The organism is Cytobacillus sp. SAFR-174 (genome assembly GCF_051964675.1).
GTDB lineage: Bacteria > Bacillota > Bacilli > Bacillales > Cytobacillaceae > Cytobacillus.
This window is the reverse complement of the sequence record NZ_JBQCMZ010000008.1, coordinates 87,016-144,191: the sequence shown is the minus strand read 5'-3', so window position 1 is coordinate 144,191 and position 57,176 is coordinate 87,016. Positions and strand designations below refer to the sequence as shown.

62 protein-coding genes, 1 pseudogene and 2 other annotated features (1 of these 65 running past the window's edge) are annotated in these 57,176 nt (G+C 42.3%); of the genes and pseudogenes, 50 read left to right on the top strand and 13 right to left on the bottom strand.

What is annotated here, in order from left to right; genetic code table 11:
• A protein-coding gene (locus ACTHRG_RS10835) for an MFS transporter (RefSeq protein ID WP_076259052.1) crosses the window boundary here: on the bottom strand, nt 1-253 show its beginning. It extends 1,007 nt beyond the left edge of the window; only the first 253 of its 1,260 coding nucleotides appear in the window; it begins with the start codon at nt 251-253; the stop codon falls past the left edge of the window.
• 178 nt (nt 254-431) lie between these two features.
• Between ACTHRG_RS10835 and ACTHRG_RS10830 the strand changes: the two genes are divergently transcribed.
• From ACTHRG_RS10830 to ACTHRG_RS10770, 13 genes and pseudogenes are all read left to right on the top strand, one after another.
• Entirely contained in the window at nt 432-1,064 is a 633-nt protein-coding gene (locus ACTHRG_RS10830; RefSeq protein WP_076259054.1) for an MOSC domain-containing protein, read from the top strand.
• Between the two features lie 60 nt (nt 1,065-1,124).
• Nucleotides 1,125-1,376 (top strand) — a binding site (T-box leader).
• A gap of 39 nt (nt 1,377-1,415) precedes the next feature.
• Nucleotides 1,416-1,661 (top strand) — a binding site (T-box leader).
• 66 nt (nt 1,662-1,727) lie between these two features.
• Nucleotides 1,728-3,122: an anthranilate synthase component I gene (gene trpE, locus ACTHRG_RS10825; protein ID WP_076259057.1), complete on the top strand. Its 1,395-nt coding sequence runs from the start codon at nt 1,728-1,730 to the stop codon at nt 3,120-3,122.
• Nucleotides 3,119-3,730: an anthranilate synthase component II gene (locus ACTHRG_RS10820; protein ID WP_076259059.1), complete on the top strand. Its 612-nt coding sequence runs from the start codon at nt 3,119-3,121 to the stop codon at nt 3,728-3,730. Before trpE ends, ACTHRG_RS10820 begins: the two co-directional genes overlap by 4 nt.
• The gene (gene trpD / locus ACTHRG_RS10815) at nt 3,702-4,727 is read left to right on the top strand and encodes an anthranilate phosphoribosyltransferase (protein WP_076259061.1); all 1,026 of its coding nucleotides are present in this window, start codon (nt 3,702-3,704) and stop codon (nt 4,725-4,727) included. Before ACTHRG_RS10820 ends, trpD begins: the two co-directional genes overlap by 29 nt.
• A complete protein-coding gene (gene trpC / locus ACTHRG_RS10810) occupies nt 4,728-5,516 on the top strand; it encodes an indole-3-glycerol phosphate synthase TrpC (protein ID WP_076259064.1) in 789 nt (262 codons plus the stop codon).
• Entirely contained in the window at nt 5,513-6,136 is a 624-nt protein-coding gene (locus tag ACTHRG_RS10805; protein WP_076259067.1) for a phosphoribosylanthranilate isomerase, read from the top strand. Before trpC ends, ACTHRG_RS10805 begins: the two co-directional genes overlap by 4 nt.
• Nucleotides 6,133-7,338, top strand: a complete 1,206-nt coding sequence (gene trpB / locus ACTHRG_RS10800; RefSeq protein WP_076259069.1) for a tryptophan synthase subunit beta — start codon at nt 6,133-6,135, stop codon at nt 7,336-7,338. Before ACTHRG_RS10805 ends, trpB begins: the two co-directional genes overlap by 4 nt.
• A complete protein-coding gene (gene trpA, locus ACTHRG_RS10795) occupies nt 7,335-8,120 on the top strand; it encodes a tryptophan synthase subunit alpha (protein WP_076259071.1) in 786 nt (261 codons plus the stop codon). Before trpB ends, trpA begins: the two co-directional genes overlap by 4 nt.
• A 154-nt stretch (nt 8,121-8,274) precedes the next feature.
• Complete coding sequence (locus ACTHRG_RS10790; RefSeq protein WP_076259073.1) at nt 8,275-9,063, top strand: ABC transporter ATP-binding protein; 789 nt, start codon at nt 8,275-8,277, stop codon at nt 9,061-9,063.
• The gene (locus tag ACTHRG_RS10785; RefSeq protein WP_076259075.1) at nt 9,047-9,802 is read left to right on the top strand and encodes an ABC transporter permease; all 756 of its coding nucleotides are present in this window, start codon (nt 9,047-9,049) and stop codon (nt 9,800-9,802) included. The genes ACTHRG_RS10790 and ACTHRG_RS10785 overlap by 17 nt, the downstream gene beginning before the upstream one ends.
• A 16-nt stretch (nt 9,803-9,818) precedes the next feature.
• Nucleotides 9,819-10,811 (top strand): aliphatic sulfonate ABC transporter substrate-binding protein, encoded by a 993-nt coding sequence (locus ACTHRG_RS10780; RefSeq protein ID WP_076259077.1) that lies wholly within the window; start codon nt 9,819-9,821, stop codon nt 10,809-10,811.
• Nucleotides 10,812-10,952: 141 nt separating this feature from the next.
• Nucleotides 10,953-11,531, top strand: a pseudogene (locus ACTHRG_RS10775) (LemA family protein).
• Entirely contained in the window at nt 11,528-12,277 is a 750-nt protein-coding gene (locus tag ACTHRG_RS10770; RefSeq protein ID WP_076259079.1) for a TPM domain-containing protein, read from the top strand. The pseudogene ACTHRG_RS10775 and the gene ACTHRG_RS10770 overlap by 4 nt, the downstream one beginning before the upstream one ends.
• A 36-nt stretch (nt 12,278-12,313) precedes the next feature.
• On the opposite strand, the gene ACTHRG_RS10765 is transcribed toward ACTHRG_RS10770, so the two are convergent.
• Nucleotides 12,314-12,910: a class I SAM-dependent methyltransferase gene (locus ACTHRG_RS10765; RefSeq protein WP_076259081.1), complete on the bottom strand. Its 597-nt coding sequence runs from the start codon at nt 12,908-12,910 to the stop codon at nt 12,314-12,316.
• Between the two features lie 129 nt (nt 12,911-13,039).
• Between ACTHRG_RS10765 and cdaS the strand changes: the two genes are divergently transcribed.
• Entirely contained in the window at nt 13,040-13,639 is a 600-nt protein-coding gene (gene cdaS / locus ACTHRG_RS10760) for a sporulation-specific diadenylate cyclase CdaS (protein ID WP_076259083.1), read from the top strand.
• Between the two features lie 33 nt (nt 13,640-13,672).
• On the opposite strand, the gene ACTHRG_RS10755 is transcribed toward cdaS, so the two are convergent.
• On the bottom strand, nt 13,673-13,828 hold the full coding sequence (locus ACTHRG_RS10755; protein WP_175609108.1) for a hypothetical protein: 156 nt from the start codon (nt 13,826-13,828) through the stop codon (nt 13,673-13,675).
• Nucleotides 13,829-13,928: 100 nt separating this feature from the next.
• Here ACTHRG_RS10755 and ACTHRG_RS10750 point away from each other — a divergent pair, with 100 nt between their 5' ends.
• Entirely contained in the window at nt 13,929-14,600 is a 672-nt protein-coding gene (locus ACTHRG_RS10750; RefSeq protein ID WP_076259085.1) for an SOS response-associated peptidase, read from the top strand.
• Between the two features lie 32 nt (nt 14,601-14,632).
• Here the strand turns inward: ACTHRG_RS10750 and ACTHRG_RS10745 are convergent, their stop codons facing one another.
• Nucleotides 14,633-15,097, bottom strand: a complete 465-nt coding sequence (locus ACTHRG_RS10745) for a DinB family protein (RefSeq protein WP_076259088.1) — start codon at nt 15,095-15,097, stop codon at nt 14,633-14,635.
• 184 nt (nt 15,098-15,281) lie between these two features.
• Here ACTHRG_RS10745 and ACTHRG_RS10740 point away from each other — a divergent pair, with 184 nt between their 5' ends.
• Nucleotides 15,282-17,408, top strand: a complete 2,127-nt coding sequence (locus ACTHRG_RS10740) for a peptidoglycan D,D-transpeptidase FtsI family protein (RefSeq protein WP_076259090.1) — start codon at nt 15,282-15,284, stop codon at nt 17,406-17,408.
• Between the two features lie 38 nt (nt 17,409-17,446).
• Here ACTHRG_RS10740 and ACTHRG_RS10735 read toward each other — a convergent pair whose 3' ends face one another.
• Entirely contained in the window at nt 17,447-17,626 is a 180-nt protein-coding gene (locus tag ACTHRG_RS10735) for a hypothetical protein (protein WP_076259092.1), read from the bottom strand.
• 218 nt (nt 17,627-17,844) lie between these two features.
• Between ACTHRG_RS10735 and ACTHRG_RS10730 the strand changes: the two genes are divergently transcribed.
• A complete protein-coding gene (locus ACTHRG_RS10730) occupies nt 17,845-18,129 on the top strand; it encodes a hypothetical protein (protein WP_076259094.1) in 285 nt (94 codons plus the stop codon).
• Nucleotides 18,130-18,198: 69 nt separating this feature from the next.
• Here the strand turns inward: ACTHRG_RS10730 and ACTHRG_RS10725 are convergent, their stop codons facing one another.
• On the bottom strand, nt 18,199-18,711 hold the full coding sequence (locus tag ACTHRG_RS10725; protein WP_076259096.1) for a DUF3231 family protein: 513 nt from the start codon (nt 18,709-18,711) through the stop codon (nt 18,199-18,201).
• Nucleotides 18,712-18,867: 156 nt separating this feature from the next.
• Here ACTHRG_RS10725 and ACTHRG_RS10720 point away from each other — a divergent pair, with 156 nt between their 5' ends.
• Nucleotides 18,868-19,200, top strand: a complete 333-nt coding sequence (locus ACTHRG_RS10720; RefSeq protein ID WP_076259098.1) for a hydrolase — start codon at nt 18,868-18,870, stop codon at nt 19,198-19,200.
• 42 nt (nt 19,201-19,242) lie between these two features.
• Here the strand turns inward: ACTHRG_RS10720 and ACTHRG_RS10715 are convergent, their stop codons facing one another.
• Nucleotides 19,243-19,500 carry a hypothetical protein gene (locus ACTHRG_RS10715; RefSeq protein ID WP_076259100.1) on the bottom strand — a complete coding sequence of 86 codons (258 nt, stop codon included), beginning with the start codon at nt 19,498-19,500 and terminating at the stop codon, nt 19,243-19,245.
• Between the two features lie 190 nt (nt 19,501-19,690).
• Here ACTHRG_RS10715 and ACTHRG_RS10710 point away from each other — a divergent pair, with 190 nt between their 5' ends.
• From ACTHRG_RS10710 to ACTHRG_RS10655, 12 genes are all read left to right on the top strand, one after another.
• Nucleotides 19,691-20,773, top strand: coding sequence for a hypothetical protein (locus tag ACTHRG_RS10710; RefSeq protein WP_076259103.1), 1,083 nt, complete (start codon nt 19,691-19,693; stop codon nt 20,771-20,773).
• The gene (locus ACTHRG_RS10705; protein WP_076259106.1) at nt 20,760-22,928 is read left to right on the top strand and encodes a molybdopterin oxidoreductase family protein; all 2,169 of its coding nucleotides are present in this window, start codon (nt 20,760-20,762) and stop codon (nt 22,926-22,928) included. Before ACTHRG_RS10710 ends, ACTHRG_RS10705 begins: the two co-directional genes overlap by 14 nt.
• The gene (locus tag ACTHRG_RS10700) at nt 22,929-23,489 is read left to right on the top strand and encodes a 4Fe-4S dicluster domain-containing protein (protein ID WP_076259109.1); all 561 of its coding nucleotides are present in this window, start codon (nt 22,929-22,931) and stop codon (nt 23,487-23,489) included.
• Nucleotides 23,490-23,501: 12 nt separating this feature from the next.
• The gene (locus ACTHRG_RS10695) at nt 23,502-24,026 is read left to right on the top strand and encodes a Rieske (2Fe-2S) protein (RefSeq protein WP_076259112.1); all 525 of its coding nucleotides are present in this window, start codon (nt 23,502-23,504) and stop codon (nt 24,024-24,026) included.
• On the top strand, nt 24,016-24,207 hold the full coding sequence (locus ACTHRG_RS10690; protein WP_076259115.1) for a hypothetical protein: 192 nt from the start codon (nt 24,016-24,018) through the stop codon (nt 24,205-24,207). The genes ACTHRG_RS10695 and ACTHRG_RS10690 overlap by 11 nt, the downstream gene beginning before the upstream one ends.
• 5 nt (nt 24,208-24,212) lie before the next feature.
• Complete coding sequence (locus ACTHRG_RS10685; RefSeq protein WP_076259117.1) at nt 24,213-24,524, top strand: hypothetical protein; 312 nt, start codon at nt 24,213-24,215, stop codon at nt 24,522-24,524.
• Nucleotides 24,511-24,786, top strand: coding sequence for a hypothetical protein (locus ACTHRG_RS10680; protein ID WP_076259120.1), 276 nt, complete (start codon nt 24,511-24,513; stop codon nt 24,784-24,786). Before ACTHRG_RS10685 ends, ACTHRG_RS10680 begins: the two co-directional genes overlap by 14 nt.
• 5 nt (nt 24,787-24,791) lie before the next feature.
• Nucleotides 24,792-26,300, top strand: a complete 1,509-nt coding sequence (locus ACTHRG_RS10675) for a nitrate/nitrite transporter (protein ID WP_076259323.1) — start codon at nt 24,792-24,794, stop codon at nt 26,298-26,300.
• A 36-nt stretch (nt 26,301-26,336) separates the two neighbouring features.
• The gene (locus ACTHRG_RS10670) at nt 26,337-26,987 is read left to right on the top strand and encodes a sensor histidine kinase (RefSeq protein ID WP_076259122.1); all 651 of its coding nucleotides are present in this window, start codon (nt 26,337-26,339) and stop codon (nt 26,985-26,987) included.
• Between the two features lie 304 nt (nt 26,988-27,291).
• Nucleotides 27,292-27,945, top strand: coding sequence for a response regulator (locus ACTHRG_RS10665; RefSeq protein WP_076259125.1), 654 nt, complete (start codon nt 27,292-27,294; stop codon nt 27,943-27,945).
• On the top strand, nt 27,935-28,387 hold the full coding sequence (locus tag ACTHRG_RS10660; protein ID WP_076259127.1) for a GAF domain-containing protein: 453 nt from the start codon (nt 27,935-27,937) through the stop codon (nt 28,385-28,387). Before ACTHRG_RS10665 ends, ACTHRG_RS10660 begins: the two co-directional genes overlap by 11 nt.
• A gap of 24 nt (nt 28,388-28,411) precedes the next feature.
• The gene (locus tag ACTHRG_RS10655) at nt 28,412-30,139 is read left to right on the top strand and encodes a PAS domain-containing sensor histidine kinase (RefSeq protein WP_076259130.1); all 1,728 of its coding nucleotides are present in this window, start codon (nt 28,412-28,414) and stop codon (nt 30,137-30,139) included.
• 42 nt (nt 30,140-30,181) lie between these two features.
• Here the strand turns inward: ACTHRG_RS10655 and ACTHRG_RS10650 are convergent, their stop codons facing one another.
• The 4 genes from ACTHRG_RS10650 to fbpA all read right to left on the bottom strand — a co-directional run bounded on the left by ACTHRG_RS10650 (nt 30,182) and on the right by fbpA (nt 32,159).
• Nucleotides 30,182-31,378 (bottom strand): chromate transporter, encoded by a 1,197-nt coding sequence (locus ACTHRG_RS10650; protein WP_139325623.1) that lies wholly within the window; start codon nt 31,376-31,378, stop codon nt 30,182-30,184.
• Nucleotides 31,379-31,383: 5 nt separating this feature from the next.
• Entirely contained in the window at nt 31,384-31,692 is a 309-nt protein-coding gene (locus ACTHRG_RS10645; RefSeq protein ID WP_076259134.1) for a PadR family transcriptional regulator, read from the bottom strand.
• Nucleotides 31,693-31,843: 151 nt separating this feature from the next.
• Complete coding sequence (locus ACTHRG_RS10640; RefSeq protein ID WP_175609110.1) at nt 31,844-31,981, bottom strand: hypothetical protein; 138 nt, start codon at nt 31,979-31,981, stop codon at nt 31,844-31,846.
• Nucleotides 31,982-31,994: 13 nt separating this feature from the next.
• Nucleotides 31,995-32,159, bottom strand: coding sequence for a Fur-regulated basic protein FbpA (gene fbpA / locus ACTHRG_RS10635; RefSeq protein WP_076259136.1), 165 nt, complete (start codon nt 32,157-32,159; stop codon nt 31,995-31,997).
• 182 nt (nt 32,160-32,341) lie between these two features.
• On the opposite strand from fbpA, the gene ACTHRG_RS10630 reads away from it, so the two are divergent.
• The 13 genes from ACTHRG_RS10630 to ACTHRG_RS10570 all read left to right on the top strand — a co-directional run bounded on the left by ACTHRG_RS10630 (nt 32,342) and on the right by ACTHRG_RS10570 (nt 47,415).
• Nucleotides 32,342-32,665: a MerR family transcriptional regulator gene (locus ACTHRG_RS10630; protein WP_076259138.1), complete on the top strand. Its 324-nt coding sequence runs from the start codon at nt 32,342-32,344 to the stop codon at nt 32,663-32,665.
• A gap of 201 nt (nt 32,666-32,866) precedes the next feature.
• The gene (locus ACTHRG_RS10625; protein WP_076259141.1) at nt 32,867-33,619 is read left to right on the top strand and encodes a threonine/serine exporter family protein; all 753 of its coding nucleotides are present in this window, start codon (nt 32,867-32,869) and stop codon (nt 33,617-33,619) included.
• A 24-nt stretch (nt 33,620-33,643) separates the two neighbouring features.
• Nucleotides 33,644-34,087: a threonine/serine exporter family protein gene (locus ACTHRG_RS10620; protein ID WP_076259144.1), complete on the top strand. Its 444-nt coding sequence runs from the start codon at nt 33,644-33,646 to the stop codon at nt 34,085-34,087.
• Between the two features lie 145 nt (nt 34,088-34,232).
• Entirely contained in the window at nt 34,233-35,948 is a 1,716-nt protein-coding gene (locus tag ACTHRG_RS10615) for an ABC transporter ATP-binding protein (RefSeq protein ID WP_076259146.1), read from the top strand.
• A 225-nt stretch (nt 35,949-36,173) separates the two neighbouring features.
• Nucleotides 36,174-37,913: a serine hydrolase gene (locus tag ACTHRG_RS10610; protein WP_139325624.1), complete on the top strand. Its 1,740-nt coding sequence runs from the start codon at nt 36,174-36,176 to the stop codon at nt 37,911-37,913.
• Between the two features lie 60 nt (nt 37,914-37,973).
• Nucleotides 37,974-40,088: a glycoside hydrolase family 3 protein gene (locus ACTHRG_RS10605; RefSeq protein WP_076259149.1), complete on the top strand. Its 2,115-nt coding sequence runs from the start codon at nt 37,974-37,976 to the stop codon at nt 40,086-40,088.
• An 81-nt stretch (nt 40,089-40,169) separates the two neighbouring features.
• Complete coding sequence (locus ACTHRG_RS10600) at nt 40,170-41,429, top strand: exo-beta-N-acetylmuramidase NamZ family protein (RefSeq protein WP_076259152.1); 1,260 nt, start codon at nt 40,170-40,172, stop codon at nt 41,427-41,429.
• Nucleotides 41,430-41,572: 143 nt separating this feature from the next.
• Nucleotides 41,573-42,952: an N-acetylglucosamine-specific PTS transporter subunit IIBC gene (nagE, locus tag ACTHRG_RS10595; RefSeq protein WP_440231163.1), complete on the top strand. Its 1,380-nt coding sequence runs from the start codon at nt 41,573-41,575 to the stop codon at nt 42,950-42,952.
• A 167-nt stretch (nt 42,953-43,119) separates the two neighbouring features.
• Nucleotides 43,120-43,263 carry a hypothetical protein gene (locus ACTHRG_RS10590; RefSeq protein ID WP_175609111.1) on the top strand — a complete coding sequence of 48 codons (144 nt, stop codon included), beginning with the start codon at nt 43,120-43,122 and terminating at the stop codon, nt 43,261-43,263.
• A 145-nt stretch (nt 43,264-43,408) separates the two neighbouring features.
• Nucleotides 43,409-43,816: a hypothetical protein gene (locus ACTHRG_RS10585; protein WP_286148686.1), complete on the top strand. Its 408-nt coding sequence runs from the start codon at nt 43,409-43,411 to the stop codon at nt 43,814-43,816.
• A gap of 226 nt (nt 43,817-44,042) precedes the next feature.
• Nucleotides 44,043-44,918, top strand: coding sequence for a carbon-nitrogen hydrolase family protein (locus ACTHRG_RS10580; RefSeq protein ID WP_076259159.1), 876 nt, complete (start codon nt 44,043-44,045; stop codon nt 44,916-44,918).
• 3 nt (nt 44,919-44,921) lie between these two features.
• Nucleotides 44,922-45,599, top strand: a complete 678-nt coding sequence (locus ACTHRG_RS10575; RefSeq protein WP_076259163.1) for a GNAT family N-acetyltransferase — start codon at nt 44,922-44,924, stop codon at nt 45,597-45,599.
• Nucleotides 45,600-46,056: 457 nt separating this feature from the next.
• Entirely contained in the window at nt 46,057-47,415 is a 1,359-nt protein-coding gene (locus ACTHRG_RS10570; RefSeq protein ID WP_076259165.1) for an LVIVD repeat-containing protein, read from the top strand.
• 107 nt (nt 47,416-47,522) lie between these two features.
• Here ACTHRG_RS10570 and ACTHRG_RS10565 read toward each other — a convergent pair whose 3' ends face one another.
• The gene (locus tag ACTHRG_RS10565) at nt 47,523-48,077 is read right to left on the bottom strand and encodes a hypothetical protein (RefSeq protein ID WP_076259167.1); all 555 of its coding nucleotides are present in this window, start codon (nt 48,075-48,077) and stop codon (nt 47,523-47,525) included.
• A gap of 90 nt (nt 48,078-48,167) precedes the next feature.
• Here ACTHRG_RS10565 and ACTHRG_RS10560 point away from each other — a divergent pair, with 90 nt between their 5' ends.
• The 5 genes from ACTHRG_RS10560 (at nt 48,168) to ACTHRG_RS10540 (ending at nt 53,898) form a co-directional block, all read left to right on the top strand.
• A complete protein-coding gene (locus ACTHRG_RS10560) occupies nt 48,168-48,755 on the top strand; it encodes a TetR/AcrR family transcriptional regulator (RefSeq protein ID WP_076259169.1) in 588 nt (195 codons plus the stop codon).
• Nucleotides 48,756-48,908: 153 nt separating this feature from the next.
• Nucleotides 48,909-51,875: a formate dehydrogenase subunit alpha gene (fdhF, locus tag ACTHRG_RS10555; protein WP_440231162.1), complete on the top strand. Its 2,967-nt coding sequence runs from the start codon at nt 48,909-48,911 to the stop codon at nt 51,873-51,875.
• Nucleotides 51,868-52,434 carry a DUF1641 domain-containing protein gene (locus tag ACTHRG_RS10550; RefSeq protein ID WP_076259174.1) on the top strand — a complete coding sequence of 189 codons (567 nt, stop codon included), beginning with the start codon at nt 51,868-51,870 and terminating at the stop codon, nt 52,432-52,434. The genes fdhF and ACTHRG_RS10550 overlap by 8 nt, the downstream gene beginning before the upstream one ends.
• Before the next feature lie 224 nt (nt 52,435-52,658).
• On the top strand, nt 52,659-53,564 hold the full coding sequence (locus ACTHRG_RS10545) for an HD-GYP domain-containing protein (protein ID WP_076259176.1): 906 nt from the start codon (nt 52,659-52,661) through the stop codon (nt 53,562-53,564).
• Nucleotides 53,565-53,577: 13 nt separating this feature from the next.
• Nucleotides 53,578-53,898, top strand: coding sequence for an 8-amino-7-oxononanoate synthase (locus ACTHRG_RS10540; RefSeq protein WP_076259178.1), 321 nt, complete (start codon nt 53,578-53,580; stop codon nt 53,896-53,898).
• A 113-nt stretch (nt 53,899-54,011) separates the two neighbouring features.
• Here ACTHRG_RS10540 and fdhD read toward each other — a convergent pair whose 3' ends face one another.
• On the bottom strand, nt 54,012-54,806 hold the full coding sequence (gene fdhD / locus ACTHRG_RS10535; protein WP_076259181.1) for a formate dehydrogenase accessory sulfurtransferase FdhD: 795 nt from the start codon (nt 54,804-54,806) through the stop codon (nt 54,012-54,014).
• 177 nt (nt 54,807-54,983) lie between these two features.
• Between fdhD and ACTHRG_RS10530 the strand changes: the two genes are divergently transcribed.
• Nucleotides 54,984-55,343: a DUF2294 domain-containing protein gene (locus tag ACTHRG_RS10530; RefSeq protein ID WP_035329572.1), complete on the top strand. Its 360-nt coding sequence runs from the start codon at nt 54,984-54,986 to the stop codon at nt 55,341-55,343.
• Nucleotides 55,344-55,658: 315 nt separating this feature from the next.
• The gene (locus ACTHRG_RS10525) at nt 55,659-56,966 is read left to right on the top strand and encodes a coiled-coil domain-containing protein (protein WP_083675353.1); all 1,308 of its coding nucleotides are present in this window, start codon (nt 55,659-55,661) and stop codon (nt 56,964-56,966) included.
• Nucleotides 56,967-57,176 lie beyond the last annotated feature (210 nt).

Here is a 57,176-nt window from a genome sequence, read left to right as displayed (position 1 = left end):
AAAAGCCTGCAATTGGAATCAAAATAATGGCTACAATACTGTATACGGTAATAATCATGCTGGATTGGAATGCAGAAATATTTAGTTTATTTTCCATCGCCGGCAGAACGGGAATCAGCATGGAATTCCCAAGTGTCATAACGAGAGGAATTGAAGAAAGTGAAAGTATGGCCCATTTTTGGTTATGAACATCATCACCTGACTTCTTTTTAGCTTTGGAATTTACAGATTGTAAATTTTCAATGTGCTCCATATTTCTGACCTTCCTTTTCGTTAATCAAACTAGTCTTAATATGGGCTAAATGAAGAAAAACTAACTAGAAAAAGCTTTGTCTTTTTATGGGAAAGTTCAAATTCTGGAAAAATTTGTTTCGATATCCTAAAAAGAAACCGTTACACTATAAAGAAAACGAACACGGGGAGGGAATTATGTGAGGGAGATTATTTCCTTAAGCATTGGAAAGCCAAAAAAGCACAGGTGGAATAACAAAGAGGAAATATCGGGAATCGGCAAAGAAAAAATCCACAGTGTGTTTCTAGCGAAGGAAGGTTTTATGGGGGATGGAGTGGCAAATACTGATTTTCATGGCGGTCCAGACCGTGCAGTGTGCCTATATCCTTACGAACATTACGGGATGTGGGAGAAAGAATTTAAAAAGTCATTCTCTCCACCGTCATTTGGTGAAAATATTTGTGCGGTAAATATGCAGGAGAAGGATGTTTTTATAGGTGACACCTTTTCACTGGGGAAATCTGTCATCCAAATAACACAGGGGCGTATCCCATGCTCCACAATATCAAAGCATAACGGAGAAGATCAGCTTTTAGGAAGAATGGTGGAAACATGCTTCACAGGCTACTTTTTCAGAGTGCTGAAAGAAGGAACTGTAACAGCAGACAGCGTACTAAAGCTTGAAGAAAGGAAGCAGGAAAGTGTATCGGTTCTGAAAGGGAATTTTATCATGTTCCATGACCGAAGAAACCTTAAAGCTATAGAAGAACTGCTGCGGATTGAGGAGCTTGCAGATGTGTGGAGAGAAAAGCTTGAAAAAGCATTATTATAAAAAATGAATTTTTCCCCTTGACATTTTTCATTTATCGGAATAGTATAATAAGCAATATATCGATCGGCAATGACAAAGAGTAGTAACTGCTGGTGAAGCTAAAGAGAGCTGATGGTTGGTGCAAATCAGTGTGGAAACAGCAGTGAATGGACTTTCGAGCCTCCAAACCGAACCTTTTTTAAGCAGTAGGCTTTGGCGAACGGTCTCATCGTTACAAGGGACAGATATTCAGGCGATTTTCGCTTTGATATCTGTTAAGTGAGCTGATTGATCAGCTAACAAAGGTGGCACCACGGGTTTCTCGTCCTTTTTAGACGGGGAGCCCTTTTTATTTTTATATAACTTTAATACTTTAAATCGCTAAGCAAGAGGAGTAGATTGATGGAGATCCGTCTAAGAGAGCTGGGGAAAGGTGAGAGCCCGGTACGGAACGTCATTCGAATGGACTTGCGAGAGGCTTCCTGAACGATAGTAGGGAAGCACGGGTTTCCGCCGTTAAAAGGATAGGGTATCGACTTATTTCCGTACCCGAAAAAGGGAGCAGCTTTTTTTGCTCTAAAAAGAGGTGGCACCACGTTCACAAGACACGTCCTCTATACCTGCAGCTGCTGTGGGTATAGGGGACTTTTTTTATTTTCCTTAAAGAACTGGAGGAGAGATATATTGAAACCAACATTAGATGGGACTTATATAATCGAAGAGCTGGAGGGTGACACATTAACGCCAATTTCAATCTTTCAGAGAATGAGCGGCAGAAAAAAATTTCTGTTAGAAAGCTCGCTAAAGCATGAAAAATCGGGAAGGTATTCCTTTATTGGTGCAGATCCCGTGATGGAATTAAAAGGAGAAGGAAACCGGACAGCTGTTACTGCCAGGGGAAAAACAGAAGTTTTTGCTGAAAAGCCGCTTGATGCGGTAAGAAGGCTGATGCCGGAGCAGAAACATCACCCCTTTGAACAGTTCCCATTTTGTGGAGGAGCTGTTGGCTATGCAGGCTATGATGTCATCAGACAATACGAAGATATCGGGACGATTCCTTATGATGAGCTGAATGTACCGGATGTCCACCTTATGTTTTTTGAGGAAGTGGCAGTTTTCGATCATCTGGAGCAAAAGGTATATCTCGTAGCCATGCCTTTACTGGAAGAAACAGATGAATCTCAGCTGCGTGAAAAAATAAAGAAAAGAAAGGCCGAAATCCAAAAGGGGACAGCGGGACCTGAATCAGAAGAAGCCACACTATCAGCTTTCAAAGCTTCCATATCTAAAGAAGACTTCGTTGAAAAGGTAAATAAAGCCAAATCTTATATAGAAGAGGGTGATATTTTTCAGGTGGTGCTTTCTCAGAGGCTAAAGGCAGAATTGACTGGAGATCCTTTCGCATTTTACCGGAAGTTACGAGTGCAAAATCCTTCCCCATATATGTACTATCTTGATTTTGATGAATATGCAGTTGCAGGGGCATCGCCTGAAAGCCTTATAAAAGCAGCAGGAAACAAAGTAATCACAAACCCAATTGCTGGAACAAGGCCAAGAGGCAAGACAGAAGAGGAAGACTTACAGCTTGAAAGGGACCTGATAGAAGATGAAAAGGAGCTTGCCGAACACAGGATGCTGCTCGATCTGGGCAGAAATGATCTTGGCCGTGTCTGCGAATTCGGATCGGTCACTATAGAAAAAAACATGATAATTGAGAGATATAAGCACGTCATGCACCTTGTATCCGAAGTTGGAGGCAGGCTGAAAAATCCACATACATCGATTGATGCCTTAATAGCGTGTCTGCCTGCCGGAACGGTTTCAGGTGCTCCCAAAATTAGAGCAATGGAAATCATCAATGAACTTGAAACCGTGAAAAGAGGAATTTACTCAGGAGCAGTGGGCTATTTTTCCGGGAATGGCAATATGGATTTCGCACTGGCAATCAGAACAATGGTGATTAAAGATGGATACGCCTATATACAAGCTGGGGCAGGCATCGTGCATGACTCCATCCCTGAAAAAGAGTACGAAGAAACACTTCATAAATTAAAAGCATTTTTGGAGGACAAAAAATGATTCTGCTGATTGATAATTATGATTCATTCACATTTAACCTTTATCAATATCTTGGTGAGCTGGGACAGGAAATTAAAGTTGTAAGGAATGATCAGATAACAGTCGAAGAAATCGAAAAATTGAATCCCGATGCCATTGTTCTTTCCCCTGGACCGGGACGGCCGGAACAAGCGGGAGTCATTGTTGAAGTTATTCAGCAATTTTACAGGAAGCTCCCTATCCTGGGCATTTGCCTTGGCCATCAGGCAATCGGCTATGCCTTTGGGGCAAAGATTGAAAAAGCGAAGAAAATTATGCATGGCAAGGTGTCTAACCTGAAGCACAACGGCTCACAGCTGTTTCAATACATGCCGCAGCCAATAAGCATCATGCGTTATCATTCCTTAATAATTCAGTCAGGAACGCTGCCTGGCAGCTTTAAGGTTTTGGCCCGGTCAATGGATGACAATGAAATAATGGCAATCAAACATGAAGTCTATCCTTTATACGGCTTGCAGTTCCATCCGGAGTCAGTAGGAACAGACCTTGGAAAAAGGATTTTGGAAAACTTTCTACAAACAATCAGGAGGGAAGAAAAGAGTGAAAACAATACTGCAGAGGTTATCTGAACGGGAGTCATTGACAGAGGCAGAAATGAAGGAAGCAATGGACAATTTATTTGCCCAGGATGTTACGGACAGTGAGATTGCGGCATTTATGGTGAGCCTTAAAACAAAAGGGGAAACAGTTGAAGAAATTTCAGGCATCGTAAAAGCGTTGAGGGATAAATCTCTTTCATTTAGTAAGAAGATTCCTAATGTTTTGGATAATTGCGGTACAGGAGGAGATGGTTCAAGCAGCTTTAATATCAGCTCCACTTCGGCCTTTGTGATTGCAGGTGCCGGAATTCCTGTTGCTAAGCACGGCAACCGAAGTGTTTCCAGCAAAACAGGCAGTGCCGATGTTCTGGAGCATTTGGGAATTAATCTAAATCACCCGCCTGAGCGCACGGAGGAAATATTGGAGGAAATCGGGATTGCCTTTCTTTTCGCCCCTCATGTCCATCCGAACATTAAAAGAATCATGAAGGTGCGCAAGGATTTGAGAATACCGACAACTTTCAATTTGATAGGGCCATTAACCAATCCGGTTGAGCTTGATCATCAGCTTCTCGGGATTTACCGGAGGGATTATATCGAAATGTTTGCAGAGGTCCTAAAAACTTTGGGAAGAAAGCGTGCAGTTGTTTTAAATGGTGCAGGGTTTATGGATGAGGCATCTCTGCAGGGGGAAAATCATCTGGCGATCCTTACCGGCGGCAAGGTAACGAAAAAGGTGCTCCATCCAGAGGAAGTTGGTCTATCCGTCTGCAGCAATGAGGCGATCAGAGGGGGAGATTCCAGGGAAAATGCTGAAATTCTTATGAGTGTCCTGAAGGGAGAAAAGGGAGCGAGAAGAGATACAGTCCTTCTTAATGCCGGCATTGGAATCTTTACAGGAGGCAAGGCGGCAACATTTCAAGATGGGATAAATGCAGCAAAAGAAAGCATTGATTCAGGAGCTGCCTTACAAAAGCTTCATCAGTTAATTGAGGCAAGCAGAAGCATCCATAAAGAGGTGATATAAGTGGGAACAATTTTAGATCAAATTCTGGCTGAAAAAAGAAAAGAAGTCATTGTGCTGAAACAGGAGATTATAGATGCTCAAGAAACCGGAAGCAAACGCTCATTTATTAAAAGGCTTGCGTCAGGCAGCGAACTGGCTGTGATTGCTGAATTCAAAAGAGCCTCACCATCAAAGGGCGATATCAATACCGGACAAAATCCGAAAGACCAGGCATTATTTTATAAAAAGTATGGTGCGGATGCGATTTCCGTTTTAACAGATACTAGGTTTTTTAAAGGCAGCTTCGCTGATCTTTCAGCTGTCAGAGAGACAGTCGACCTTCCTATTCTCTGCAAAGACTTCATTGTAGACGAGGTGCAAATCTTAAAGGCAAAAGCATCAGGGGCAAACCTGATTTTACTCATTGCTGCTGCCATGGATGCAGAACGGCTTCAAGAGCTTTTTGATTTTGCTGAGGGTGAAGGCCTTGAAGTATTAATGGAGGTTCATAATGAAGAAGAACTGGAAATCGCGCTAAAAACCGGGGTACAGCTGATCGGAGTCAACAACCGGAATTTAAAAACCTTTGCAGTAGATCTGAGTGTAACAGAAAAACTGGCGCCGCTAATAAAGAAAGCGGGAAAATTTCTGATCAGCGAGAGCGGAATTAAGTCGGAAGACGATGTGCGGCGTGTCATTGCAGCAGGAGCAAACGCAATTCTTGTCGGAGAAGCATTTATGAAAGCAGAGAACCTGGAAGGGCTTTTGAAGGCCATGAAGCTTCCTTTGCAGGGGGCTGTCAGACAATGAAGGTGAAGGTTTGCGGAATTAGTGATATAAGCACGGCACTTTTTGCGATAGACAGCGGTGCGGGTGCCCTGGGATTTGTGTTTGCTGAAAGCAAAAGAAAAATTACACCCGAGGCAGCAGGCGAAATAATTAAAGAGCTTCCCGGGGACGTTTTAAAAGTCGGAGTATTTGTGAATGAAACGAAAGAAAACATTGAGGAAATAGCCAGTATTTCAGGGATCAATGTCATACAGCTTCATGGAGATGAAACGCCGGAATTTTGCAGCTCATTCTCTTTACCGGTTATAAAAGCCTTGAGCATTGGCTCACCAGATGATCTATCTAAACTGGATGAATATGCATGTGAATATGTTCTTCTTGATAGTCCAAAAGGAAAATATCGGGGGGGCAGCGGGGTATCGTTTGATTGGTCGATTCTAAACAAAAATTCAATGCATGATAAAAAAATCATCCTCGCAGGAGGGCTCAATCCTGAAAATGTGGGGGAAGGGATTAAAGCCGCCAATCCTTATATGGTTGATGTAAGCAGCGGGGTTGAAACGGCAGGGAAGAAAGATCCCGAGAAAATAAAAAGATTCATAGATAACGCTAAACGAGTGGAGAGGGAGGAAGTAAAATGAATGCAGCTTATACATTGCCTGATGAACGGGGTCATTTTGGGACATACGGAGGCAGGTACGTGCCTGAGACACTTATGCAGGCCATTCTTGAATTGGAGGAGGAGTATAAGAAAGCGCAAGCTGATCAAAGTTTTAAAAGGGAACTTCAAGGTTTGCTGAAAGACTATGTCGGAAGAGAAACTCCTTTGTATTTTGCAGAAAACCTCACAAAATATGCCGGTGGTGCGAAGATCTATCTTAAAAGGGAAGATTTGAACCATACAGGAGCCCATAAAATCAACAACTCACTTGGCCAGGCTCTATTGGCACAGCGAATGGGCAAAAGAAAAATCGTAGCTGAGACGGGGGCAGGGCAGCATGGAGTTGCAACAGCAACTGCCTGTGCGCTTTTAAATCTTGAATGCATTATTTTTATGGGTGAAGAGGATATCAGGAGACAGCAGCTGAACGTCTTCAGAATGGAGCTGCTTGGAGCGAAGGTTGTAGGTGTGCAATCAGGAAGTGCCACACTTAAAGATGCAGTCAACGAAGCCCTCCGCTACTGGGTGACAAATGTCGAGGATACCCATTACATTCTGGGTTCAGTCATGGGCCCGCATCCTTTTCCAATGATTGTCCGGGATTTCCAAAGTGTGATCGGAAATGAAACAAAGGAGCAGTATCTTGAAAAAGAAGGGAAACTCCCTGATGCAGTTGTAGCCTGCATTGGCGGCGGCAGCAATTCAATGGGCATGTTCTATCCTTTCATTAAAGATGAAACGGTCCGCATGATTGGGGTGGAAGCAGCAGGATTGGGAACAGATACTGAAAAACATGCTGCCTCTTTAACAAAAGGAACGCCCGGAGTTCTTCATGGAGCATTAATGTATTTGCTGCAGGATGAACACGGACAGATTCAGGAAGCCCATTCCATTTCAGCAGGCCTGGATTACCCTGGAGTAGGCCCCGAGCACAGCTATTTGAAAGACAGCGGAAGAGCCGAGTATGAATCAATCACAGATGAAGAGGCGCTAGAGGCATTACAGCTATTATGCAAGCTGGAAGGCATTATTCCTGCTTTAGAAAGCTCCCATGCGATTGCCTATGCATTAAAGCTTGCACCGCAAATGAATAAAGATGAAGGTCTTGTTATCTGTCTATCCGGCAGAGGGGACAAAGATGTAGAAACTGTGAGAGCAAGATTAGGAGGGAAAGGAAAATGAACCGGATTGAAAAAGTTTTTCAGAACCTAAAGCAAAACAATGAAAAAGCGTTTGTGCCATATATTATGGCCGGTGATGGAGGCTTGGAGACACTGGCAGAGAAAATTACATTCCTCGAAAAAGCGGGAGCAACAGCTATTGAGATCGGGATTCCCTTTTCGGATCCGGTCGCAGATGGGCCGGTAATCCAGCAGGCAGGCATTCGGGCATTAGAAGCCGGAACAACACTTAGGGGCGTATTAGCTGCAATTGCGGAAATCCGGCCAATTGTTCATATTCCACTTATTTTTATGACATATATGAATCCGATCATGGCATATGGCATTGGCAACTTTATTTCTGATGCCTCGGCATCAGGGGTGGACGGCCTAATCTTGCCTGATCTTCCTGCAGAGGAAGAGGAAATTATTGCGCCGATTGCTGAGAAAGCCGGAATCGAGATTATCCGTCTTGTGACTCTTACCAGTCCATTAGAGAGAATACAGGAGATTGCAGCCAAGGGGAAAGGCTTTTTATATGCGGTTACTGTAAATGGAATCACAGGTGCAAGAAAAGGGTTCAAAGGTGAGCTCGGAAAGCATTTGGAAAGAGTTAAAGAGGTAAGTCCGATCCCGGTATTGGCAGGCTTCGGAATTTCCGAGCCTGAGCATGTAGTAGAAATGAATAAACATTGTGACGGGGTAATTGTTGGGAGCAGGATCATAGAGCTTTTTCAAAGCGGTGAGTCAGCAAAAGTGGAAGAGCTGATCGCTTTATCTAAAATAGAAGAAATTAAATTGTGAAACAAATGCTTCCTCCTATATGGAGGAGGCTTTTTATTTGATTATGCCCATTTTTAAAAATATTTGCTGTAAAGGTTGACATGCAAAGTGAATACATTATAATTACAAGTAATCCGAGTAAATTAATGAGATTTATAGGAATAGGTGATTTTGAATGTTCATTGAGATAAACGATGTAAATAAACAATATAGCGATAAAGAAAATCGGCCTGTTGACGTCCTGAAAGATATTAATCTATCGGTTGAAAAAGGGCAATTTGTCTCGATTTTAGGACCTTCAGGATGCGGAAAGTCAACACTTCTATCAATTGTTGCAGGATTAACTAAAACAACTTCAGGCAACATTCAAATCGATGGAAAAACCATAACAAAACCCGGGAAAGACAGGGGAATGGTTTTCCAGCAGGCAGCTTTATTCCCGTGGCTGACAGTCATGGAAAATGTCACGTTTCCCCTGAAAAAAGAAATGAAGAAAAAGGATGCAGAGGAAACGGCACTAAAGTATCTGCAAATGGTTCAGCTGGGAAAATATATATCCCATTATCCTCATGAGCTTTCAGGAGGAATGCAGCAGAGGGTGGCGATCGCAAGAGCACTTGCTATGAACCCTGAAACACTTCTAATGGATGAACCATTCGGAGCTCTTGATGAACAGACTCGTTCTCGATTGCACGGACAGCTGGAGAACATTTGGACTGAGACGAAGAAAACGATTCTTTTTGTTACTCACAGCATCTCAGAATCTATTAAACTTTCAGACCGGATCATTGTAATGGGGACAAAGCCGGGAATTATATTACAGGATATAATCGTTGATATTCCCAGACCCCGTGAGGACCACAAAAAAGAAATGCTCGAAATTGAGGATCACATTATGAAATACCTGAAAAAGGAAATTGATAAAGTTGTCAGTGAGGAGCTCCAATATGCAAACAGCCATTAAACGGATCATATTTTTTGCAGCCATCATTGCCTTCTGGGAAATTGGATCACGGCTTGAGCTCTGGCATCCTCTGATTTTCCCTTCTCTATCCAGTGTATTCAATGCCCTGGTTGAAGGGTTTCAGGATAAAACATTAATTTATGATTTAATCGCAAGCTTTAAGCGGCTTGCAGTCGGTTTAACGATCAGCCTTATTATTGGGACTCTGATTGGAATTCTTTTAGGGAAATCCAAAACGGCTGATGAAACACTGGGTGCTGTCATTCTTGCTTTGCAAAGTGTACCAAGCATCGTCTGGCTGCCGATCGCGATCATGTGGTTCGGCTTAAATGAAAAGGCAGTTATTTTTGTGACCATACTCGGCGGTACATTTGTTATGGCTCTGAATATGAGAACAGGGATTAAAAATGTTTCACCCCTATATATCAAAGCAGCCCAGACAATGGGTGCGACTGGAATTGATTTATTCACACGAGTCATTTTTCCGGCATCCATTCCTTATGTAGTAACCGGCTCCCGCCTTGCCTGGGCATTTGCCTGGCGCGCTCTGATGGCTGGTGAGCTTTTAAGCACAGGACCTGGATTGGGCTACACACTTCGATATGCTTCAGACTTTGGAAGAATGGACATCGTAATCGGTGTCATGATTATTATTGGGGCAATCGGAATGATTGTTGACCAATTCATATTCCAGCGCATTGAAAAATCTGTTATTAAAAAATGGGGATTAGAGTCTTAAATCTGGAGGGATATTCATGAAAAAGGCGTTTTTATGGGTTGCTGTATTGTTTATGTTTACCGGGCTGCTTGCCGGCTGCGGATCATCAGAGAAAAGCAGCGGTAAGGAAGACAAGATTGTCATCGGTTATTTTCCTAATATCAATCATGTGCCGGCAATGGTTGCGAAAGATCAGGGATTTTTTGAAAAACAGCTTGGCGATGGAACGAAAGTGGAATATAAGACATTTGCTGAAGGCGGTTCTTTCATGACAGCTCTGAAAACGGGCGACATTGATGCTGGTCTGGTAGGACCCGGGCCAGCTATGAACAATTTCTCAACTGGAGCAGATGTAAAAATTATTGCAGGTGCTTCAACTGGGGGAACCGTTGTCCTTGCCAGGGAAGGGGTAAAAATCAACTCACTGGAAGATTTTCAGGGAAAAACATTCATCACGCCTGGTGTAGGCTGCACACATGATGTCCAGTACGAAACATATCTTGAAGAAGCCGGCATCACCTCAGCACGCATCGGCGGTACCATGAAGCATTTAACAGGCAACCCAGCACAATATGCAAGCATGCTGAAAACAGGTAAAGTCGATATTGCAGTTGCTCCGGAACCATGGGCAGCAGTCATCGAACAGGAAACAAATGCAGAAGTGGTAATCGGATGGGATGAAGTATCATTTGGTGAAACACTTCCGGCATCCGTATTAGTTGCAACGGGCGACGCAGTGAAGAACAGCCCGGAAAAAGTACAGAAAATTGTTGATGCACATAAAGATGCTGTGAAATTTATCGAAGAAAATCCTGAAGAAGCAAAAGCCATTACAATCAAAGACATTAAAGAAGTGACCGGCCAGGAGCTGGAAAAAGAAGTAGTAGACCGCGCCTGGGAAAGAATTGGGTTCACTTACGATGTAGATGCAGAAACAATCCAGGAATTTGCAGATTCATCCTATACGTTAAAATTCCTGAAGGATAAACCGGAATTCAGTGAACTGATTGCAAAGAACTTTATTAAATAAACATATTTGGACCGGAGCCCGGATGGGTTCCGGTTTTTCTTGTGTTATAAGGGAAAGGAATCTCCTGGTTTAACTTTCACTCAAAAAAGGAAAAATACCATGCAAGTGACAAAAACAACATAGAAACAGGAGTGGCTAAAAATGAAAAAAGGTATGGGAGTTATAATTGCCGTGATTGCGGCAGTAGTCATAGCAGGTATAATGCTGATGTCCAGCTATAATGGATTTGTCAGTGCTGAGGAAAATGTGGATCAGGCATATTCTCAAATTTAGAACCAGCTGCAGCGAAGGCTGGATTTGATTCCTAATCTGGTAAATACGGTAAAGGGGTATGCTGCACATGAGAAGGAGACCATTCAGGCGGTATCAGATGCACGTGCCAGATTGGCGGGAGCCCGTTCGCCTGAAGAGGAAGCAGCAGCAAATGCAGAACTGTCAGGCGCTCTGAGCCGGCTGCTTGTAGTAGTTGAGAACTATCCCAACCTGAAAGCGGATAAGCAGTTCACCCAATTAATGGACGAGCTTGCCGGTACGGAAAACCGGATTTCGGTTGCCCGAAAAGATTATAATGACCAGGTTTCTGTATATAACAAAAAAGTAAAAAGGTTTCCGGGTGCAATTGTAGCCGGGATTACAGGCTTTGATGAGAAAGAATATTTCAGAGCGGATCCTCTGGCGAATGAAGCACCTGAAGTTGACTTTGGAGGCAATGGAGAATGATCATCCGCAGGGTCTTTTTGACCCTTCTTTTAATAAATTTAATAATGGGTGCATTCTCAGCCAATGCTGATGAATCCATACCCCAGCCTGCTGGAGATATTTATGTCCAGGATTTTGCAGGAGTTCTAAATGAACGGGAAAAATCTGAGCTGATTAACCTGGGGAGACAATTGGAGGATCGTACAACTGCACAGGTGGCAGTGCTAACCGTTGATACAATTGGGGACAGGCCGATTGAAGAATATGCAAATGAAGCTTTTCGGGCATATGGCATAGGCAGTGCTGCTGAGAATAATGGTGTCTTACTAGTTGTGGCCATGCAGGATCGGAAGGTGCGCATTGAGGTTGGATATGGGCTTGAAGGCCGGATTCCAGATGGAAAAGCTGGCCGGATTCTTGATCAGGTTACCATTCCATATCTCCAGGATGGCCAGCCGGGCAGAGCGGTAATTGAAACCTATAAAGTGCTTATACAGGAGGCTGCAGGTGAAGAAGTGAACTTAGGGAAGAGCGGTGATTATGCCGATGCCGGGTCAAAGGATGAACGCATTGGCATCCCGTCCTGGCTGCTGATTATCATTGCTGTCGGTTTGCTGTTTCTTGATATAAAATTCTTTGGCGGAGCCTTTTCATATGCCATACTTTCCATTCTCTCAAGAGGGGGAGGCGGAGGAAGAGGAGGCGGCGGTCCGCGGGGAGGCGGAGGCGGCTCATCAGGCGGCGGAGGAGCGAGCCGGGGCTGGTGAAACAAAGAAGAGCGGGGGCATCCCCGCTCTCTTCTATTACTTAATTCCAGTTACACACACGGTTAAAACGGGCCGGGCCTCTTTATATGATATGGAAATGGAATGGAATCCTGCAGCCTCCATATCAGCTTTGATTACCTGCCCAAGATTTTTGGTTATGGTTTCATCTGCTCCTTCTTCTCTCGGCTGTACCGTGATGGCAATTACTCCGTCTTTCTCAAGCATTCCATGCAGATGCTGAAGGGACTCCCTTGGTTTTGTCCATAGTGGATAATTGTTGACTGAAAAGATTTTATTATACTTTTTATCGGGAAAGTAATCGTGGATATCTTTTACGAACAATCGGACCTTTCCCTGCTGGATATAGTCATCATTCAGTTTGGCTGCAGCAGCTTTCATATCTTCTGATACATCGACTCCATCCGTTTCTGCATGGCGCCAGTGATCCATTATATGTTTTATGCTGTAGCCGGGGCCAAAGCCAACCTCTAAAATGGAGTCTCTGCGATTTATCTGTAATTGTACAATAGTCCATTTGTTAATCTTGCGGTTTTCAAAGTACATAATTTTCCCCGCAAGCTTTCCCAGTAATCCTTCAGGCTTTTCAAATTGTTTTCCTAAAATATCGAACATGTCTCTCACCTCAGTGTTTAATACTTATATTTAGTCTCTTTATAGAGGTTCTAAACCTATTCCGTAAAATGGATAAATAATTTTTTACTGGAAAAGGTACTATTATGAATTAAGATTGGAGGAAGTCCGGTGATTTATGGAGAAGAACAATACCGAAAAGATTTAAATCGGTATATTGGAAATATTGATGATCAAATTCACTCGCTTTCCAAAACTCTTGAGGAATTCAGCTGCTGTATTTTATCTGATTTCGAAACCTTGCAGAAAACTGTTGCAGAAGCCCACACCATTGCTTCGACATATTATCTGCAGTCATATTTAGCACCTTTTACGAAGGAGTATTCAAGTGTATCACTGGCTGCCCAGCATCTATCTGAAAAAAGGCATGGTGGGCTGATTGTTGTAGAAAGAAGACAGCCGGTTGAAGAATATATACATAACGGGACGCCGATAGGAGCAAAAGTAAGCAGCACATTGATTGAAACAATCTTTTATCCGGGAAACCCGCTGCATGATGGAGGTACATTAATAAGAGAAGACATCATAGTTTCTGCAGGAAGCATTCTCCCCCTTACAAATAAAACCATTGAAGGAAGGAAACTTGGGACAAGGCATAGAGCGGCAATTGGCATCACGGAAAATTCAGACGCGGCTGCCATAGTCGTATCAGAGGAAACAGGCCGCATTTCTTTTGCAGTAGATGGCCAGCTGTACACAATACGCACTTAAAAATCCCCCTGATACTGGGGGATTTCATGTTAGTTATTTCTTATTAATTTGCTTTCCGCTTTTTTTCTGGCTTTGTGATTTATTGTTTCCCGCCTGAAACTCGTTTCCGAGTTCAACGTCGTTTCGCTTATCCTGTTTTTCGATTTGGGCTCTCGTTTGATTTGGATTTTGTCTGCCTTGTTTTGTCATATTTCATTCCTCCCTTAAAATAGCTGACAGTCTTAATATGCGCTATAACCGGGAATAGATGAACAATATATTATAAAATTGACTTAAAGAGGTGATTATAGTGTGCGGCAGATTTACTTTAACGGAAACAATTCATAAACTTCAGCTGCTGTTTGGGTTTGAATATGCAGAAGGTGAGGTTATGCCCAGATATAATATTGCTCCCAGCCAGAATATTTTAACAGTCACTGCTGACGGAAAGCAGCGGATTGGCAGGCAGATGAAATGGGGGCTTGTCCCTTTCTGGGCGAAGGATGAAAAAATAGGATATAAAATGATAAATGCCAGAGCGGAAGGCATCGACTCGAAGCCAAGCTTTAAAGCTCCCTTTAGAAGCAAAAGATGCTTAATCCTGGCAGATGGATTTTATGAATGGAAGAAAACCGAAGAAGGAAAGCAGCCTTACAGGTTTATTATGAAAGATGAAAAGCCTTTCGCTTTTGCAGGAATTTGGGATGTATGGAATAAAGGCAAAGCTCCTTTATTAACCTGTACAATTATTACAACGGGCCCTAATGAAGTAACAGAGGAAGTTCATGACAGGATGCCGGTTATCCTAAAGGAAAATGATTTTGAGGATTGGCTGAATCCCCGTTTTCAAGACACTGAATACCTGAAGTCATTACTTGAACCTTACCCGGCTGAAAAAATGGATAAATATCCGGTATCAGCCAAAGTAAATTCACCCAAAAATGAACTGGCTGAATTAATTTCTCCACTTAATAGCCTATAAAAACGGACGCGCTACGCGTCCGTCTTTTTTTATTACCCTCTGCTCACAAACATCGGAAGCTCCGTATAGCCCATTTCCCGTACATAAATAAACAGATTCCCTTTATGATGAATTTCATGATCCATTGCAATCTGCAGCAGCTGGCTGCCGGTAAGTTCCATTCCAAAAATACCGGTCATATCAATTTTTCTTTCCAATTCCTCACTCGTTAAGGATGAAATCACTTCAATTGTTTTCTCTGTGAATTTTTCAGCAGCCTCAGTTAGGTTTGGCGCCACTTCATCGAACTTTTCGCCAAACACTGCCGGGCTTCCATCTTTTGCAGTTTTGGCAAACATATAAAAGGAAGTGAGCATATGGGTAACCAGCTTACCCGCCGGCATGCTTGTTTCAGTTGGTTTATAATCAAAATTATTTTCATCAATCTTCTTGATCAGCTCATTGGTCACCTTTCTATGTGATAAAAAGTAGGTTAGATATTTTTGAGCTCTTTCCATACTAGTTTCCTCCTAAAAAGATAATCTGAATTACATTTCAACTTTACCCCTGCAAATTCCTTTATATTGCAAAATTTTCTATCCGGCAGGAATTTTACAAAAAATGTGGAATTATTTAACAGGGTAAGATCTGGAAGAATCTCTATATTACAGACATATTGTTCATAGAGGGGGAGATTCAAATATGGGGAAGAAGAAGAAAAAGAAAAAGAAAAGCCATGTGCCTTTTAGGGTCAATTTATTGTTTTTCTCTGTTTTTGTGTTATTTTCATTATTAATCTTAAGGCTTGGTGTAGTTCAGATTGTAAATGGCGAGACATACAAAAAAGAAGTCGACAGAACGGAAGATGTCATCGTATCGAACCCGGTTCCAAGGGGAAGGATGCTTGACCGGAACCATCAGGTTATCGTGGATAATATCCCAAAGAGTGCGATTACATATACCAACCGGAATGCCAAACAGGACGAAATGCTTCAAGTGGCAGAGCGGCTGGCTGTTTTGATTGATAAAAAGACCGATAAGGTGACCGAGCGGGATAAGAAGGATCATTGGATCCTGAAAAATCCGGAAGCTGCCCGGGAAAAAATAACTGATAAGGAATGGAAGCTTTTTAAAGAAAAAAAACTGGATGATAAGAAAATCTATAAGCTGCAGCTAAAAAGAATTACAGAAGAAGACCTGAAGCAGCTGAGCAAGCAGGACCTGGAAGTGCTGGCCATTTTCCGTGAATTTACGAGCGGCTATGCGATGACACCGCAAATTGTTAAGAATGAAGGGGTATCACAAGAAGAATATGCGGCTGTAAGCGAGAATCTTCAATATCTTCCGGGTGTCAATACAACCACGGACTGGGATCGGACTTATGCTTTTGACAGTACGCTCCAGACAGTGCTTGGGAAGGTTACGGATTCAGGTGAAGGGCTGCCGCAGGAGCGGTTGGATTATTTTCTGTCCAGAGATTACAGCAGAAATGAACGTGTTGGAAAGAGCTATCTGGAAATGCAATATGAAGATGTTTTGCATGGCCAGAAATCAAAGGAAAAGCTTATTACGAAAAAAGGGGAAATTCTCGGAAGTGAATTGGTTTCTGAAGGCCAAAGAGGCAAAGATCTTGTCCTGACGATTGATATGGATCTTCAGAAGGCTGTGGAAAAGGTTTTGGAAGAGGAAATTTGGGCTGCCAAGCAGACTCGGGGAACTTATTTAATGGATCGTGCGTTTGTCGTCCTAATGAATCCGCATACAGGTGAAGTTCTGACAATGGCTGGAAAGATGATTGGCAAAGATGATAATGGCAAAAACGTTCTGCAGGATTATGCGCTTGGTACGATTTCATCTTCTTACAATGTGGGATCCTCTGTAAAAGGTGCAACTGTTCTAACTGGATATAAAACGGGTGCAATTACACCCGGAGCGACCTTTTTGGATGCACCGATGAAAATTGCAGGAACCCCGCAAGTGAAAAAATCATGGTTTAACTTTCAGGCAATCATGAACGAAACAAGGGCACTCCGTATCTCCTCAAACGTATATATGTTCAAAACAGCCATTGAAATTGCGGATGCGCGTTATGCTTATGATCAGCCGCTTGGATATAAAAATCCTAATGCGTTTGAAGATATGAGAGAATCCTTCGGCCAATTTGGCCTTGGAGTCAGAACTGGCATTGATTTGCCAAATGAGGCAATAGGCTATGAGGGCCCTCTCAGATTGCCGGGATTCCTATTAGACCTTGCCATCGGACAGTATGATACCTATACTCCAATGCAAATGGCCCAATATATATCAACGATTGCAAACGGAGGCTACCGCATACAGCCCCGCCTTGTAAAAGAAATCCGCGAGCCGGCAACGGAGCAGGAGGAACTTGGCCCAATCTGGAAGGATATTCAGCCGACTGTCTTAAATACGATAGATGTAAGCGAAAGAGAGCTAAGCACTGTTAAAGAGGGATTAAGACAGGTGATGCAGCATCCAGAAGGGACTGCATATAGAAGGTTCGCAGATGCCCCATATTCCCCTGCAGGAAAAACAGGTACAGCGGAAGCATTTTATGACGGCCCCCTCAAAAAAAAGGGAGATAAATTAATAGATGTAATGAACTTGAGCCTTGTTGCCTATGCACCGCATAATAATCCAGAAATCGCCATGTCTGTCATTGTCCCATGGGCTTACCAGGGAAGAAGCGGACATACAGCCAACTATGAAATTGGCAGAAAAGTATTAGATGCCTATTTCGAGTTGAAGAAGAAAAGGATGTCCGGAGCAGAACAGGAGCAGACTGACGAAGAAGGTTCCGAAACAGAATAATTTTTGAGGCCTTAGACTGCTTGACCAAAAGCCTTCCCTTATTGGGAATGGCTTTTTTTATACCTGAATTTATTTTTAAAGTGTTTAAGTTTTTCTTTAAACAAAATCGGTTTGTCGCTTTTTCCAAAGACCTTGCGATTAACCACGAATTGAATCGTTTCTTCCAGAATAGCGAGGATAATAATAGGGATGAAGATTACCAGAATCCAAAACCACATGCCTCTGCTCCTTTCGTCTGATCGCCTATGATCATTATATTCATGAATGAATAGAAAATGATATGAATGGAAAAATAACCCACTTAATTCTGACTTACCATGTCCTGGTTGTTTTCTTAATTAACCTATTATTACTGTTATAAACTAGTTTCTCTAAGGTTCTGTGTAGTTTAATGAAAGGACATTCGGGAAAATAGGTTAAAAAGGAGGTCGCAGACATGAAAACAATAAATGTAGAGCTTCAGTATGATGATCAGGGAATGATTAATAATAATCAGACAAAAGTATTCGATCAATTGAAGAGCCAGCTCGAGGGAACAGGATTTAAAGTGGTAACGATCATGGAAAATGATCAATATTTAAAGGAGAATTCCGGTCTTCCAAATCAAAAGAAAAATAAGGTCCTGCCATCCCAGCCTGAAGGAGCAGAACCTGATATTAATTCCAGCGGTGCAGGAGGCATGGTCTCCCCTGATTCCAGTGAAAGTAAATACTCTGAATAAGTTCCATGAGCCTTAGTCACATTGCGGACTAAGGCTTTTCTTTTATAAAAGGAACTTTAAAGCAAACCTTTAGCAATTATCTGATTTGTGAAGATGGAGCGGCGGAGGAATCAGCCAACCTTTTTCTTTGTTCATGCGAAGAACCTTTATGCCTAAAGCGGCTTTCTGAGTATGAAATTGGCCAAACATGCCTGCAATATCTTCACGGATACATTGACCCATAATTGTACTGCAGCCAACTAATCCTGCAGCCAAATCACCTGCTAATTTTGCAGCTACTTCAGGATCCATAAATCTGGCACCTGCAGGAATATCGTTTACACAAGCATCAGGTCTGTCGGGGGGTGAGGGAGGAAGACCAATCCCGTTTTCCTTTAACATCGCTTCGATCTCCTCTTCCTCCTGCTTGCAGAGGCGAATAGCTTCCTGAAGCATTTTCTTTAAGTCCTCATCTCCAGAGTGACTTACCATTGTCTGGTATGCCGAGGCCATTCCTTTTCCTGCGAGCAAGTAAGACCATGTGCTAAAAACTTCACCATAATGCATAGGCTCGTCCTTTGGATTTCCGCTTAAAATACCCATAGTATACCTCCTGAGAAAGTTCATGATTGTGCCACCTTCCTTATAATGCACAGCTATATCATGCCCATCAGGAGCATGGAAATGTAATGAATATTAAATGATTAAACTTCGTCTATTTGTGGTAAATACCGTATAAAAGCAGAGGAGATGATTACTATGGACCAAACAAAAAAATCATATTATATAGATATTGAAAATGCGCAAGTTTACGCAGAACCTGTTGAAGCAGCTGAATGGCAGTTTAAAATTTATGCTGATGACCAGGAAATGAAGGAGCTGGCCAATTATATCGAAAAAAATTATGACGCGGATATGAAAACATTTGAGCTTGCACATGTACCATTCGTGGAGGATAAAGAAAAGGCGCAAAATCATAATTATGATGCGTCAATCCAACGCATGTATAAGATGATTTATGATCTGGGTGATGACGAAACACGGAGGAATATTGAAGAGATGGGAATATTACAAAAAGACATTACTGAATAAAAAAGCAAAAAAAGCGGCTGTTCTTCATGGACAGGCCGCTTTTTAATATGAATTTTGCCTGCAATCTAAGCAGGGTTTAATAAAGTAAGTCGTCAAATCTGCAAAATAAAAAGAACCATCTCTTCTGCTTTCTTCAGAAGTGAGGTTCTTATGTTTACTTCTATATAAATAGTCTTTTTTTGTTTTTGTTTTCCTCGAACGCATGTCTGTAAATACAAAGGGACTTCTGTTACATTCAGGGTTCCTTTTCCCCTCACGCACTGCTTTGTCGCGTAACTTCTTTGCAGCTGATTTAGTCATATAAACAACTCCTTTTTTCTAATTATAACATGTCTTCCTGAAGCCAGCCTCTCCCCGATGATAAAATTTATCAGCATATAAAGATAGGGGAATTTCCCCCTCCGAATGGGGAAGTTCCCCGATATGGAAAATCCCATCCTGCTTTTACAATAAGGTTAAGGTAATTGTTTGTGAATGAGGAGGAGTTATTATGCAGGCAAAAGCTGCAGTCAATCAAAAATCAGGGAACACACTAAACAATGCGTTTGCATCACATTTTGCCAAGTCAATGTTTTTATCTGTAACAGCACTAGCTATTCTTTCTTTTATCGGCACTAGAATGTTTACCCATGTTGATTTAAACCTGTACGGATATATGGTCGGAACAATAGTGTTCATTGGAGGCTTTTTCTATAGATTCATTGCCTGGGGCGAAAGGCCGCCAACAAAGCTTATTTTGAAAAAAGGATTGAAACTGTTATTTAGAAAGTCAACACCAAAGACATCTGTTGAGCATCTTGCAACATACAATTTTATCTGGAATAGGGGAATTTACCGATGGACTCAGCACGTTCTGATCGGCTGGGGCTGTATCTTATCCTGCTTTGTTACATTCCCTCTTGTTTTCGGCTGGATGTATTTTACGATGGATGACAACGGCCAGTACAACATAATTGCAATGGGCATGAAGGTAATGACTGTCCCGGCGGAAGGCATTATCGCCAACCTCTCATACAACGCACTGAATATTACAGCAGTAATGGTAATTGCCGGTGTTTGCATGGCGCTTTACCGCCGCCTGAAAAATATGCAGGCAAGAGCAGAGCAGAAATTCCTGTATGATTTCTTGCCTTTATATATGCTGCTGCTAGTTAGCATAACAGGGCTGGCTTTAACCTTTATGAATATCTTTTTACACGGGGCGGGACAGCCGGCAATGTCACTGATCCATCAATGGTCAGTAATCATTACACTGATTTATCTGCCATTTGGAAAGCTTGCACATATTCCTTTCCGGCCAATGAGTGTTCTGGCAAGAAACTACCGGGAACATTATGCCGAACAGGGCATGAAGGAATGCAAGGTCTGCGGAGATCAGTTCGTTTCAGTTGAACAATCAAAAGATGTCGTCGATGTACTCGGCGTGAACACTATAGAATTTAAAGCAAAGGAAGGGCATCATCTTGCAGAAATGTGCCTCCCTTGCCGAAGAAAGTACCGGATTGCACAATTTTCCGGATTCCCTACTCATGAAGTGAAGGTTAAGGAGGCAAACCAGAATGCAAAGGGATAAGTTTTTTAAAGAAATTGAGAATTTAAACCATCCGAATGAAAAGTTGATAAAAACACACTGCAGCTATTGCGGAATGCAGTGCGGAATGAACTTGAGGGTTAATACACAAACAAATAAAATCATCGGGGTTGAGCCCCGTTATGACTGGCCTGTTACTGTCGGCAAAATGTGTCCGAAAGGGGTTACCGCCTACCAGCAGACCAACCACAAAGACCGCCTGCTGAAGCCGCTGATCAGGGATGATGCTTCTTTGAAGGGAACGGCAGAAGGGTTCCGTGAAGCAAGCTGGGATGAGGCATATGATTTAATCGCAAAAAAATTCAAAGAGCTTCAGACAGAATACGGAAAAGATTCACTCTCAGTCTTCAGCGGAGTTTCAATGACAAATGAAAAATGTTATCTGACAGGCAAGTTTGCCCGGGTTGCTATGGGAACGCGCTATATTGACTATAACGGCAGATTCTGTATGTCCAGTGCAGCGGGCGGATTCCTTCGCTCTTTCGGAGTAGATAGAGGCTCAACATTGCCTTGGACAGATATTCATGAAACGGATTGCCTGTTTATCGCCGGAAGCAATACAGCTGAATGCCATCCAACCTCCATGTTCCGTATTTGGAACGTTCAGGAAAGAGGCGGTTATATCATTGTGGTGGATCCCCGTGAAACACCAATTGCGAGAAGGGCGGACCTGCATCTTGATTTGCAGCCCGGAACAGACCTTGCACTTGCAAACGGGATTGTAAATCAATTGATTGAAATGGGCTATATAGATGAAGAATTCATTAACAAACATACAAACGGATTTGAAGAAACAAAGGAACTTGTAAAGGATTTTACACCTGAATATACAAGCATGCTGACTGGGGTGGCGCCGGTAAAAATCATTCGCGCTGCCGAAATATACGGAAAAGCTCCAAATGCAGTTGTTATGTTTGCAAGAGGTGTGGAACAGCAGCATAAAGGTGTTGATAATGTTTCTGCCTACACCAACATGGCGCTTGTTACTGGAAAGATCGGCCGTCCAAAAGCCGGAGTAGCCACTTTCACCGGACAGGGAAATGGACAGGGCGGAAGGGAGCACGGGCAAAAGTCAGATTTGCTTCCAGGCTACCGGAAAATTACAAATCCAAAACATGTTGAAGAAGTATGCAGCGTTTGGGGAATCACCCCTGAAGAAATGCCGCAGCCTGGTGTATCTGCTTATGAAATGATTGAACTGATGGAGCAAAAGACGATTCGCGGTTTATACCTTCTATGTTCGAATCCGGCTGTATCAGCACCAAATCAAAATTTTGTGAGGAAAGCATTTAAAGCCTTGGATTTCATGGTCTGCTCCGATTTCTATCTTTCTGAATCGGCTGAATTTGCAGATGTGATCTTGCCAGCTGTTACATGGTCAGAGGATGAAGGGACAGTAACAAATATTGAAGGACGTATTATAAAAATCAACAAAGCACAGGAGCCTGTAGGTGAGTCAAAGCCGGACTGGCAGATTCAAGTGGAGCTGGCTGAGCGCTTAGGCAGAGGAAAATATTTTTCTCACCTGAAAACAGCCAGAGATGTTGCGGATGAGTTCAGGCTTGCAACTAAGGGCGGCTATGCTGATTATTATGGTGCTACATGGGATAAGATCGATAAGCAGGACGGGGTTTTCTGGCCTTGTAAAGACGAAAAAGATGAAGGAACACCACATATGTTCCTTGATAAAAAGTTCTATCATCCGGATGGCAAAGCAAAGATTTGCGCCCTGCCGTACCGTCCGCCAGCGGAAGAACCATGTGAAAAGTATCCGCTTCGCTTAACGACTGGCCGGGTAGTTTATCATTATTTATCAGGCAACCAGACCAGAAGAATACCATTCCTGCATGATATGTGTCCGGAACCATATGTGGAAATCCATCCGGAAACAGCAGCAACCTATAATATGGAGCATGAAGAAAGAGTCCGCTTGTTTACAAGAAGAGGCGAGGCTATCTATAAAGTCAAAATTACCGAAGCCATCCGTAAGGATACTGTCTTTGTTCCATACCATTTTGGACATGAAGAATCTATTAATCTATTAACAATTGCGGCATTAGATCCAATATCCCGGATGCCTGAATTCAAGGCATGTGCTGCACAGCTGGAAAAAGTCGAATTAAAGAAGGTGCAATAAATGAAAAAGAGGCTGTATTTGGAACTTGAAAACTGTATAGGATGCCGTTCTTGTCTGGCAGCATGTACACAATGCGGGGGACACGAGGAGCGCAACAGAAACTATGTGTATGATGTCAATCCTCTTGTGAACCGGCAGACAATGCCTCTCATGTGCCTTCACTGTGAAAACCCGGCATGTGCGCGAAGCTGTCCTGCCCAGGCCATTCAGATTCATGAGACAGGCGCTGTGTTATCTGCACTTGTCGAAAAGTGTATCGGCTGCCAGAACTGTACAATTGCCTGCCCATATGGCATACCGAAATTTGATCAAGAGCAGAACATAATGTACAAATGCGATCTATGTATTGACCGTACTAAAGATGGTATTCCTCCAATGTGTGCGAGTGTATGTCCATCCAATACTTTGCAGTGGCTGACTGATGAAGAAATTGAAAACAAAAAGAAGCAATTTAATCTTGATAACGGCAAATGGGTAACAAGCATGCCATATCTTGAAGGTGAAACAAACGTAAAGGTAAATCTGCCGGGAATCCTTCAGGGGATTACAAAGCTGTTTTAGGAGGGATTAGGGATGTCTGAAAGGAATAACAAGATTCCCTTTAATGAGGATAATTATACGCATAATATCGAACGGAATAATGAAAGAAAACTGGATAGACGGGGATTCATGAAAACCTTGGTGGGTGCGGCCGGTGTATTTGCGGTTTCCTCCCTTCCCTGGGGGGCGGTAGCTGCCAAAGAATTGATGGGGCTTGGCGAAAAGGAATATCCTCATAAGAAAATAACCGAAGTAAGCAAGCTGCCAATCGGCGATGCAGTGGAGTTCAAGTTTCCTGGAGATCATGACGATGCAATATTAATCCGCTTATCAGAGAACAAATATGTTGCCTATCAGAACGCGTGTACACATCTGCGCTGCCCGGTATTCTGGGTGAAGGAGCAGGGTGAAATGATTTGCCCTTGCCACCACGGCAAGTTCGATGTGGCAACTGGTGCGCCGACTGCGGGACCTCCAAGAAGGCCGCTTCCGGAAATACAGGTTAAGGTGGAGAATGGCGCAGTTTATGCGGTGAGGGTGAAGCGTTATGAAGCGTAGATACCTTGGAGTCATTATTTTAGCAGCGATATTAATGATGAATATTGTCTTTACTCAATATATGGTCCACCAATATTATTACGAAAACTATGAAAATGTACTGATTTTTGGCGGGCTGAATATTGTTCTTTTTCCCCTGGCTGTATTCGCTTATAAAAAGACGATTAACATGAGGGCGTGATTCATATGAACAGTGAAACATATCTTGACTTTTGTTTTGTAAGAGAAAGATCCGGAGATTTTGCTCCGGAAGTTGATCAGCTCCTTTCAGAACTTTTTAAGGGAGTCCGTCTAAACTGGTACTTGGATGAAAAGTCACATGATGGCATGGACATTGTAGTAGCAGAGGTAAAAGGCATGAGCAAATGGCAATCGGAAGAGGAAACCATTGAATATATAGAAGAAAATGCAGGAGAATCCTTCTGGAAATATCTTCAGGGGTACCAGATGTATGTTTATCCTGCCAAAAGAGGGTGCGGAAGCTGTGGAACTCATTGAAAAAGAGGATCTGGACGGATTTGTCATGGAGAAGGTTCAGGTGGCAATATTAGATGAAGATGGAAGTGACCAAGCACCATTTGTTCCTAAGATAATTGAAAAAACAGGCCTTTGTCCCGATGGAACACACTTGCGGATTTATTTTGATAAAATGAACTTTTTTGCGGTCCCGCTGACCTCCTCTGTAGAAGCATCTGAGACCCAGTGGGCTGCAATGGATCAGGAAGCCGGATTAAAATATGTAATTAAGAAGAGAGCGTGAACAAAGTGATTAGAAAAATACAGCTTCCATTGCAGACGTTAAATTTAGTGGCCGGGTTTATGGTTTGGGTGCTGATATCCTCCCTTATGCCGTTTATAAAGGAAGATATCAATATTCCATCCGATAAGCTTGCTCTTGTAACAGCTGTTCCGGTCATCCTCGGATCGCTGCTCCGCATACCTTTGGGGTATTATGCTAATCAGTTTGGCGCCAGAGTAATCTTTATGCTGAGCTTTATTCTTCTATTATTTCCAGTCTATTATATCAGCATAGCAGATTCGATTACTGATTTGCTTATCGGGGGATTATTCCTCGGCCTTGGAGGAGCGGTATTCTCTGTTGGGGTTACATCTCTTCCTAAGTATTACCCAAAGGAACGTCATGGGTTTGTCAATGGCATCTACGGGGCAGGGAATCTTGGAACAGCCATTACTGCCTTTGCAGCACCAGTTATTGCAACAAAATTTGGATGGTCCCTAACTGTACAGATATACCTTGTCCTGCTAGTGGTTTTTATTGCGGCTAACTTCTTACTGGGAGATAAAAAAGAAGTTAAGGTACAGACTCCGCTTCTTGAGCAAATAAAAGGAGTCTATAAAAATGAAAAACTATGGCTACTGAGCTTATTCTATTTTATTACCTTTGGATCATTTGTGGCGTTCACTATTTATTTGCCAAACTTCCTTGTAGCTCACTTTGAACTTGATAAAGTTGATGCAGGATTAAGAACAGCAGGTTTCATTGTTCTAGCAACAGCCATGAGACCAATAGGCGGCTGGCTGGCTGACCGTTTTCACTCTTTAATTTTGCTGATGTTTGTTTTTGGCGTGTACACCATTTCTGCGGTGATACTATCACTATCTCCTTCAATCACATGGTATACATTCGGATGCTTAAGCATTGCTCTATCAGCAGGAATTGGTAACGGGGTCATATTTAAGCTTGTGCCAATGTACTTCCAAAAGCAGGCCGGTATCGTAAATGGAATTGTGTCTGCGATGGGCGGTCTGGGCGGATTTTTCCCTCCGCTGCTTTTGACTCTCCTATTTAACATTACAGGGCATTATGCAATTGGTTTTATGGCATTGTCTCAGGTCGCGCTTGCCAGCCTGATTCTGGTTGTTTGGATGTATTACCAGGGAAGGATGGAAATTGCGAGCCAGGTTATTGATCATACAATCGAAGGTATTCTGGTGACAGATAAGAACGGAAAAATTATTTCTGTAAATCCTGCTTTCACAGAAATTACCGGTTATAGACAAGAGGAAGTAGTCGGCAAAAATCCGAGTATCCTTAAATCAGGAAAGCAGTCTAAAGGTTTTTATCAGGACTTGTGGACGTCTATTGAAAACAATGGATTCTGGCAAGGCGAAATATGGAATTCCCGCAAAGATGGGGAAGAATATCTCCAATGGCTAACCATTAGCGCAATTAAAAATGACGCCGGAGATGTTGTCCAATATGCAGGCATGTTCAGCGATATTTCCAGCCACCGGGTGAAAAAAGCAAAATAAAATCAAAAAAGTAAATTCAAAAGAAGGAGGGATGAAATGGAAACCCAGCCAGCAAAGAAAAATATCAGTTCATATATAATTCAATCTCAGGAAGATGAAATTAAGCGCATTGCCCTGGAGCTTCACGAAGGGGTAGGGCAGACGCTTTACAGCTTGTATACAGGCATGCAGTTCATTCAGACAGCTGTCGATCAGCCTGAGATGAAAGACTATATTCGGGATATGGCACAAATGATGGAAAAAACAATTCAGGAAATCAGGCTTCTGGCTGTGGAATTGCATCCCCCTGCTTTAGGAACTCTCGGTCTCTTGCCGGCTCTGAAAAGTTATCTGAAATTATACACTTCCACCTATGGAATCATCGTTGACCTTCAAAATGAGGGAAAGGAAGTGCGAATCAGAGAAAGGGAAAGGATTACACTATTCCGTGTTTGCCAGGAAGCCCTGGCTAACATAGCAAGATATGCTGACACAATGAGTGCAGGCATTATTCTTCGGTGGGAACCGGGTAAGCTTTCAATCACTATTCAAGATAAAGGGAAGGGTTTTGATGTAGATGCCGCGATGAAAAATTCTGCCGGCATTGCTGCCATGATGGAGAGAATGATGTTAATCAACGGCAAATGCGTGATCAGCTCAAAAATCGGTGAAGGGACTTCAATAGATATCACCCTTCCGTTATACTAAGATTATACTTAACAAGGGATCTGCATACAGCGGCTCCCTTGTTGCCTATTTCAGATTTTTATCGCAGTCTAACGGGCAGTAAGACCCCCACTTCAAGACTCAGAGGAATCAAAGGAGGATAAGTGGGGGTCAAACTGCCCGTAAAGGCCCGAAAAGAAGAACAAAGACTAAGAACGCCACGTCCTGTGGCAACTTCTTTGTGACCCACTTCCTGTGGGCCTCAACTAACAATCAGTGGGGGATAAAGCCCCCCACTGATTGAAGTTTCACTTTATATACGGACAAATGCTAAGGGGGAGCGGGCTTGATCAATATTTTACTTTGCGACGACCACGCGGTGGTCAGGATGGGTTTGAAAATGCTCTTAAATAACCATGATGACATGCAGGTGGTTGGTGAAGCTTCTGAAGGCAATGAGGGGATTCAGCAGGCATTGGAATTAAAGCCGGATGTGGTTGTCATGGATTTAAGCATGCCCCACGGGAAAGATGGCATGTCGGCAACCTCAGAACTAAAAAAACTAATGCCTGAAATAGCGATCCTTATTTTAACCATGCATGATGATGAAGAATACTTATTCAGGGCGATTCAAGCGGGCGCTTCCGGGTGTATTTTAAAGAGTGCACCCCATGATGAACTGCTCGCAGCAATCCGGTCTGTTGCAAGCGGGAATGCGTATTTGCATCCTTCTGCAACCAAAAGGCTGATGGAAGAATATATCGGAAGTGTGAAGCAGGGGAACACCGATACATTCAACCTTCTTTCCGACAGGGAGAAAGAAGTTCTTACATTAATAGCCAAGGGGTTTTCCAATAAGGATATTGCTGAACAGCTTGTAATCAGTGTAAAGACAGTTGAAACACATAAAGGTAATTTAATGGAAAAACTTCAGATGAAAACCAGGCCTGAGCTCGTTTCTTACGCCTTAAAGAAAGGGCTGCTTGGCTATGGAATATAAGGGGTGCAGTCCCGGAGAAAGCGTCCAGATTGATCAGGCTTGTGAGAAGGTGCTGAATGCGCTTGAATGTGATTTTGTTGGATTGGCACTGCAGAATACGGATGGCCCGGATGTAAAATGGCATTATGCCGCAGGAAACAGCAACGAGAAATATAAGCGGATAACAGTAAGGTACGGCAAAGGAATTGCAGGGAAAGTGATTTCAACCGGAAGACCGATGTATGTGGACAACTTTCCCGAAAATATTGCCGGAAAAGCATTGGAATACCCGATTATGCTTGCTGAAGGATTGAAGCATGCTTATGCTGTTCCCATTCATTTTAAAGGGATCCCAAAGGGGGTCCTCTTGATCGGGAACCGGTCGGGACAGCCTCTAAATGAAAGCAGGCAAAGTACAGCAAGGGATGCAGCCAGGACACTTGAAAAAAAGCTGAATGGTTAAAATAATGCAACTGGAGGAACGTAAATGGACAGGAATAATCAGCTGGCGAAAAAGAGAGAGATTGATCCTGATTCCAGTGATGCAACGATTCTTGTGAATAGGTTTGGGGTCATCTCTTATGCGAACGGACAGGCCCAGGAGCAATTTGGATATAGCGAACAGGAGCTGCATGGGAAGAATCTCGAGGAACTGCTGCCTGAGATCACTCTGCTTGAAACAGAAGAGGGGAAAGTGGTTCATCAGTATGGACAGCACCGTAATGGTGGCATATTTTCCATTTTTTACAGAATTAATTCTTTCATGCTGGCAGAAGAAAGCTATTATCTAATCGTCTTTCACTCAGTCAAAGACCGTTCCCGCCTAAAAAAGCAGCAGTCATATCCGTTAAAGGAATTAGTTGACCTGCAGTTTGCCCTGGATGAATCAACCATTGTCGCCTTTACAGACAGAAAAGGAAAAATCACCTATGTGAATGAAAAGTTCTGTGAAGTTTCGAAATATTCTGCAGAAGAGCTGATTGGCAAGGACCATAGAATTATCAACTCTTCATATCATTCCAAGGAATTTATGGAACATCTATGGAGCACTATTTCGAGCGGGGAAGTCTGGCGCGGGGAAATAAAAAACAAAGCCAAAGACGGAAACTATTATTGGGTAGATACTACGATCGTTCCTTTTATTGATGAAAAAGGAAATCCGTATAAATACCTGGCAATCCGGAAGGAAATAACAGAATATAAGCGGGTTGTCGAGGAACTGAAAAATTCCGTAAACGAGCTGATTGATTTAAAGTTTGCCCTGGATTCTTCATCCATTGTGGCCATTACAGATCAGAAAGGCACGATTACGTATGTGAATAAACAATTCTGCAGCATCTCAGGATTTTCACGGGAAGAATTGCTGGGACAGGATCATAGAATTATAAATTCAGGGTACCATTCCAAAGATTTTTTCAGAGATTTATGGAGGACGATTTCTTCCGGGAAGGTATGGAAAGGCGAGATCAAGAACAGAGCTAAGGATGGAACTTATTATTGGGTGGATACCACGATCGTCCCATTCCTTAATGATAAAGGGAAACCATATCAGCATCTTGCTATTCGACATGAAGTCACGCAAAGAAAAAATGCAGAAGAAGAGCTGCAAAATATGATGACAAGAATTATCGATGTTCAAGAGGAGGAACGGAAAAGGCTGTCCCGGGAACTTCACGACGGAATAGGACAGAATTTGTACAGCCATCTGATTACCATAAATAGGCTTCAGGCAGAAATAAGCAACCCGCTGCTTGATCAAATGCAGGACGAGGCTACTGAAATCATTGAAGAGCTGCGGGATCTTTCATGGGAGCTTCGTCCATCCGTGCTTGATGATCTGGGTCTGATACCTGCGATCCGATCCTACCTGGTCCGTTTTTCAGAACATCATAATATCAATGTTCATTTTGATTGTTACCTGGCTTCCCGCCTTAATTCTAATAAAGAAATCACCATCTATAGAATCATTCAGGAAGCACTGACAAATATAAGGAAATATGCTGAGACAGATGAAGCATCAGTTACAATCAGGCAGATGGAAGAAGAAATCCGCATTGTCATAGAAGATAAAGGCACAGGGTTCAATGTTAATGAAGTTTCAAGAGGAGTCGGCCTTTTTAGCATGGAAGAACGGGCAAAAGCTGCGGGCGGTTCTATAAATGTTTATTCAGAAGAAAATAAAGGCACAAAGATTATACTTGAAATTCCGTTATAGAAAAAAGCTGCCGAGTTGTTGGCAGCTTTTTTTGATGCGTTCCTAAATTACATATCCTAATAAAGTTCCGCCTATTGCTCCCGTCACAACAATGATCCAAGGCGGCAGTTTCCAATAAACAAGCATGCTGAATAATACTGCGGCAAAGGCAAAGTCCGCCGGCTCCAGGATGCTGCTGGTCCATATGGGATGATAAAAGGCAGAGATTAAAATGCCGACAACTGCCGCATTCACACCCATTAATGCGCCCTTGATGTTAGGATTGCGGCGAAGTGTGTCCCAAAATGGGAGTGTTCCTAAGATCAGCAGAAAAGCAGGCAGGAAGATTGCAGCCGTTGCAAGCAAGCCGCCCTGCCAGCCGTTCATCACTGCTCCAAGATAAGCAGCGAAAGTAAATAATGGCCCCGGCACTGCCTGAGCTGCACCGTATCCTGCCAGAAAGGCTTCTTCACTTAGCCAGCCTGTTGGGACGAATTCGCGTTCCAGCAAAGGAAGGACAACATGCCCGCCGCCGAAAACCAGAGATCCTGAACGATAAAAGCTGTCAAATAAAGCAACCCACTCCACTGCGGTTAGCTCTCTTAAAATAGGAAGCCCTATTAAAAGGCTGAAAAACAACACTAAACAGCCAATGGCAAAGCCTTTGGAGATGGGAAACTCCATCGGTGCATCATCGTTATCTGCATGCTTTTTATAGATTAAAAATCCGATAAAACCAGAGACAAGGATGACCGCAACCTGCGTAATGGCTGTCTGCCATAAAAGTGTTGCGATAATTGCAAACAGTGCCAGCGTTTTTCGGGGAAGGTCAGGTACAAGCTTTTGTGCCATTCCCAGGACAGCGTGAGCCACTACGGCCACCGCGACAATTTTTAGGCCGTGAATCCAGCCGGCTTCTGCCGGATTAATGCCTTGAAGAAGAATGGCAAAAATTATCAGAGCAATAACAGATGGTAAGGTGAACCCAAGGAAAGCCATTATGCCGCCGGCTGCTCCAGCCCTCATGACACCAATGCCGATCCCGACCTGGCTGCTTGCAGGACCGGGAAGGAACTGACAAAGTGCAACTAAGTCTGCGTAGCTTTTCTCATCCATCCATTTTCTTCTGCGGACATACTCATCGTGGAAATAGCCGAGATGAGCTACAGGTCCCCCGAAAGAGGTTAGTCCAAGTCTTGTTGAAACCATTAATATTTCCAGTAAAGTTTTAAGGCCAGTTTTGTTTTTTTTCATATGCATCTCCTTTAATCCTTAATTTCTTTAAAAAGCTCATAAGCTTTTTTTCTCGCTTCCTCCAGAACCATAATCCCTTTTTCAGTTGTGGTATAATACTTTCTGATTCTGCCATCCACATTTTTCTTCTCCTGTTTAAGGAGCCCGTCTGACTCCATGGAATGCAGGATCGGATACAATGTTCCGGAACTGATGCTGTAGCCATGCTCTTTCAGCTCTTCAGCCATCCATGCGCCGAAAACAGGGTGCTCCTTTGCGTGATGAAGAATATGGATTTGAATAAACCCCAGGAACAGCTTGCGCAGTATTTTATCTTCCAAGCAAATGCCTCCCTTTTTGATTTCGAAAATCGATATCGGATTTCGATAATTGAATGATACCAAAATAAATATGACAAGAAAAGGGAGTATCTTAAATTTACAAAACTTTAACATAGGCATAAAAAAGAACGCTCTTTCAAGCGTTCCATTATCAGCTATTCTGTTCATTTCTTAAAATTTCATAAGCCTGATAACCGGCTTCTGCCGTTAACCTTTCCCAAAGCTGATCACGCAGTAAATCGAGTTCAATAATCCTTCTGGCCAGTTCTATTGTATTTGTTGTTTCCATAAGGGCCCCCCAGTTAATAACGGTTTCGATTGCTGTGTTTCCTAAATATAACCTCAAGTTCTGTTAAGGTCAGCTTTTGCAGAGCCGGTTCAGAATGCTGATATTCACTTCCTGATTTGACCAGGAGATCGATTAGATATTGCCGTTTTTTTTCAATGGCTTTTCGTAAATATTGCATTTCCTATCTCCTCTTTTCTTTAATGTTTTGTTTATTCTAAAAGAAATTTAGCTCTTATTCAGTAATTATGTTAAGTTTTCTCACATTGTTTTTGCTGCTTTGTAAGATTTTCTGACAGAAATAATGAAAAAGTTTGAAAGATTAGTATAATGAAATAAATTGGTTAGATTGAGGTGACATGAGTGGATAGAGAAACATCCTACAAAACCAGAAAAGTCATTTCGATTGGGACGGTCAGCGAACTGACTGGACTTAGTGAACGGCAGATTCGTTACTACGAAGAGAGGAAATTGGTATTTCCTGAAAGGTCACAAAGAGGAAGCAGAAAATATTCTTTTCTCGATGTGGAGACGCTCATTGACATAGCCAACAAAAGGGAGGAGGGAGTCCGAACAGAAGAAATCCGCTCTGAATTGAAGCGGAAAAAGAAAAAAGACGATAAGGCATCACGTTCAAAAATGATTCAGGGTCAGCTTAATGCGCAGTTTGGAATACCGAAGAAATAAATGAGAAAGTGATTATTCTGCATGCAATAATCGCTTTTTTTATTCAATTTCATTACTGCCTTATAAGGTATGCGCTGATCTTAGCGAACATTTTAATATAAATTTTAGACAAAAGGCCTTTCTTTCGTTTATCATATCCGTTAAGATGTAACCCTATAATAAGAGGGTTATAAATTTTAGATTTATAAAGCAGGTGAAAGAATGGGGAAAGAATTCCCTCCAACAATAGAAGTAATTGAGATATGCTTGCTTGCGGGGAAAATCATGCTCCAGGGCGGGGCGGAAACGTATCGGGTAGAGGACACCATGACAAGGATCGCTGCTTCCCTGGGTATACCGCACTCACATAGCTATGTAACGCCAACTGGAATCATATTTTCTACAGATGGAACTGAACCGGCAAAGCTTATTCGAATTTCAGAACGTTCAACGGATCTGTACAAAGTGACATTGGTGAACGGAGTTTCTCGCAGAATCAGCAGCGGTGAACTGGATGGAAAGGAAGCACTGGCAAGGCTGAAGGAAATTGAAAGTGCCGACTATACTTTCCCTGTTTATCAGCAGATTCTTGCAGCCTCGATTGCAAGCGGCTGTTTTTTAATCATGTTCCTTGGAAGCTGGACTGACTTTATTCCAGCCATGATTGCAGGCGGTCTTGGATTTGTATCATTTTTATACGTACATAGAGTTGTCCAGATCAAATTTTTCTCTGAATTTATTGCGTCATTATTAATTGGCCTTATAGCGTATTTTTTTGTGTACTCAGGAGTGGGGACAGAGCTTGATAAGATCATCATTGGATCAGTCATGCCGCTTGTTCCGGGGCTTTTGATAACAAATGCAGTCAGGGACTTAATGGCCGGGCATCTTGTTTCCGGACTTTCAAAAGGGGCAGAAGCGTTTTTGACAGCTTTTGCCATTGGTGCTGGGATTGCTCTGGTCTTTACTTTTTAAATGCAATAGCGGAGGAAATGCCTAATGTTTATGTTGACTCATATGATTACAAGCTTTATCGCATCAGCAGGGTTCGGGGTCCTTTTCAATGCTCCGAAAAAATCTCTGCTGAAATGCGGATTTGTCGGGATGGTCGGCTGGTTCGTTTATATTTGGCTTGTTAATTGGCAGTATGATGCTGTCATTTCTTCATTAATTGCTGCTTTTACGATCGCCGTGATCAGCCAGGTTTTTGCCAAAATGTATAAAACACCTATAATTATTTTTAGTGTTGCCGGCATCATTCCACTGGTCCCGGGGGGGATTGCTTATGATGCCATGCGGAATTTTGTTGAAAATGATTACAATATGGCCATTCAGCTCGCTGCAAAAGCATTCATGATATCAGGGGCAATCGCAGTAGGACTTGTCATTTCAGAAGTAATTAATCAAATGATCCGTAAAGTTCAGTTCAGATCAAGGATTTGAACTTCAGAAGAGGACATACCATCAGCCTAATAAAGCAGTAACAACAGACTCGTTCCAGATAAATAGGGACGGGTTTTTCTTGTAATCTATTCCTGGTGAATTTATAATCAAATATATTTGATTTTTTCAGAAAAAGGAGAATAAAATGATCCAACGGTTTTTTAGCTACTATAAGCCGCATAAGCGCTTGTTCATTCTTGATTTTAGTTCAGCAGTATTCGTTGCAATTCTTGAATTGGGCTTTCCGCTTGCGGTTAAGTGGTTTATCGACAGCCTGCTTCCAAGCGGGAATTGGTCCATGATTGTTTCTGTAAGTGCGGGCCTGCTTGCTCTTTATGTGGCGAGCACACTTCTTCAGTTTGTGGTTAACTATTGGGGCCACAAGCTTGGCATCAACATCGAAACAGATATGAGGCAGCAGCTTTTTCAGCATGTGCAAAGGCAGTCTTTCCGCTTTTTCGATAATACCAAAACAGGGCATATCATGAGCCGGGTGACAAATGATTTAATGGATATCGGTGAGCTTGCCCATCATGGCCCGGAGGATTTATTTATAGCGGTCATGACGTTTGTGGGTGCATTCTGGATTATGCTGACGATCAATGTCAAGCTGGCTTTTGTAACCATATTTGTTCTTCCGTTCCTTGTATGGCTGATTACGTTCTGCAATATTAAAATGAACAAAGCATGGAAAAGAATGTACGGTGAAATTGCCGATGTCAACGCACAGGTAGAGGATAGTGTATCTGGTGTGCGTGTGGTTCAGTCTTTTACAAATGAAAGCTATGAGATTAAAAGGTTTAAGGAAAACAATGGAAGATTCCGTCTTGCCAAGCTTGCAGCTTACAAGATTATGAGCTTCAGTGCATCCGGAGTCTACATGCTGACCAGATTAGTTACGCTGATTGTTCTTGTATACGGTTCCTGGCTGAGCTTCAGCGGGCAGCTTTCATACGGTGAATTGGTCGGATTTGTACTCTATGTGAATGTGCTATTAAAGCCGATTGATAAAATCAGCGCCCTGATGGAACTGTATCCAAAGGGAATGGCTGGTTTCAAGCGGTTTTTAGAAATCATTGATACTGAACCGGAAATTGAGGATACGAAAGATGCCATAGAGGTTGAATCCTTAAGGGGTGATATCCGTTTTCAGGATGTAACTTTCAGTTATGATGAGCATAAATCGGTGCTTGAAGGAATTGATCTTCAAATCAATGCAGGTGAAACAGTTGCTTTTGTCGGACCTTCTGGAGCCGGAAAGACAACGATTTGTTCTTTGATTCCACGCTTTTATGATGTGAATGGCGGAAGTATTAAGATCGATGGCATGGATATCAGGGACATGACGAAAAAATCACTGAGATCGCATATTGGCATTGTCCAGCAGGATGTCTTCCTGTTTACCGGTACCCTGAAGGAGAATATAGCATACGGAATGCTTGGAGCTACAGATGAGCAGATTGCGGACGCGGCTAAAAAAGCACACCTGCAGGACTTCATTGCATCTCTACCGGATGGCTGGGAAACACAAATTGGGGAACGGGGATTAAAACTGTCAGGCGGACAAAAACAACGAATCGCCATTGCGAGAATGTTCCTTAAAAATCCGCCGATCTTAATCCTGGATGAAGCAACCTCGGCGCTGGATACTGAAACCGAACAAATTATTCAAACGGCATTGAACGAGCTCGCCGTAAACCGCACCACACTAGTCATTGCCCACAGGCTTGCGACCATCCGGAATGCGGACAGAGTAGTCGTTGTCACAGAAGACGGCATTGCTGAAGAAGGCACACATGATGAACTGATCGAAAAGAACGGAATCTTTGCTGGTCTTCATAATGTACAGTTTCAAAGATAAGCAGAATCCATCTGGATTCTGCTTTCTTTTATTACTTCGAAATTAAAAATTATCTAACAAAATGAGAATAATTTTCAGAATAGTCAAAAAGAACTATTGGTTTTTCTGTATTATTTGGAAGTTATTAACTAGAACAGGACTTATGTGGTATAGACAACTATACTCTAACTCTATTAATCTTACAATATGTAAACCCTTTCATTAAGAAGAGGAGGTTAATTGCTGATGAAAATTCATAAAAATAAAGGAGGCACTATGAAAAATAAAACCATGCTTGTTGCGCTATCTGCCGTACTTAGCACTTCACTCTTTATTCCGGCAGCATATCCTGCGTCTGCGCAAAGCGCTGAAGGAGTTAAGCCAACGATGGAAATGAAAAACAATAAAGATGTGAAACACAAATTTCACCCTATTTTTTCGTGGGATCGTCCTGGGCCGATTTCTCCTATTCTTCATCCTGGTTCTGCAGTGGGAGCCGGGATGGTTCAGCAGCCGCTGGATGAAATCGATCCATTAATGGAGGAGATGATTTCAGAAGGCGTCATGCCGGGTGCTGTCACTTTTGTGGCAAGGCGAGGGCATATCGTCAAGCATAATGCATACGGATATTCCTACCGCTACACCGATGATAAATTTACTGAAGCCCAGAACCCGATCGAAATGACCGAAGATACCATTTTTGATCTGGCTTCAATCAGTAAAATCTTTACCACAACTGCCGCAATGATCTTGTATGATGAAGGACGCTTTCAGCTGGATGATCCGGTTGCAAAATATATCCCCGAGTTTGCCGAAAACGGCAAGGAAAATGTAACAATACGCCAGCTGATGACACATACTTCAGGCTTTACTGCATGGATTCCGTTATATTCACAAGGGAGCAGCAGAGAGGAACGCATGCAAATCGTTTTTAATTATCCATTGGCCAATAAACCTGGCGAAGCGTATACATACAGCGATTTGAATATGATTACGCTCGGTGCACTCATCGAACGCCTTTCAGGACAAAGCCTGGATGAGTTTGTTGAAAAACGCATAACCAACCCCCTCGGTATGAAGGATACGATGTATAATCCGCCTGAATCCTTGAAGCATCGGATTGCAGCCACTGAATATCAGCCTGCGATTGGCAGGGGGCTTGTCTGGGGAGAAGTTCATGATGAGAATGCCTGGTCCCTTGATGGAGTTGCCGGACATGCAGGTGTCTTTTCCACTGCCTCCGACCTCGCCAGGCTTGCCCATATGTATGTGAATGACGGGCGCTATGGCGGCAAGCGGATATTAAAAGAAAAAACGGTGAAAATGCTGATTCAAAATCAGATTCCCCAATTTCCTGGTGATGATCATGGCCTGGGCTGGGAGCTTGGCCAGGGATGGTTCATGGATGCTTTATCAGAGGGAACTTCCCTTGGGCATACAGGGTACACCGGAACATCAATTGTCATAAACCGAAATAACGGCGCGATTGCGATTCTTTTAACAAATCGTGTACATCCTTCAAGAAATACGGTTACAACGAATATTGCAAGGCGTGCATTTGCAAGACAGGTGGCAGATTCAATTCCTGTAGCCATTCCAGGAAAAGGGCCGGCGTGGTTCTCAGGATATGGAGATAAAGTTCAGCATGAGTTAAACGCTAAAGTGGATCTCAAAGAAGAGGCGGTCCTGTCGTTCGATACCTGGTATAGAACTGAAACAAATGCAGATATGGGCGTGGTTGAGGTCTCAAAAGATGGCGTCAATTGGACACAGGCTCAACAGCCATATACAGGAAGCAGCATCGACTGGAAAAAGGATAAGCTGACCATTCCAGCAGGAACAATGCACATTCGATTCCGGTACGTAACGGACAGTACAGTAAATGGCAGAGGCTGGTATGTTGATAATGTAAAACTCCAGCTTTCAGATGGACAAAAAGTGACGCCTGCCCTCTCAGGAAACGGCTGGGAAAAACGAAACTACTAGTATTCGTTTTTTTAGTAAAAAGTAAGCTCATATGAAAAAGCAGTAAGGACGGTGGAAGAAATGGGTAAAGTCAGCAAAGTAATGTGTATTTTCCTTCTCACAATTACACTTGCCGTTTCGCAATTATGGATGGGAGGAACCTTGAAAAACGCATCAGCAGAAAGTACAGCTAAAGATTTAATACTCCTGGAGAATGTACCCCAGGTCAGCACGGAAATCAGTGGAGATGCATTTCAATTTAAAGCGCTTCATGTATTTAAAGAAGGACATTTCATGGGAGTTTCTGAGGGGTTGAAATGGAAGTCCAGCAATAAAACGGTTGCAGCAGTTGATCAGTCAGGGAATATCACTTTAAGAGGGAAGCCCGGAAAAACCTTCATCAGTGTAACAGATGGAGTATATAAGGACCGTATCGCACTTCAAATAAAACCTGACCATAAAAAGGGCAGCAAAGGCAAGCCTGCTTTTATAGTGAAAATCATGAAAGAGCATGGGAAACGGTATGACCTCATCAGCCGGGCAGTGAAAAATATGTCCATTGAAGAGAAGGTAGGCCAGATGCTGATGCCGGATTTCCGCAACTGGAAGGGACAAAATGTCACTAAAATGCTGCCGGAAATAGAAAAGCTGGTTAAAGATTATCATCTTGGCGGGGTCATATTATTCCGTGAAAATGTGGTGACAACTGAACAGACTGCCACATTGGTTTCGGATTATCAGAAAGCTGCCGATAAATTCGGCTTATTGATGACGATTGACCAGGAAGGCGGAATTGTTACACGTCTTCAATCAGGAACTGACATGCCTGGCAATATGGCGTTAGGGGCCGCCCGTTCTGAAGAAATTTCCCGCAAGGTCGGCAAGGCGATCGGGGAGGAGCTTTCATCACTCGGTATTAATATGAACTTTGCACCTGTCATGGATGTAAATAATAATCCCGACAATCCGGTAATTGGCGTTCGTTCATTTGGGGAGGACCCGCAGCTTGTTGCTGACTTGGGTGTTGCTTATACTGAAGGACTGCAATCAGCAGGTGTTGCTGCTACTGCAAAGCATTTTCCCGGACATGGAGATACAGCAGTAGACTCACATCTTGGATTGCCTGAAGTGCCTCATGATAAAGAACGTCTAAAGGAAGTTGAATTGTATCCTTTCCAAAAGGGAATGGAAGCAGGAGTGGATGCCATCATGACTGCGCATGTTACCTTCCCTAAGATTGATGACACGAAAGCAATCTCGAAAAAAACAGGTGAAGAAATCGCCGTACCGGCCACTCTTTCCCATAAAGTGCTGACAGAACTTATGCGTAAAGAAATGGGATATGAAGGTGTCATTACAACAGATGCAATGAATATGAACGCTATCGCTGAACACTTTGGACCAGTTGACGCCGCTATTCGGGCAGTTAAAGCTGGAACAGATATTGTGCTGATGCCTGTTGGACTCGAAGAAGTTGCAGAAGGGCTACTGAATGCAGTGGAGAATGGAGAAATCTCGGAAAAACGCATTGAATCATCAGTTGAGCGGATTTTAACACTGAAAATAAAGCGGGGAATTGTGAAAGAAGAGACACCGCAGCCGATTGATGAAAAAATTGCAAAGGCTCTTGACGTAGTTGGATCAGAAGAACATAAACAAATAGAAAAAGAAGCAGCAGAACGTTCCATTACAATGGTAAAAAATGAAGGAGATGCACTGCCATTACAAGTATCTCCTGAAGATCATATTGTTGTCGTTGGAAATACGTATATTACAGACTTAAAGAACGCAGTGGGCAAGTTTCATGCAAACACAACGGTCATCCAGACCTCAAGCTATGTATTAACGGAAGAGCAGAAGGAACAAATCAGGAATGCCAGTGCAGTTATTGTGGGCTCCTATACGTATAATGTATCAGGACGCTCACCAGACAGCGCACAGATGAAAATGGTTAATTCCATCATTGCTGAATCAGAAGCTCCAGTTATTTCGGTTGGCATCCGTAACCCATATGACATCATGGCCTACCCGGAAGTTGATGCTTACATTGCACAATATGGCTTCAGAACGGCGAGCTTTGATGCAGCAGCAGGTGTTATCTTTGGCCAGATTAATCCTTCAGGCAAACTGCCAGTAACAATTCCGGGTACAGATGGCAACGTACTATATGAATTTGGGTATGGATTGAGCTATTAGGATGAGGCATAAAAAATAGAATGGGTACATGCAGGTTTAGTTCTTGCATGTACCTATCCTTAACCTGGGAGGGGAAAAATAATGAAGAAATGGTTTATGGGTTTTTTGACAATGATTCTCGTACTCTCTTCTTTAACTGTTGTGCTCGCAGATAACGGCAATGGCAAAGGAAAAGGCAAGAAAAAGAAATTCGAGCTTGGTGTTGAAGTTCTTTTAGATGAAAACAAGGACCTCATAGAAGGAAAAAAAGTTGGTTTAATTACAAACCCGACTGGGGTCGACCAGAATTTAAACAGCATTGTGGATATTCTGCACAATGATCCGGACGTGGAGTTAACTGCATTATATGGTCCGGAGCATGGAGTCCGTGGGAGTGCGCAGGCGGGAGAGTATGTTGAGTATTATATCGATGATAAGACAGGGCTTCCTGTTTACAGCTTATACGGAAAAACCAAAAAGCCTACACCTGAAATGCTCGAAAATATTGATGTGCTTCTATTTGATATCCAGGATGTCGGAACACGTTTTTACACGTATATTTACACTATGGCTTACGCGATGGAAGCAGCAAAAGAAAACAATATCCCATTCATCGTGCTGGACAGGCCTAATCCTCAAGGCGGAACAAAGGTTGAAGGTCCGGTCCTTGATATGGAGTATTCCTCTTTTGTGGGGAATTACCCGATTCCGCTTCGCCATGGGATGACTGTAGGTGAACTGGCCGAATTGTTTAATGAAGAATTTGAAATTGGTGCAGATTTAACTGTTATCAAAATGAATGGCTGGAAGCGCAATATGTACTACGATGACACCAGACTTCCGTTTGTTATGCCGTCTCCTAACATGCCAACCCTGGAAACAGCTTTAGTATATCCAGGAGCGGCATTAATTGAAGGGACGAACGTTTCTGAAGGACGCGGGACAACAAAGCCATTTGAATTGATTGGAGCTCCATTTATCAATTCTGATGATTTGGCAGGACATTTGAACAGTCTTGAACTTCCCGGGGTAGCCTTCAGAGCTGCATCATTTACACCAAGCTTCTCCAAGCATGCAGGAAAGCTTTCTCATGGGATCCAGATTCATGTTACACATCGCGATGCATTCAAGCCTGTCGAGACTGGACTTCATATCGTGAAGGCAATCCATGATATGTATCCGGAGGACTTCGAATTCCGTGCAGAGAACAGTGCAGGCATTTCATTCTTTGACAACCTGATGGGTAATGGCTGGGTCCGTGAAGCGATTGAGGAAGGAAAGTCAGTTGAAGAAATTTCCTCCAAATGGCAGAAAGACTTAAAACAATTCAAAAAGACACGTGAAGAATATTTACTCTATTAAACTCGGAGAAAAGAACCTGGCGGCATAATGGGCCAGGTTCTTTTTTTATGATATGGAGGGTCGGCCGAATACCGGTGCCTTGTACTGAATTAAAATGCCTGTTCATATTATGTAATAATCCATGGAGAAAGAGGTGTGTGAAAATGCTGGGGTTTTTACAGAAGATTGGCAAGTCTTTAATGCTGCCGATTGCAGTTATGCCTGCTGCTGCACTTTTGCTGAGGCTGGGACAGGATGACCTTTTAGGGATTCCATTTATATCTGCAGCCGGGAATGCTGTTTTCGGACATTTGGCTCTCTTGTTTGCCATTGGAATTGCCATCGGTTTTTCAAAGGATGGAAGCGGGGCAGCTGCCCTTGCTGGAGCGGTGGGTTATTTTGTACTGACTGAAGGTGCAGCTGCCATAAACGAAACGGTCAATATGGGTGTTTTTGGCGGGATCATTTCCGGTATTATTGCAGGGCTATTATACAATAAATATCATGATATTAAGCTGCCGGAATGGCTTGGTTTCTTTGGGGGAAAACGGTTTGTGCCGATCATCACTTCACTCGTTATGATCGTTATTGCCTTTTTGTTCGGGTATGTGTGGCCGCCGGTACAGGCAGGCATTAACAGTGTCGGCGATTGGATAATCGGTGCAGGTGCAGCGGGTGTCGGGGTCTTCGGATTCCTGAACCGTCTATTAATTCCGGTTGGTCTCCATCATATACTGAACACACTTGTCTGGTTTGAATTTGGCGAGTTTACCAATGCAGCAGGGGATGTTATCAAAGGAGATTTATGGCGCTTTCTTGCTAAGGATTCATCTGCAGGTATCTTTATGACAGGCTTCTTTCCTATCATGATGTTTGGGCTGCCTGGTGCAGCTTTGGCCATGGTTGCCGCTGCAAAGAAGGAAAGAAGGAAAGCAGTGGCAGGGGCGATGGCCGGACTCGCATTTACTTCCTTCCTGACCGGTATTACAGAGCCGATTGAATTTCTGTTTATGTTCTTATCACCGGTTCTATATTTAATTCATGCTGCTTTGACAGGTCTGGCTATGTCCCTTACCTATGTCCTGGATATTCATCATGGTTTCGGGTTCTCGGCAGGCGCCCTCGATTATATACTAAACTTTGGAATAGCTCAGAAGCCGGTTCTGCTGGCCGGGATAGGTCTCCTTTATGCCCTTCTGTATTTTGCAATTTTCTATTTCCTGATCAAGAAACTGGATTTGAAAACACCTGGAAGGGAAGATGAAATTGAAGGAGAATTTGAAGGGAATAATGCCCTAAAGGGAAAATATGCTGAAGCAGCAGTTGCTTACTTGGAAGTATTGGGCGGTAAAGAAAACATTGAAGAAATCGATAATTGTGTTACCCGCCTTCGTTTAAGGGTAAAAGATATGTCTCTTGTTGATGAAGGGCAATTAAAAAAGCTGAGAGCAAAAGGAGTCATCAAACTCAGCAAAACCAGTCTGCAGGTCATTGTGGGGACGGATGTAGAATTTCTTTCAAATGAAATGAAGAAGAAACTATAAAATCAGTAATCTGGCTCTGATGAAGAGTCAGATTTTTTTCTCAAGTTGAGATGGACAAGTGCCAATTTTTGCAATACCGGGATATGTGTGTATGCATGTCCAAGTTTGGAACATACGATGAAAACGTAAGGGTACCCATATTATTTGAATAAAAGGGGGGACGTCGTATGAATGGAACATTAACACCGTTAATTGTGCTAGGATTAGTCATTTTATGGGTTTTGGCAAGACTTATTTCACCGTGTTTAGCTGACAGACTTAGGGATAAAATTTGTTACCTTTTAGGTTGTCAAGCTCCTCAAAATAGTTAAAAAGTTGAGTCCTTTGAAACCCTGGTAATTGTCCAGGGTTTTTCAATGTGTTTTCCATCGTTCTGCATTTTTTTGTATGTTTGTCCATTCCATTTATTGAGCTTCTGCATAATATAGGATAGAAACTATGAAAGGCGGGCTAATTATGGACGAACCTGCTAAAGGTAAAGATGCATTTGAGGATTCGGATCATCTGGAAAAGCTGGCAGCTGGACTTCTGAAAGACGGACAGACTATAGATTTTAATTCATTATTGAGTTTGGCCGGTAAAATTATTAATGATGATTCTTTACTGAATCTGTCAGAAGGTTTAAAAGTGGATGAGGAAGAAGCTGCTGGTGATGAAATCAGCGAAAATGGAGACATCGAATACGTAAATAAACAAATGGCATCTTTAAGAGCTGAGCTGATAACTCTCAAAAAAGAGGTCAGTGAATTAAAAAAACAAAACGAATCCCTGATTGGCATTTATATGAGACTGGTTAAAGCGGCAAATCAAGATTTTCAAAAAGGTGTCGGGCTCATTACAGGATTAAGCAAGCTAATAAAATAAGAGCATTAAAGCATTGCTTTAACCAAGTGATGCTTTTTTGTTTAACATCTTACTTTATTAGTTGAATAAACTCCTAATGGAAAAAAGGTTAGTTAAATAAAATACTGTGAAATAAAAAATTTCGAAATCCGCTAAAAAAGTATTGTGCAAGGCAGGAAAATCATTGATAATCTTTTAAAGATAGAGTGATACTCATCTATACATTTTTCTGATGAGGGGGAGTACATTGAAAATTCGTGTATCCGCTGTGCAGTATCATCTGCATACCATTCGTTCATTTGAAGAGTTTGCAAACCAATGTGAGCATTATATTAAAACTGCCCAGGAGTTTGGGTCTGAGTTTGTTTTATTTCCTGAATTTTTCACGACACAGCTTTTATCCATTGGAAGCGAGCAGGGAACAAGTCTGACCATTAACGAACTGCCTGGTTTTACTGAACAATATAAAAACCTATTTTCCAATTTTGCTAAACAAACAAACATGCATATAATCGGCGGTACACACGTTATTAACAGAGATGGACGCCTTTATAATGTGGCACATTTATTTTATCCGGATGGGCGGATTGAAGAACAGGCAAAACTGCATATCACGCCTACTGAAGTCCATGAGTGGAATATGTCACCTGGAGAAGGCCTTCGTGTATTCGATACAGTTAAAGGCAGAATAGCCATTCTGACGTGCTATGACATTGAGTTTCCGGAAATTGTCCGTATGGCAAAAGCCAAGGGAGCAGATGTTATTTTCTGCCCTTCCTGTACAGACGACCGTCATGGGTTCCACCGTGTCCGCTATACAAGTCATGCCAGAGCAATTGAGAATCAGGTATATGTTGTGGTTACAGGAACAATTGGCTCCCTGCCTACTGTCGATTTTATGCGTGCCAATTTCGGGCAGGCAGCCGTCATTACACCGAATGATATTCCATTTCCGCCTAAGGGGATTATGGTGGAAGGCGAGCTGAATGACGATATGATTGTGACTGCCGATCTTGACCTTAGCCTTTTATATGAAGTCCGTGAGCGCGGTTCGGTTACGACATGGCGGGACCGAAGAACAGATCTGTATGTAGACTGGGAAAAAGAAAATATCGAAGGATAGCATATGGCATATCGAAGCGAATTTTTTGTGTTTGACGGGGATAAGCCGGTGCCGGCTGTAATCAGAAATTATACGAAAGAGGATTTTGATCAGTTAATAGACATTCAGGCGGAATGCTTTCCGCCGCCTTTTCCTTCAGATTTATGGTGGAATCGTGAACAGCTCGCTAACCATGTAGAACTTTTTCCGGAGGGTGCACTTTGTATTGAGGCTGATGGAGTATTGGCAGGGTCCTTAACCGGGCTGATTGTTGATTTTGATCCTTCACATCCAAAGCATACATGGGAAGAAATAACCGACGGCGGTTATATACGCAATCATAAACCTCAAGGCAATACATTATATATTGTCGATATCAGTGTCCGGCCTCGTTACCGTAAACTAGGTCTTGGCAAACTTTTGATGCAGTCTATGTATCAGACTGTCATAAACCTGGGACTTGATCGATTGCTAGGTGGAGGACGGATGCCCGGCTACCATAAATACGCCCATGAAATGTCAGCCGAGGGCTATATCCAGCAACTGATCGACGGAAAAAAGAAGGATCCGGTCATTACATTTTTGCTGAGATGCGGAAGGACACCGCTTTGTGTTGCAGAAAATTATTTAGAAGATGAAGAATCACTTAATTATGGAGCCTTGATGGAATGGAAGAATCCTTTTAAGAATATGCGTTTATAATTCGGCAAGAAGCCCTTTTTTGAAGGGCTTTTTAATTTGAAGTTTAGCGGGCACACTGAAAAGGTAAAGAATATTATAATGATGTTCAAACCGAAATGAGGGATCCGTTAATGGTTGTAAAAAGAATAATTAAAGCTTTTATAGTAAAACAAGGTGCAACTATAGTAAAGAAGTATGTTGTTCCGGCAGTAAAAAGAAAGCTGAAAAGCAGGAGATAAATTGCTGCAGGCATCTTCCATTGGGAGGTGTTTTTTTTGGGACAAAAAAAATATATTACTCCTTGTAAACTAGTGATATAGAAGGGAACAGAATTTGTCTTATTATGTAGAAATAATAGGAAAAATTGCAGATATTAAAAATTCTGAATTTTCTTTAATATAGAAACTGCAGTATTTCGGGACGCTTAAATTCTAAAGTTTTCCGATTACATAGGCAACACAAATAAGGAGGAATAAATTTGACAAAGAAAATCCTGATTAAAACAGCATTAGCAGGGGCGCTTGTACTCTCTGCCGGAGGGACAACTGCATTTGCACATGATGAGTTCAGTGGAGGTATTGAAAAAGGCGATAGTCTGGCCGGTATCGAATTAGCGGTTCCATTGCTTGAAGGAAGCAAGAATACAGGTAATCTTCAAGAAGTGGCTGCTGTTCCCCTGAAAGAAGTTAAAGAGGGGGTACAAAATTCATCGGGTGATGTTTATGCGCATAAAGGCTTTGCTTATGTAGGCACACATACAAAAAATGGCGGAGAAGGCGGTGTCCGCGTATTTGATATGAAAGATCCTTCAAATCCTGTGGAAGTGTCGTCATTTGCTCACCTTCCAGGCACTTGGCAGGAAAAAGTGATTGTGAAAACGGTGAATACAAAGCATTTCAAAGGGGACTTAGCCGCAGTCAGCGTTCAAAAGGTCGACCGCACCAACCCTGATGCAAAGGGAGGATTTGTATTATATGATGTAACAAATCCAAGGGAACCGAAAGAGCTGGGGTTCTGGGAGGATACTTCCGGTGCGAGAGGAACACATGAACTTTACCTGACAGTACAGGGGAATAACGTTTATGTGCTGACAGCAAACTGCTATGCAGATCTTTACTCTCATGGTGAGAAAATGGATGTTAATATTGTTGACGTTTCAAAACCATCGGCACCTGAAACCATCTATGAATTTAATCCGCGCAATTATATTCCTGAAGTAAGTGATGAGAATTATGACGGGTATAATTGGACTGATGAAGAAGGAGTTAAAAGGGCAGCATTTGCACATAGCGTCAAAACAGATGGAACCGGGAAAACAGCTTTCCTCTCCTACTGGGATTTAGGAACAATCATGCTTGATATCAGTGATGCCAAAAATCCGGTATACCTTGGCAGAACTGATTTTGCCAATGATGTTCAAGGAGCTGCCCATTCAATGGATTTAGCAAAAGGCGGGAATGTCCTTATTGAAACAAGGGAGGTATTCGGACCTACTAGAGAGGGCTTTGAGAGTGCCTATGGGTACACCATGATTTATGATATTAAAGATAAAACAAATCCAAAGCTGCTAAGTACGTTTAGAACGGATTTCACTGAGAAGATTCCTGGCGGTGCGACGGTCCACGATCCTAAGGTGCAGGGGAACACATTGTACCTCTCCCATTATGCTGGCGGAGTAAGGACAGTAGACATTACTGATCCATCTAATCCCGAGGAAATTGGTGTCTATATTCCAAGCAAATCTAATATTTGGGGTGTATTCGTAGATCGCAATTATGTACTTGCATCTGATATGGGTTCCGGCCTTAAAGTTCTGCAGAAGAACGGAAGCCATTAATGCCAAAAACAGGAGTTCTCTAAAGAAGGCTCCTGTTTTTTTATTTTGTTAAATAAAGGTTTTGTTAGATGTGAACCTAAGTTTAAACATAAGTTATCAATTCAATTCTAAATTACAGAGTTATTTTCAGCTTTCCCTTTTCGCGGCCAAACTGTATAGCTGAAGCTGATGGCAAAATCGATTGCAAGAACCAATGTCCACATTTTTATTAATCCCCGCAGGTTTTCTGTTTGCTCTGGATTTCCTATGAAGAGGATCATGGCAAATAATAATGCCAGACCAATGATCCATGCGAGGAGATGTCTGTACCACCCATTTCTTTCTCTCCTGGCATGTTCACTGCCGTACTTTGAAGGCTTTACCGGTTTAGTGCCATTTCCAAACTTATAGGCAAATCTTTCATCAGCCCATTGAACCATCTGTTTACCGTATGCGACGGTGATACCGATATAAATTGCCGCGATGCCATGGAAAATGCTGGCTTCGGCCCCTCTGTGCAAATCAATTGCAGTTGCTGCGATTAGAATCAAATCAATCAAAGGTGTGCAAAGCAAAAGCAGACTGCCTAATGTTTTTTTTCTCAAAATATATCTTGCCGTTAAACCTGCAGCAACGAAAACCCAAAACCCAATCTCACAGGCGATTATCAGCCAGCCGATCATAAAATCCACATCCCTTTTTAATACACTTGTGTTATAAAAAGTAATATAACACAAGTGTATTAAAAAAGCAATTGGTGCTATACTATATTTATGCCTAAAAAAGTTGATCATGAAAAACAAAAACATATTTTAGCAAAAGCAGCATGGCGGGTGATTAAAAAGGAGGGTATTGAAGGAGCTTCCGTCCGGAAGATAGCAGAGGAAGCAGGTTTATCACCAGGTTCACTGCGTCACTACTTTTCAAATCAAAGTGAGTTATTGGCTTATTCTATGAACTTAGTTTCAGAAAGGGTGAAAATAAGAATTCAGAATGCACCATTTACAGAAGATCATTTTGAAAATATGATACTGGTGCTTGGCGAGCTGCTTCCTTTAGATGAAGAACGGAGATTGGAAATGGAAGTCTGGATAGCATTTAATATTAAAGCTCTTGTTGACCCGAATCTTGCAGAACTCAGCAGCCGTGTATACGATGAAATGAAGGAAGGCATCCGAAAAGTCATTGAGGGGCTGAAGTTATTGGGTATATCCAGGTCTGATTTGAAAGCTGCAGAAGAGGTGGAACGACTTTATGCCCTGATTGATGGCCTCGCTCTCCATGCTGTGATGAAGCCTGATCTATTTACTGAAAGTAAAATGAAAGGGATTATTAGAACTCATTTGTTATCATTATGTTAAAAATGAATCCTATAAAAACAGCTGAAAATTCAGCTGTTTTTTCTTTTGTCTTTTTTTAAGAATGCAAGGGCATAGCATCCAATATCATTAACTAAACGTTTAACTTTTTCCTGCAAGGGTACTGAAAACCAAAGAAACTGATTCATTGAAAGGATGATAGATTTGCCGCCATCACTCAATATAAAGATAAATGGTATAGAAATGAAGGCAGAACAGGATCAAACCGTTTTGCAGTTATTAAATGACAGCTCGATCGAAATTCCTCAGGTCTGCTTCCATCCCAGCCTGGGAGCAATAGAAACCTGTGATGCCTGCATTGTTTCCGTGAATGGAGAACTTGTGCGGTCATGCTCCACGAAAATTAAAGATGGAGACGTAATCGATACGGTGGAACCTGATGTAAAATTGGCGCAGACCATTGCCATGGATAAAATTCTCTTTAATCATGAGCTGTATTGTACGGTTTGTGATTATAACAATGGGGGATGTGAAGTACATAATACGGTTAAGGCGATGAAAATCAATCATCAAAGCATCCCGTTTGATCATAAGCCATATGAAAAGGATGAATCTCATCCATTTTACAGATATGACCCGGATCAGTGCATTCTTTGCGGCAGATGTGTGGAAGCCTGTCAGGATGTCCAGGTTACTGAAACCCTAACAATTGATTGGGAGAGACAGAGACCAAGAGTTATCTGGGATAATGATGTGCCTATTAACGAGTCCTCCTGTGTTTCCTGTGGACACTGCTCCACTGTTTGTCCGTGCAATGCCATGATGGAAAAGGGGATGGAAGGCGAAGCAGGGTTTCTGACTGGCATAGCCAAAAACACCCTTCGTCCAATGATTGAAATCACTAAAAATGTTGAAACAGGATATGGCTCCATCCTGGCGATTTCCGATATGGAAGCTGCTATGCGGGAAGAGAAAATAAAAAAGACCAAAACCGTCTGCACATATTGCGGGGTCGGCTGCAGCTTTGACGTATGGACAAAAGGCCGGAAAATCTTGAAGGTTGAGCCTCAGGCAGAAGCGCCCGCCAATGGCATTTCTACCTGTGTAAAAGGGAAATTTGGCTGGGATTTTGTAAATAGTGAGGAACGTTTAACCAAACCGCTAATCAGGGAAGGCGATTCATTCCGTGAAGCAGAATGGGACGAAGCTCTGGACCTGATTGCCCGGAAATTTACAGAAATCAAAGAACAGCATGGCCCTGATGCGCTAAGCTTTATTACCTCCTCTAAATGCACCAATGAAGAATCGTATCTCATGCAGAAGCTTGGCAGGGCGGTTATAGGAACGAACAATATTGATAATTGTTCAAGATATTGCCAGACTCCTGCAACGGTAGGCTTATTCCGGACTGTTGGATATGGCGGCGATGCAGGTTCTATAGAAGATATTAAAAACTCCGAATTAGTGCTGATAATCGGCTCCAATACATCGGAATCCCACCCGGTTCTTTCCACCAGGGTGAAACGATCCCAGAAGCTTAACGGCCAGAAAGTTATCGTGGCTGACTTGAGGGAACACGAAATGGCAGAGCGTTCTGATCTGTTTGTGCGCCCTAGAGCCGGTACTGATATGGTATGGCTTTCTGCCATTACGAAATACATCATAGATCAGGGATGGGCAGATGAGAAGTTTCTGCAGGAAAAAGTAAACGGTCTGGAAGAATTTACAGCAAATCTGGAGAAATATACACTTGAATTTGCTGAAGAAACAACCGGTATATCCAGAGATAATCTTATCAAAATGGCAGAAATGATTCATGAAGCCGATAGTGTTTCTGCATTATGGGCTATGGGTGTCACACAGCATCTGGGAGGCAGTGATACAAGTACAGCCATTTCAAATCTCTTGCTTGTAACCGGCAATTACGCCAAGCCTGGTGCAGGTGCATATCCTTTGAGAGGCCATAACAATGTGCAGGGGGCAGGAGATTTTGGAAGCAGTCCTGATAATTTGCCTGGTTACCAAAAGGTATCAGATCCTGATGTGAGGAAGAAGTTCGCAAATGCCTGGGGTGTAAACCTTCCTGAAAAAGCCGGAATGAATAATCACGAGATGGTAGAAGGAGTTCATGAGGGGCAGCTGAAAGCGATGTATCTGAAGGGCGAAGATATGGGGCTTGTGGATTCAAACATCAATTATGTGCAGGCTGCATTTGAGAAGCTTGATTTCTTTGTTGTCCAGGATATCTTCCTATCCCGTACAGCTGAGTTTGCAGATGTTGTTCTCCCGGCAAGCCCAAGCCTGGAAAAGGAAGGAACATTCACGAACACAGAAAGAAGAATCCAGCGTCTATATCAGGCGTTTGAGCCCCTTGGAGATTCAAAGCCGGATTGGCAAATCATCATTGAAATTGCCAACCGCCTTGGCGCAGGCTGGACGTATAAACATCCAAGCGAAGTAATGGCCGAAGCAGCTAAGCTTATGCCTCTATACGCTGGCGTTACCTATGATAGATTGGAAGGATATAATAGTCTGCAATGGCCTGTCGCTGAGGACGGAACTGACACTCCACTCCTCTATACGGATGGCTTCCCATTCCCGGATGGCAAGGCAAGACTCTATCCGGTGGATTGGACTCCTGCTCTTGAATTCCCGGCGGAATATGATATCCATGTCAATAATGGCCGTCTTCTGGAGCATTTCCATGAAGGGAATATGACATATAAGTCAAAAGGAATCAGCTCTAAAACACCGGAAGTGTTCCTAGAGGTATCACCTGAGCTGGCAAAGGAGCGGGGCTTGAAAGACGGCACGCTTGTTCGCCTGACTTCACCCTATGGCAATGTTAAAGTTAAATGCCATATAACGGACAGGGTTAAAGGAAAGGAAGTTTACCTTCCTATGAATGATAGAGGAGAAGCGGCCATAAATTTATTAACAAGCAGCTATGCCGACAAGGATACCGATACACCGGCATATAAGGAAACAAAGGTAAAGCTCGAAATTCTGAGTGAAGAAGGCAGCAATCCGCTTCCTAGAATTAATCACCGCTATGGCAATCCGCAGCCGCAAATAGGTGTAAATGTCCAAAAGAAATGGGAAAGGAAAGATTATATTTTCCCGGGAGAATTGGTGAAAAAGGAGCGGAAGCAGCATGGCTAAAGCGATTAATAACATTAAGCGTTTTAAGTTGACACCTGAGGATAAACGAAAAAAAGACCTGGAAGAAGTGGAGAATGCCCTTATAGAAAATAAGGAACCCATACTTGAGCTTCTGACAGCGGTCGGACATATGCATGACCGGGGAGTCCTCTCATTATTGAATGGCCTGTTTGGACAGGGAGATAAAGTTTTAAATGTCCTTGTTAAAGCCTTAGACAAACCAGAAGCTACAAATACAATAAAAAACCTGCTTCTTATGGTTGGAACCCTCGGTACTATAAATGTCCAGCAGCTTGAACCCTTGCTCTTAAAATTAAATTCAGGTATTGCAAGAGTGGCTGATTATAAAGAAACCGACGAAAAAACAAGCTACTTTGATCTGGTAAGGGCACTGAAAGATCCGGAAGTCAATCGGGCAGTTACCCTTCTGATCACCTTCTTAAAAGGAATGGGCGAAGATACAAGCGCCATGGAAAGGAACACCCAGCTTCCAGAAGATCAGAAATTACACAAAATGGAGAATAACGAAAGTGATGTTCCTCCCAATAAAAGAGAATGACAGTAAGCCAGTGACCGTTATACGGGTCACTGGCTTTTATTATGGAATAAAACACAAATAGGTATATAGACTCAAATTTTTACAATATTATCTTATAAACCAAAAATATAGCAGAATTTTGTGGAAAAATGGAAAATCATGTACTAGAATTGCAATAAGGATAGATAAATAGGTGAACCCAATACATACATCATTTGAGAAGGTATTAGAAAGAGGGTAATTAAGTGGGCATCATAAATGAAGGTAGTTTCATTGAAACAGTCCACATGAAAGGGTTGCAAATCTCCCTGATTGCTTCGGGGGATGGGACAGAAGTTATTTATCATAGGCTGGAGCCAGATGCAAGGTGGGGGCTGGAACCATTAGAAGGCGGTGAAACGCTGGAATATCTTCAAATGCTTTCCGGTGAACTGCTATTAAAAGATTCTAATGGAGAAAAAACGCTAAGATCTGGTGACTCGTTTCAAAGATGTCCTGTAACTGAACATCATATTTTTCAATCAATAGGTCAATCTGAATTTTTATATGTAACATCTAGTCCAGTTTTTCATTACTACAGCAGAGTGACAAATGAATTAAGTGAATTGGTCATATCAATTGAAGAGAAAGATGGATATACAAGCGAACATTGCGATAGAATTACAAAAATGTCAATGCTCATGGCTGAGGCACTTGGTTTAAATTCCCGGCAAATTTTAAAACTTAACCTTGCTGCATTTTTGCATGATATAGGAAAAGTAAAGGTTCCAATAGACATTCTTCAAAAACCGGGTAAATTAACTTCTGATGAGTGGGAGTTAATGAAACAGCATTCGACGTTTGGACGCGAAATATTGCAAGAAACAGGTCTGCCGAGTTTGATAGAAGCAGGCGAAGTGGTAGAGCAGCATCATGAAAGATATGATGGCACTGGATACCCAAAAGGACTTAAAGGGGATGAAATTGCAATAGAGGCTGCCATTATTTCTGTTGTAGATTCATTTGATGCAATGACTACTGATCGAGTTTATCAGAAAGGCAGAAGTATACATGAAGCAATAGATGAACTTAAACAAAATCGGGGTACCATGTACAATCCAGAGATCGTTGATACATTTATTAAGATAAAAGAAAAATTAGTAAAAATTTAAAGGGGGAATAATAATGAAGAAAGCAGCAATTGTTTTATTAAGTTTGATGTTATTACATGTATTCAACGTGAAGACGTCGGAGGCTGCATATTTACCTGAATATGATAAATATGTAGAAGTATCGTATGAAGAAGCAAGGTATATAGCTGATTTAATGGGGTTGCAGGACTATGAATTAGGTGAAGAAACAGCAAGATTGTCATTTGAATTGCAGGAAGGATTAATAGCAAAGATTGAGAAAGTCCTGAGAACGGAAATTGACCATTATTACATCTGGTTAACCGTGGATGGCGAAACGGTTCTGGGTATAGATCCTCCACATCCAATGTTTTAGGGGAAAGCAAGTTAAAGCATAAGCTTTGACTTGCTTTTTTTCCTGTACTAATGGCAAAAAGGTGTGATGAAACAAAAAATAAATAGATCCCAAAATTAATTGGGACACCTCTATTAAACGTTCTTCTCAAAAACTATTCTCTCAGGATGAGAATAAACGTTAAAAGACTGACCGCGAATAAAGCCAACTGCTGTAATATTTAAGTCTTCTGCCAGCTTGATGGCTAAATCAGTAGGTGCTGATTTTGATAGAATGATGCCAACTCCAATTTTTGCGGCCTTAAGGAGAACTTCAGATGAGATTCTGCCGCTGAATGCAATGACTTTATCCCTTACAGGAATCCTGTTCTCAATGCAATACCCAAGGATTTTATCCAGAGCATTATGGCGGCCAATGTCTGTTCTGCTGAGGATCATTTCCTCTGCAGAAAATAATGCCGCATTATGCACTCCGCCTGTTTCATGAAAAGTCGTGCTGCCATCCTGAAGCTGCTGCATAAATGAAATGCACCTGTTGGGAGTCAGGGTCAGCTTTGATGTAGATGTTCTGGCTGTCCTTGCATCGTTATGAAAGTAAAATTGCCTGCTTTTTCCGCAGCATGAACCGATAAATCGTTTAGAGTGAAACTCATGGCTTGCTGTATTAGTTTGAGTATGTAGTTCCACATAAGCAAATCCCTTGTTTTCATCTATTTGAATCCTCTTTATTTCCTCATATCTTCTAATAAATCCTTCAGAAGCCAAAAAGCCAATTGTCAATTCGCGAATGTTCGAAGGGCTGCAGACCATCGTTGCGAACTCTTCTCCGTTGAGGTGAATTGTGAGCGGATGTTCAGAAACAATAGAATCTTCTGCTTCCTGCAGGACATCATTCTCAAATCTGACAATTTTTCTGCTGCTAATATCCATAATACTTCCTCCTAGAACCTTTCGACTAACAAAATATTAGCATATAATTTCAGTAATACAAGAAATTAAGATTGTATGGTTTGACAATTATTGTATTAATTGATTAACTTATTAAAGTGTATACGGACTTGTATAAATGAGATTATACATGAAATATGGGTATATGAGGGCTGGAATATGAACAAATATGAAGCTGAATTCAGTAACTTAGTGCGCTCCTTCCGGAAAAAACATATGGGTAAAGGACCAAGCAAGGTCAGGACTACGTTCTGCAAAAATTGGGCTATATGTGAAATGGAAGGGAATTTATCTCCTGTGGAAAAATTTATAGCGAGTGCAGACGAAGGGAAGCAGATGCTACGGGCTGCAAGAACAGAGATGGTCAAGGAAATGTATAAAAAGAATAGGCCGGCAGAAATGGAAGATTTTTTGCAGGCAAGGTTAATAGACCTTTTTGTGGATATTGATATAGAACGGGATTTTGGAATGTCAGTATTTGTATTTGATCAGGACATTCAAAGCAAGTTTATGGAATAAAAAGACTGAAATCTGGAAGAAATATTCTGGATTCCAGTCTTTTTTAATTTTTTGGTATCCTTCTTACAACTCACAATCGATTCCTTTGTTGTGTAAAATAGGGAATTATGTCACATAAGAATGGCGAAAAAAGGGGTTTAATGTCACGTTTGAAATGTTTTTGTAATATTACTCTAACAAGTCTGTTAAATAATGATGGTATAATCCTCCATGGAAAGACAAATTTACTAGAGACAAAACTGAAAAGGTATACATAGATAAATAGTTTGATATACGGCTGTTTAATAGACCGAGTACATATTAGAAAGCAGGGTAATGACTTTGAAAAAAAGGCTCCTCGTTTTAAATACGACAATTATTCTTGGGCTTGGAAGTGCTTTTTCAATCCCGGGTGTAAATGCTGAATCAATTAATAAGCTCGAAAATCAAAAAAGCCAAATCCAGCAGCAGCGCTCTAACTTACAGGCTACACTGGCTGAAGCTGATAAGGAACTGGTAAGTGTACTTGAAGAAATTGCAGAGTTAAATGCTAAAATTACTAAAGTTGAAAAAGCAATTGAAGATAATAATAAATTAATAGCAGAAACGGAAACTAATATTGCCAGCACAAAAGCCGAAGTAGATCAACTGAAGGAAGAAATGGCGATCATCCAGGAAAGAATTGAAAAGAGAAGTGCTATCCTGAAGCAGCGTGCACAATCTTTCCAGGAAAGCGGCGGAACGGTTGCATACCTGGATGTTCTTCTTGGTGCTTCCAGTTTCAGTGATTTCGTTGACCGTGTCGGAGCAGTAACTACATTTGTTCAGGCAGACAAACAATTACTGGAAGAACAGGAACAGGATAAAAAAGCTTTTGAAGAAAAGAAGGCTTTAGTGGAAGAAGAGCTAGCAGGATTAACAAGCATGATGACTGAGTTAAAGGGCATGCAGGCTACTATGGAAGGGCAGAAACAGCAAAATAGCTCATTAATCCAGCAGTTAAAAGAAAAGGAAAACTCTATTGCTGATAAAAAGGCAAAGCTGCAGAGTGAAGATGTTAAATATGCATCATTGATTGCTCAAATCGAACAAAGCATTGCGGCGCAGTCAGCACCGGCAGATCAATCTGTACCGGCAGCCCAGTCAGTGGCTTCAGCACCATCAGGCTCAGCTGCTGTGAATAAGCAAAAACCTGCTGCCCAAACAACAAAAGGTTCCAGCACGTCTGCTCCCAAGCCAAGCGTTAATGGCGGAAGCGCAATCAGCATTGTTACGACTGCAGGCAATAAATATATCGGTAATTCTGTTTATGTGTTTGGCGGCGGCAGAAATGCTTATGATATCGCAAATGGAAGATTTGATTGCTCAGGCTTTGTACACTGGTCATTCTCCCAGGCAGGAATCAGTGTAGGAGCAAGCACAGATTCTCTTAAATTTGCCGGACGCCAGGTTTCATCAAGCGAGATGAGAGCGGGAGACCTTGTTTTCTTTGATACCTACAAAAGGGACGGACATGTAGGCATTTACCTCGGCGGCGGTAAATTTATCGGTTCCCAAAGCTCTACAGGTGTTGCGATTGCAAATATGTCAAGCGGCTATTGGAAGACTAAGTTTAACGGCCGTGTTGTACGCGTGATAGAATAGTAAAATGACCCTGACTTTCATGTGAAAACGTGGAAGTCAGTTTTTTTTGTTTTGATCCTATCTGAGTCAGAGGTAGAACCAGGTTCGAACCCAAATTATCGGATTTGCTCTTTCTGAGTCTTAAGTTACTTCTAGTTCGGACTCAGTTTACAAGATTTCCTCTATTTGAGTCAGAAGCTGCTCCAAGGTCGGGCTCAATCTCCTAGATTC

Bases quoted from the DNA above. Each gene is read 5' to 3' on its own strand.
- ACTHRG_RS10560 (WP_076259169.1), top strand. From the start codon at position 48,168: ATGCCTAAAAAAGTTGATCATGAAAAACAAAAACATATTTTAGCAAAA.
- ACTHRG_RS10695 (WP_076259112.1), top strand. From the start codon at position 23,502: ATGTCTGAAAGGAATAACAAGATTCCCTTTAATGAGGATAATTATACG.
- ACTHRG_RS10625 (WP_076259141.1), top strand. From the start codon at position 32,867: ATGGGGAAAGAATTCCCTCCAACAATAGAAGTAATTGAGATATGCTTG.
- ACTHRG_RS10585 (WP_286148686.1), top strand. From the start codon at position 43,409: ATGGACGAACCTGCTAAAGGTAAAGATGCATTTGAGGATTCGGATCAT.
- trpB (WP_076259069.1), top strand. From the start codon at position 6,133: ATGAATGCAGCTTATACATTGCCTGATGAACGGGGTCATTTTGGGACA.
- ACTHRG_RS10605 (WP_076259149.1), top strand. From the start codon at position 37,974: ATGGGTAAAGTCAGCAAAGTAATGTGTATTTTCCTTCTCACAATTACA.
- ACTHRG_RS10660 (WP_076259127.1), top strand. From the start codon at position 27,935: ATGGAATATAAGGGGTGCAGTCCCGGAGAAAGCGTCCAGATTGATCAG.
- ACTHRG_RS10740 (WP_076259090.1), top strand. From the start codon at position 15,282: ATGGGGAAGAAGAAGAAAAAGAAAAAGAAAAGCCATGTGCCTTTTAGG.
- ACTHRG_RS10790 (WP_076259073.1), top strand. From the start codon at position 8,275: ATGTTCATTGAGATAAACGATGTAAATAAACAATATAGCGATAAAGAA.
- ACTHRG_RS10640 (WP_175609110.1), bottom strand. From the start codon at position 31,981: ATGGAAACAACAAATACAATAGAACTGGCCAGAAGGATTATTGAACTC.
- ACTHRG_RS10600 (WP_076259152.1), top strand. From the start codon at position 40,170: ATGAAGAAATGGTTTATGGGTTTTTTGACAATGATTCTCGTACTCTCT.
- ACTHRG_RS10540 (WP_076259178.1), top strand. From the start codon at position 53,578: ATGAAGAAAGCAGCAATTGTTTTATTAAGTTTGATGTTATTACATGTA.
- ACTHRG_RS10730 (WP_076259094.1), top strand. From the start codon at position 17,845: ATGAAAACAATAAATGTAGAGCTTCAGTATGATGATCAGGGAATGATT.
- ACTHRG_RS10805 (WP_076259067.1), top strand. From the start codon at position 5,513: ATGAAGGTGAAGGTTTGCGGAATTAGTGATATAAGCACGGCACTTTTT.
- ACTHRG_RS10685 (WP_076259117.1), top strand. From the start codon at position 24,213: ATGAACAGTGAAACATATCTTGACTTTTGTTTTGTAAGAGAAAGATCC.
- fbpA (WP_076259136.1), bottom strand. From the start codon at position 32,159: ATGCAATATTTACGAAAAGCCATTGAAAAAAAACGGCAATATCTAATC.
- ACTHRG_RS10575 (WP_076259163.1), top strand. From the start codon at position 44,922: ATGGCATATCGAAGCGAATTTTTTGTGTTTGACGGGGATAAGCCGGTG.
- ACTHRG_RS10590 (WP_175609111.1), top strand. From the start codon at position 43,120: ATGAATGGAACATTAACACCGTTAATTGTGCTAGGATTAGTCATTTTA.
- ACTHRG_RS10670 (WP_076259122.1), top strand. From the start codon at position 26,337: ATGGAAACCCAGCCAGCAAAGAAAAATATCAGTTCATATATAATTCAA.
- ACTHRG_RS10770 (WP_076259079.1), top strand. From the start codon at position 11,528: ATGATCATCCGCAGGGTCTTTTTGACCCTTCTTTTAATAAATTTAATA.
- ACTHRG_RS10755 (WP_175609108.1), bottom strand. From the start codon at position 13,828: ATGACAAAACAAGGCAGACAAAATCCAAATCAAACGAGAGCCCAAATC.
- ACTHRG_RS10620 (WP_076259144.1), top strand. From the start codon at position 33,644: ATGTTTATGTTGACTCATATGATTACAAGCTTTATCGCATCAGCAGGG.
- trpA (WP_076259071.1), top strand. From the start codon at position 7,335: ATGAACCGGATTGAAAAAGTTTTTCAGAACCTAAAGCAAAACAATGAA.
- ACTHRG_RS10720 (WP_076259098.1), top strand. From the start codon at position 18,868: ATGGACCAAACAAAAAAATCATATTATATAGATATTGAAAATGCGCAA.
- ACTHRG_RS10615 (WP_076259146.1), top strand. From the start codon at position 34,233: ATGATCCAACGGTTTTTTAGCTACTATAAGCCGCATAAGCGCTTGTTC.
- ACTHRG_RS10745 (WP_076259088.1), bottom strand. From the start codon at position 15,097: ATGGAAAGAGCTCAAAAATATCTAACCTACTTTTTATCACATAGAAAG.
- ACTHRG_RS10765 (WP_076259081.1), bottom strand. From the start codon at position 12,910: ATGTTCGATATTTTAGGAAAACAATTTGAAAAGCCTGAAGGATTACTG.
- ACTHRG_RS10820 (WP_076259059.1), top strand. From the start codon at position 3,119: ATGATTCTGCTGATTGATAATTATGATTCATTCACATTTAACCTTTAT.
- ACTHRG_RS10700 (WP_076259109.1), top strand. From the start codon at position 22,929: ATGAAAAAGAGGCTGTATTTGGAACTTGAAAACTGTATAGGATGCCGT.
- ACTHRG_RS10710 (WP_076259103.1), top strand. From the start codon at position 19,691: ATGCAGGCAAAAGCTGCAGTCAATCAAAAATCAGGGAACACACTAAAC.
- ACTHRG_RS10785 (WP_076259075.1), top strand. From the start codon at position 9,047: ATGCAAACAGCCATTAAACGGATCATATTTTTTGCAGCCATCATTGCC.
- ACTHRG_RS10690 (WP_076259115.1), top strand. From the start codon at position 24,016: ATGAAGCGTAGATACCTTGGAGTCATTATTTTAGCAGCGATATTAATG.
- nagE (WP_440231163.1), top strand. From the start codon at position 41,573: ATGCTGGGGTTTTTACAGAAGATTGGCAAGTCTTTAATGCTGCCGATT.
- ACTHRG_RS10725 (WP_076259096.1), bottom strand. From the start codon at position 18,711: ATGGGTATTTTAAGCGGAAATCCAAAGGACGAGCCTATGCATTATGGT.
- fdhF (WP_440231162.1), top strand. From the start codon at position 48,909: ATGATAGATTTGCCGCCATCACTCAATATAAAGATAAATGGTATAGAA.
- ACTHRG_RS10525 (WP_083675353.1), top strand. From the start codon at position 55,659: ATGACTTTGAAAAAAAGGCTCCTCGTTTTAAATACGACAATTATTCTT.
- ACTHRG_RS10610 (WP_139325624.1), top strand. From the start codon at position 36,174: ATGAAAATTCATAAAAATAAAGGAGGCACTATGAAAAATAAAACCATG.
- ACTHRG_RS10530 (WP_035329572.1), top strand. From the start codon at position 54,984: ATGAACAAATATGAAGCTGAATTCAGTAACTTAGTGCGCTCCTTCCGG.
- ACTHRG_RS10705 (WP_076259106.1), top strand. From the start codon at position 20,760: ATGCAAAGGGATAAGTTTTTTAAAGAAATTGAGAATTTAAACCATCCG.
- ACTHRG_RS10655 (WP_076259130.1), top strand. From the start codon at position 28,412: ATGGACAGGAATAATCAGCTGGCGAAAAAGAGAGAGATTGATCCTGAT.
- ACTHRG_RS10780 (WP_076259077.1), top strand. From the start codon at position 9,819: ATGAAAAAGGCGTTTTTATGGGTTGCTGTATTGTTTATGTTTACCGGG.
- fdhD (WP_076259181.1), bottom strand. From the start codon at position 54,806: ATGGATATTAGCAGCAGAAAAATTGTCAGATTTGAGAATGATGTCCTG.
- ACTHRG_RS10715 (WP_076259100.1), bottom strand. From the start codon at position 19,500: ATGACTAAATCAGCTGCAAAGAAGTTACGCGACAAAGCAGTGCGTGAG.
- ACTHRG_RS10565 (WP_076259167.1), bottom strand. From the start codon at position 48,077: ATGATCGGCTGGCTGATAATCGCCTGTGAGATTGGGTTTTGGGTTTTC.
- ACTHRG_RS10650 (WP_139325623.1), bottom strand. From the start codon at position 31,378: ATGCATATGAAAAAAAACAAAACTGGCCTTAAAACTTTACTGGAAATA.
- ACTHRG_RS10550 (WP_076259174.1), top strand. From the start codon at position 51,868: ATGGCTAAAGCGATTAATAACATTAAGCGTTTTAAGTTGACACCTGAG.
- ACTHRG_RS10735 (WP_076259092.1), bottom strand. From the start codon at position 17,626: ATGTGGTTTTGGATTCTGGTAATCTTCATCCCTATTATTATCCTCGCT.